The organism is Vibrio sp. 704, assembly GCF_033339295.1.
Genome location: NZ_JAWOUH010000003.1, coordinates 430,204 through 475,103, shown reverse-complemented (window position 1 = coordinate 475,103; position 44,900 = coordinate 430,204). Strand labels below are relative to the sequence as shown.

40 protein-coding genes and 1 riboswitch (1 of these 41 running past the window's edge) are annotated in these 44,900 nt (G+C 43.4%); of the genes, 16 read left to right on the top strand and 24 right to left on the bottom strand.

The window, feature by feature from the left end:
- Nucleotides 1–128: 128 nt before the first annotated feature.
- The 7 genes from R7R24_RS08185 to R7R24_RS08155 all read right to left on the bottom strand — a co-directional run bounded on the left by R7R24_RS08185 (nucleotide 129) and on the right by R7R24_RS08155 (nucleotide 8,663).
- On the bottom strand, nucleotides 129–1,550 hold the full coding sequence (locus R7R24_RS08185) for an aspartate kinase (RefSeq protein WP_005377768.1): 1,422 nt from the start codon (nucleotides 1,548–1,550) through the stop codon (nucleotides 129–131).
- An 86-nt stretch (nucleotides 1,551–1,636) separates the two neighbouring features.
- Entirely contained in the window at nucleotides 1,637–2,023 is a 387-nt protein-coding gene (locus R7R24_RS08180) for an ectoine synthase (protein WP_005377769.1), read from the bottom strand.
- A 14-nt stretch (nucleotides 2,024–2,037) separates the two neighbouring features.
- On the bottom strand, nucleotides 2,038–3,303 hold the full coding sequence (gene ectB, locus R7R24_RS08175) for a diaminobutyrate--2-oxoglutarate transaminase (RefSeq protein WP_017820939.1): 1,266 nt from the start codon (nucleotides 3,301–3,303) through the stop codon (nucleotides 2,038–2,040).
- A 34-nt stretch (nucleotides 3,304–3,337) separates the two neighbouring features.
- Nucleotides 3,338–3,871: a diaminobutyrate acetyltransferase gene (gene ectA / locus R7R24_RS08170; protein ID WP_005393379.1), complete on the bottom strand. Its 534-nt coding sequence runs from the start codon at nucleotides 3,869–3,871 to the stop codon at nucleotides 3,338–3,340.
- Between the two features lie 314 nt (nucleotides 3,872–4,185).
- Entirely contained in the window at nucleotides 4,186–5,844 is a 1,659-nt protein-coding gene (locus R7R24_RS08165) for a BCCT family transporter (RefSeq protein ID WP_005377772.1), read from the bottom strand.
- Nucleotides 5,845–6,036: 192 nt separating this feature from the next.
- Complete coding sequence (locus R7R24_RS08160; protein ID WP_318119481.1) at nucleotides 6,037–6,783, bottom strand: 3'-5' exonuclease; 747 nt, start codon at nucleotides 6,781–6,783, stop codon at nucleotides 6,037–6,039.
- Nucleotides 6,783–8,663: a DUF294 nucleotidyltransferase-like domain-containing protein gene (locus tag R7R24_RS08155; RefSeq protein ID WP_005377775.1), complete on the bottom strand. Its 1,881-nt coding sequence runs from the start codon at nucleotides 8,661–8,663 to the stop codon at nucleotides 6,783–6,785. Before R7R24_RS08155 ends, R7R24_RS08160 begins: the two co-directional genes overlap by 1 nt.
- A gap of 438 nt (nucleotides 8,664–9,101) precedes the next feature.
- On the opposite strand from R7R24_RS08155, the gene proV reads away from it, so the two are divergent.
- From proV to R7R24_RS08125, 6 genes are all read left to right on the top strand, one after another.
- On the top strand, nucleotides 9,102–10,289 hold the full coding sequence (proV, locus tag R7R24_RS08150; RefSeq protein ID WP_054577881.1) for a glycine betaine/L-proline ABC transporter ATP-binding protein ProV: 1,188 nt from the start codon (nucleotides 9,102–9,104) through the stop codon (nucleotides 10,287–10,289).
- A 4-nt stretch (nucleotides 10,290–10,293) separates the two neighbouring features.
- Nucleotides 10,294–11,379, top strand: a complete 1,086-nt coding sequence (gene proW, locus R7R24_RS08145) for a glycine betaine/L-proline ABC transporter permease ProW (protein ID WP_005377778.1) — start codon at nucleotides 10,294–10,296, stop codon at nucleotides 11,377–11,379.
- Nucleotides 11,372–12,379 (top strand): glycine betaine/L-proline ABC transporter substrate-binding protein ProX, encoded by a 1,008-nt coding sequence (gene proX / locus R7R24_RS08140; protein ID WP_005385703.1) that lies wholly within the window; start codon nucleotides 11,372–11,374, stop codon nucleotides 12,377–12,379. Before proW ends, proX begins: the two co-directional genes overlap by 8 nt.
- A gap of 199 nt (nucleotides 12,380–12,578) precedes the next feature.
- Nucleotides 12,579–14,528, top strand: a complete 1,950-nt coding sequence (locus tag R7R24_RS08135) for an LTA synthase family protein (protein ID WP_054577882.1) — start codon at nucleotides 12,579–12,581, stop codon at nucleotides 14,526–14,528.
- A 146-nt stretch (nucleotides 14,529–14,674) separates the two neighbouring features.
- Nucleotides 14,675–15,040: a VOC family protein gene (locus R7R24_RS08130; protein ID WP_005377781.1), complete on the top strand. Its 366-nt coding sequence runs from the start codon at nucleotides 14,675–14,677 to the stop codon at nucleotides 15,038–15,040.
- A 99-nt stretch (nucleotides 15,041–15,139) separates the two neighbouring features.
- Nucleotides 15,140–15,523: a hypothetical protein gene (locus R7R24_RS08125; RefSeq protein WP_054576467.1), complete on the top strand. Its 384-nt coding sequence runs from the start codon at nucleotides 15,140–15,142 to the stop codon at nucleotides 15,521–15,523.
- A gap of 89 nt (nucleotides 15,524–15,612) precedes the next feature.
- Here R7R24_RS08125 and R7R24_RS08120 read toward each other — a convergent pair whose 3' ends face one another.
- The gene (locus R7R24_RS08120) at nucleotides 15,613–16,347 is read right to left on the bottom strand and encodes a chromosome segregation ATPase (RefSeq protein ID WP_017820934.1); all 735 of its coding nucleotides are present in this window, start codon (nucleotides 16,345–16,347) and stop codon (nucleotides 15,613–15,615) included.
- A 31-nt stretch (nucleotides 16,348–16,378) separates the two neighbouring features.
- Nucleotides 16,379–16,537 carry a hypothetical protein gene (locus R7R24_RS08115; RefSeq protein WP_005377784.1) on the bottom strand — a complete coding sequence of 53 codons (159 nt, stop codon included), beginning with the start codon at nucleotides 16,535–16,537 and terminating at the stop codon, nucleotides 16,379–16,381.
- Nucleotides 16,538–17,064: 527 nt separating this feature from the next.
- Nucleotides 17,065–17,164: riboswitch (glycine riboswitch) on the top strand.
- 122 nt (nucleotides 17,165–17,286) lie between these two features.
- Between R7R24_RS08115 and R7R24_RS08110 the strand changes: the two genes are divergently transcribed.
- Nucleotides 17,287–18,663, top strand: a complete 1,377-nt coding sequence (locus R7R24_RS08110; RefSeq protein WP_005377785.1) for an alanine/glycine:cation symporter family protein — start codon at nucleotides 17,287–17,289, stop codon at nucleotides 18,661–18,663.
- A gap of 118 nt (nucleotides 18,664–18,781) precedes the next feature.
- Here the strand turns inward: R7R24_RS08110 and R7R24_RS08105 are convergent, their stop codons facing one another.
- Together R7R24_RS08105 and R7R24_RS08100 are read right to left on the bottom strand one after the other, a co-directional pair.
- Nucleotides 18,782–19,348, bottom strand: coding sequence for a hypothetical protein (locus tag R7R24_RS08105; RefSeq protein ID WP_005385713.1), 567 nt, complete (start codon nucleotides 19,346–19,348; stop codon nucleotides 18,782–18,784).
- Nucleotides 19,348–19,983: a LysE family translocator gene (locus tag R7R24_RS08100; RefSeq protein ID WP_017820932.1), complete on the bottom strand. Its 636-nt coding sequence runs from the start codon at nucleotides 19,981–19,983 to the stop codon at nucleotides 19,348–19,350. Before R7R24_RS08100 ends, R7R24_RS08105 begins: the two co-directional genes overlap by 1 nt.
- Before the next feature lie 223 nt (nucleotides 19,984–20,206).
- Here R7R24_RS08100 and R7R24_RS08095 point away from each other — a divergent pair, with 223 nt between their 5' ends.
- On the top strand, nucleotides 20,207–21,679 hold the full coding sequence (locus tag R7R24_RS08095) for a carboxypeptidase M32 (RefSeq protein ID WP_005377788.1): 1,473 nt from the start codon (nucleotides 20,207–20,209) through the stop codon (nucleotides 21,677–21,679).
- A 70-nt stretch (nucleotides 21,680–21,749) separates the two neighbouring features.
- On the opposite strand, the gene R7R24_RS08090 is transcribed toward R7R24_RS08095, so the two are convergent.
- The 3 genes from R7R24_RS08090 to R7R24_RS08080 form a co-directional block, all read right to left on the bottom strand.
- Nucleotides 21,750–22,700, bottom strand: coding sequence for an LpxL/LpxP family Kdo(2)-lipid IV(A) lauroyl/palmitoleoyl acyltransferase (locus tag R7R24_RS08090; protein WP_054576479.1), 951 nt, complete (start codon nucleotides 22,698–22,700; stop codon nucleotides 21,750–21,752).
- Between the two features lie 420 nt (nucleotides 22,701–23,120).
- Nucleotides 23,121–23,456 (bottom strand): DMT family transporter, encoded by a 336-nt coding sequence (locus tag R7R24_RS08085; protein WP_069593657.1) that lies wholly within the window; start codon nucleotides 23,454–23,456, stop codon nucleotides 23,121–23,123.
- Between the two features lie 123 nt (nucleotides 23,457–23,579).
- On the bottom strand, nucleotides 23,580–23,966 hold the full coding sequence (locus tag R7R24_RS08080; RefSeq protein ID WP_005377791.1) for a DUF6559 family protein: 387 nt from the start codon (nucleotides 23,964–23,966) through the stop codon (nucleotides 23,580–23,582).
- A 340-nt stretch (nucleotides 23,967–24,306) separates the two neighbouring features.
- Between R7R24_RS08080 and metA the strand changes: the two genes are divergently transcribed.
- The 7 genes from metA (at nucleotide 24,307) to R7R24_RS08045 (ending at nucleotide 34,417) form a co-directional block, all read left to right on the top strand.
- Complete coding sequence (metA, locus tag R7R24_RS08075) at nucleotides 24,307–25,248, top strand: homoserine O-acetyltransferase MetA (protein WP_005377792.1); 942 nt, start codon at nucleotides 24,307–24,309, stop codon at nucleotides 25,246–25,248.
- 179 nt (nucleotides 25,249–25,427) lie between these two features.
- Entirely contained in the window at nucleotides 25,428–26,153 is a 726-nt protein-coding gene (gene pilW / locus R7R24_RS08070; protein WP_017820928.1) for a type IV pilus biogenesis/stability protein PilW, read from the top strand.
- 267 nt (nucleotides 26,154–26,420) lie between these two features.
- Entirely contained in the window at nucleotides 26,421–27,350 is a 930-nt protein-coding gene (locus tag R7R24_RS08065) for a phosphate/phosphite/phosphonate ABC transporter substrate-binding protein (RefSeq protein WP_054577884.1), read from the top strand.
- On the top strand, nucleotides 27,350–29,506 hold the full coding sequence (locus R7R24_RS08060) for a GGDEF domain-containing phosphodiesterase (RefSeq protein ID WP_054577885.1): 2,157 nt from the start codon (nucleotides 27,350–27,352) through the stop codon (nucleotides 29,504–29,506). Before R7R24_RS08065 ends, R7R24_RS08060 begins: the two co-directional genes overlap by 1 nt.
- Before the next feature lie 155 nt (nucleotides 29,507–29,661).
- The gene (locus R7R24_RS08055) at nucleotides 29,662–32,838 is read left to right on the top strand and encodes a response regulator (RefSeq protein WP_081008261.1); all 3,177 of its coding nucleotides are present in this window, start codon (nucleotides 29,662–29,664) and stop codon (nucleotides 32,836–32,838) included.
- A gap of 9 nt (nucleotides 32,839–32,847) precedes the next feature.
- Nucleotides 32,848–33,324 carry a hypothetical protein gene (locus R7R24_RS08050; RefSeq protein ID WP_017633987.1) on the top strand — a complete coding sequence of 159 codons (477 nt, stop codon included), beginning with the start codon at nucleotides 32,848–32,850 and terminating at the stop codon, nucleotides 33,322–33,324.
- A gap of 1 nt (nucleotide 33,325) precedes the next feature.
- Nucleotides 33,326–34,417, top strand: a complete 1,092-nt coding sequence (locus R7R24_RS08045; RefSeq protein WP_054577886.1) for a hypothetical protein — start codon at nucleotides 33,326–33,328, stop codon at nucleotides 34,415–34,417.
- Between the two features lie 151 nt (nucleotides 34,418–34,568).
- On the opposite strand, the gene R7R24_RS08040 is transcribed toward R7R24_RS08045, so the two are convergent.
- The 4 genes from R7R24_RS08040 to R7R24_RS08025 all read right to left on the bottom strand — a co-directional run bounded on the left by R7R24_RS08040 (nucleotide 34,569) and on the right by R7R24_RS08025 (nucleotide 36,496).
- The gene (locus R7R24_RS08040) at nucleotides 34,569–34,880 is read right to left on the bottom strand and encodes a hypothetical protein (protein WP_054577887.1); all 312 of its coding nucleotides are present in this window, start codon (nucleotides 34,878–34,880) and stop codon (nucleotides 34,569–34,571) included.
- Between the two features lie 202 nt (nucleotides 34,881–35,082).
- Nucleotides 35,083–35,517 (bottom strand): DUF962 domain-containing protein, encoded by a 435-nt coding sequence (locus R7R24_RS08035; protein WP_005377800.1) that lies wholly within the window; start codon nucleotides 35,515–35,517, stop codon nucleotides 35,083–35,085.
- Nucleotides 35,518–35,636: 119 nt separating this feature from the next.
- Nucleotides 35,637–35,990 carry an MmcQ/YjbR family DNA-binding protein gene (locus R7R24_RS08030; protein WP_054577888.1) on the bottom strand — a complete coding sequence of 118 codons (354 nt, stop codon included), beginning with the start codon at nucleotides 35,988–35,990 and terminating at the stop codon, nucleotides 35,637–35,639.
- Nucleotides 35,991–36,013: 23 nt separating this feature from the next.
- Nucleotides 36,014–36,496 (bottom strand): MarR family winged helix-turn-helix transcriptional regulator, encoded by a 483-nt coding sequence (locus R7R24_RS08025; RefSeq protein ID WP_017633984.1) that lies wholly within the window; start codon nucleotides 36,494–36,496, stop codon nucleotides 36,014–36,016.
- Nucleotides 36,497–36,606: 110 nt separating this feature from the next.
- Between R7R24_RS08025 and R7R24_RS08020 the strand changes: the two genes are divergently transcribed.
- A complete protein-coding gene (locus R7R24_RS08020) occupies nucleotides 36,607–37,494 on the top strand; it encodes a DMT family transporter (protein WP_005385740.1) in 888 nt (295 codons plus the stop codon).
- Between the two features lie 132 nt (nucleotides 37,495–37,626).
- Here R7R24_RS08020 and R7R24_RS08015 read toward each other — a convergent pair whose 3' ends face one another.
- From R7R24_RS08015 to R7R24_RS07990, 6 genes are all read right to left on the bottom strand, one after another.
- Nucleotides 37,627–38,949 (bottom strand): EAL domain-containing protein, encoded by a 1,323-nt coding sequence (locus R7R24_RS08015; protein ID WP_081007901.1) that lies wholly within the window; start codon nucleotides 38,947–38,949, stop codon nucleotides 37,627–37,629.
- A gap of 520 nt (nucleotides 38,950–39,469) precedes the next feature.
- Nucleotides 39,470–40,741 carry a 4-aminobutyrate--2-oxoglutarate transaminase gene (gene gabT / locus R7R24_RS08010; protein ID WP_054574099.1) on the bottom strand — a complete coding sequence of 424 codons (1,272 nt, stop codon included), beginning with the start codon at nucleotides 40,739–40,741 and terminating at the stop codon, nucleotides 39,470–39,472.
- A 14-nt stretch (nucleotides 40,742–40,755) separates the two neighbouring features.
- Nucleotides 40,756–42,183, bottom strand: coding sequence for an NAD-dependent succinate-semialdehyde dehydrogenase (locus tag R7R24_RS08005; protein WP_054574098.1), 1,428 nt, complete (start codon nucleotides 42,181–42,183; stop codon nucleotides 40,756–40,758).
- A 54-nt stretch (nucleotides 42,184–42,237) separates the two neighbouring features.
- The gene (gene aguA, locus R7R24_RS08000) at nucleotides 42,238–43,320 is read right to left on the bottom strand and encodes an agmatine deiminase (protein WP_054574097.1); all 1,083 of its coding nucleotides are present in this window, start codon (nucleotides 43,318–43,320) and stop codon (nucleotides 42,238–42,240) included.
- A gap of 12 nt (nucleotides 43,321–43,332) precedes the next feature.
- The gene (gene aguB, locus R7R24_RS07995) at nucleotides 43,333–44,199 is read right to left on the bottom strand and encodes an N-carbamoylputrescine amidase (RefSeq protein WP_005377808.1); all 867 of its coding nucleotides are present in this window, start codon (nucleotides 44,197–44,199) and stop codon (nucleotides 43,333–43,335) included.
- 17 nt (nucleotides 44,200–44,216) lie between these two features.
- Nucleotides 44,217–44,900 carry the 3' portion of an NAD(P)/FAD-dependent oxidoreductase gene (locus R7R24_RS07990; protein ID WP_005377810.1) on the bottom strand. It continues 594 nt past the right edge of the window, so only the last 684 of its 1,278 coding nucleotides appear in the window; the start codon falls outside the window, past its right edge — the gene reads right to left on this strand; its stop codon occupies nucleotides 44,217–44,219.

Here is a 44,900-nt window from a genome sequence, read left to right as displayed (position 1 = left end):
TTAGCATGAGTAGTTTTACAGGCAAAGCCGAAACGGATGATAACCACCTACTGAAGTAGGTGGTTTAGGGCTGAAAACAAAAAAAGGAGAGCTAACCTGCTCTCCTTTGTATTTTAACCGTGGATAAACTAAGCCACATTAACCGATTTAGCTAAACTGCTACTTTGGAAAAACTCATCATGCAATGCGCAAATCGCGTGCTGGTATTCCTTATCACCGACAACAAATTGAACATTTACATTTCTCAATGATGAGTGCAGTGCAACTGGCGTAACGCCATTATTCATCAATGCAAGCACACCTTTCGCCAACGTCTTATTGGTATCAATTTGAGAACCGATGGCTGAGATAAGCGCGACCATACGGCCTTTAATCGAGGCATTCGGATAACGTTTCTCGGCTTTATACAATACTTTGTTTAAGCTATCAGTACTGCCACCTAGATAGTAAGTAATAGAGTTAGCGTTCATCTCTTTACCAACCAAACTTACACGAGCATCGGAGATGATTTCCATCAATTCGTAACTAACGTTATCGGCTTTTCCTACCATTGCTTGGTCAAACAAATGCAGTGCAAATACTTTCTCTTTACCTGCGATGATCTCGACTTTGTCTTCTTCTGGGCGGTAGCTTGAAGAGATCAAAGTACCTTCGTGTTCAGGTTCGAATGTATTTTTAATCTGTAGCTCAATACCACTTTCACGTAAACCCGCAGCGGCATTTGGGTGAATCGCTTCCATGCCAAGGTTAGCAAGTTGGTCTGCTACGTCATAGTTTGTACTACCAATTGGTAATACTTTTTCAGGGCCAACAACGCGTGGGTCTGCTGAGCTCAAGTGGTACTCTTTGTGAATTACTGCTAAATCCGCTTTTGTTATTGCTGCAATTCGGCTAAATGTCATCTCACTATAACCTCGGTCATAAGTATGCATTAGGCCCTCTTTACAGTAAGCATAACCTGTCACGATTGGCAGTTCTTTTGATACATCGATATCAGCAAACGCGTCACTGATCGACTCATCAAGGCTTCTTGGCGCTTGATTATCCCAACCAGACAGGTCAACGAACTTAGCGTTAATACCCATATTTTTTAGTTTTAGTGCTGTGTTGTAAGCACTATGTGCCTCACCGATAGACGAGAGAAACTCTCGAATTTGAGGCAAGTACTGGCGCAACGAAAATTGACCGTACTGACAGGTTTCTAAAATATTCGCGATACAGTTTTTCGCTTCAGCAATGCGGGAGCGAATGAATTTATCCGCACGGATACGATTCATTGGGTCCGCAAAAATATTTTCATTGGTCAGCAACATACGGCTTTCAACGTACGCTAACGCTTCTTCCCATTTGTCGTCACGTTTCGCGATAAGCTGATAAACGCCTGGTTTACTGGTTTTTTTACACTCGAGCAGCGCATCGGTCATACCACCGTATGCAGATACGACAAAAATACGATTGTATGGCGTTTTGGGACGAAGAATAATATTGTCGAGAACAGCATCAAATGCTGTCATTGATGTACCGCCGATTTTTTCTACGGTAAATGTCATGATAAGCCTTTTTTGATTGGTAACTTTAAAAAGAAAAAAGAAGAGATAGTAAAGTGTGGGGTGGCAAAGCACCCCACCATCATCTTTTAGTCAACGAGAGGATAAACACCGTTTTCATCGTGCACTTCAGCGCCAGTAATCGGTGGGTTAAACACACACGCCATTACCATTTCTTTATTCTTATAAGCTCTCAAGTAGTGCTCATCGTGTTTATCAAGGATGTATAATGTACCTGGTTTGATTGGGTACGTTTCTCCACCTACAACTTCAATCTCACCTTCACCACTCATACAAAACACCGATTCAAGGTGGTTTTGATAGTGAATATGAGTTTCTGTATCTTCATAAATCGTTGTGATGTGGAAAGAGAAACCCATGTTGTCGTCTTTCAACAACATGCGGACACTTTCCCAGTTATCCGAAACAACACGTCGTTCGCTGTTGCGGCATTCATCTAGAGTTCTGACGATCATAATTAAAATCCTTATTAAGATGCTTGTTTGAAATGTTTCGCAGCGATAGTCTCTACTGCATTTTCAAAGATGCTTAGTCCTTGATCTAGCTCTGATTCGCTGATGGTTAGTGGACAGAAGAACTTCACAACTTCATCGTCTGGACCCGCTGTCTCTATCACCATTCCATTCTCGAAACAGTTTTTCGCAATTTCAGATGCCATATCACCATTGATACATTCAATACCAACCATCATGCCGCGGCCTTTTTTCTGCACAAACATTTGTGGAAAGCGACGAACACAACGGTCAATAACAGCACTTACCTTGTCTGAACACTGCTTGATGTGTGTTTCAAAATCATCGTTTGCCCAGTAAATTTCTAGTGCTTTTGCAGCAGTAATAAAGGCGTGATTATTGCCACGGAACGTACCGTTATGCTCGCCTGGCTTCCACTGGTCAAGCTCAGGCTTAAGTAATACGACAGCCATCGGCAAACCGTAACCACCGATCGACTTCGATAGCGTCACGATATCCGGTTGGATACCAGACGGCTCGAAACTAAAGAAAGTACCGGTACGTCCGCAACCTGCTTGAATGTCATCGACAATCACAAGAATGTCATTGGCTTTACAGATTTTGCTCAAACGTTGTAACCACTCGTTTGAAGCAGCATTTAAACCACCTTCACCCTGCACAGTTTCAAGAAGTACAGCGGCTGGTTTATCCATACCTGCAGAGTTATCATTTAGCATGGTTTCGAACAGCGCGAGACCATCTACGCCAGCGTAACCTTCAAATGGAATACGAGTGACGTTACTTAGACTAGAACCGTTACCTTGTCTGTGATGCTGGTTACCCGTTGCAGCCAGTGCGCCAGCAGTACAACCATGGAAACCGTTAGTAAACGCAACGACGCTGTCGCGGCCTTTTACTTTTTTAGCCAGCTTCAATGCCGCCTCAACAGCGTTAGTACCTGTTGGGCCCGTAAACTGAACCTTGTAATCCAAGTTTCTTGGTTTAAGGATGTAAGTATCCAACGCTTCCAGAAACGATGCTTTCGCTTCTGAGTGCATATCCAAACCGTGAGTAATACCGTCCATTTCAATGTACTCAAGCAACGCTTGTTTTAGTACTGGATTGTTATGGCCGTAATTTAGAGATCCCGCTCCAGCAAGGAAGTCTAAGTATCGTTCACCTTGTTCTGTTTCTAGCCAGCAGCCTTTCGCTTTACGAAAAACGACCGGGAAATTGTTTGAATATGAGCGTACGTTGGATTCCTGCTTTTTGAAAATATCCATGATGAGACCGTTTTTAATTCCTATTGTTTGAGGATTATTTGAGAGGAATGCGATACAAATATTCTGTATCGTGTTTGCCTTTAAAGTGGGCTTCTTCATCCAAAAATGTGCTTACTTGGCCAGAATTGCCGTTCATCGCATCTAACTTTTTGAACAGTGCCCAAGAGGCTTTATTATCTTCCGTGATGGTAGTTTCTACCGATTTAACACCGCCTAATTCCTCTCGGGTGAGAAGTTCTTTCAACATGCGGAATGCTAAACCATGACCTCTAAAGCGAGGTGAGACTGCAACTTGCCAGACAAATAAAACGTCTTGCTCGTCTGGTTTCTGATAACCGGAAATGAAACCTGCGATTTCGCCTTTTTGCTCAACCAAAATACTGGTTTTGCTGAAATGCGTAGACTGTAGGAAATTGCAATAAGATGAGTTCATGTCCAATGGAGGACAGTCTGCAATCAAGCTGTAAATGTCGTCACCATCAGAGATTTTAGGCTCACGAAAAATCCATTTTTTACTTGAGTCTTCTCCAATCTCTGGATAAAGGACCCAAGGTGCTGATGTGATCATGTGAAAATACATATCCTTTGAGGTCTAATTAAATTTCCTTTTTATTATGGGCATCCCTCGCGACTAAAAATCAAATAATCCGCCTTTTTATCGGTATTTTTGTGATCTAGATCACAAAAATAAACCTATTAACCAAAAGTTAAAATAGTTTGAGGTCTAATTTATTAAATAGTCACCCAAATGCACAGTACAAAAAATAACCAGAATAAGACCGTTTTCCATGCTGTTCATTTCTCAGAGAAAAATAGAAATCCAAAAAAAAGCGGCATGCTTTCGCATACCGCTTTTATCAATAATTTAACTGCTGATACTAGTTATTTTGATTTCTTAGAAACCGCCTTTGGACGAGGTTCATCCATCAAACCTTTTATCAAAGATACCGTTGCAACAAGCAAAACAATAGTAAATGGTAAACCAGTCGTCACCGCCATTGCTTGAGCAGCAGCTAGACCACCACCCAACATCAATGCAATCGCAACCAAACCTTCAAACGTACACCAGAACACGCGTTGTGGCGTTGGTGCATCGACCTTACCGCCCGCAGCAATAGTATCAATAACCAGTGATCCTGAGTCAGAAGAGGTAATGAAGAACACCACGACTAAGATAATGCCGACAAAAGATGTTATCTCAGCCAATGGCATAACATCTAACATGGCAAAAAGTTTTAAAGGTAGTTCTGCGTTAAACACCGCCTCGTAGCCATCATTAACGTATTGGCTAATTGCGTTACCGCCAAAAGCCGTCATCCATAACACACAAACTGAAGATGGGATAAGAATAACGCAAATAATAAACTCACGAACCGAACGACCGCGAGACACACGTGCGATGAACATACCCACAAATGGTGACCAAGAAATCCACCACGCCCAGTAAAACGCCGTCCAGCCTTGAGAGTAATTCACATCCTCTCGTCCAAATGGCATAGATAAGGCAGGGATATTAGCTACATAGGAAACGATGTTCTCGAAGAAACCAGTTAAAATCGCAATCGTCGGGCCAACAACAATAACAAATAGCAATAGCAGCGCTGCAAGACCCATGTTGATTTCAGATAAGATTTTCACGCCCTTATCGAGTCCAGCCACAACAGAGATTAAAGCGAGCGCAGTAATACCAATAATCAATATAACCTGCGTGGTATTGGTCATTGGGACATCAAACAGGAAGTTCAAACCCGTTGCGGCTTGAGACGCACCGTAGCCTAACGATGTTGCTAAACCAAAAACCGTCGCTACAACTGCAAGAATATCGATAATATGACCAGTCCAACCCCATACACGCTCACCAAACAAAGGGTAAAAAATTGAGCGCATGGTGAGTGGCAAACCTTTGTTAAATGAAAAGATAGCCAGCCCAAGAGCCAAGAGCGCGTATATTGACCACGGATGAAGTGCCCAGTGGTAAATCGTCGCAGCCATCCCTAATGCCGAAGCTGCAGTTGCATCGCCCTCTGCACCACCTAGCGGTGCCCAGTCAGTACGTACACCATTCTCAACGCTCACGCCACCAATCGCAGAACTAAAATGGGACATCGGTTCTGATACACCGAAGAATACGAGACCAATGCCCATACCCGCAGCAAATAGCATTGCCAACCATCCAGCATAGGAGTAATCCGGTGTTGCTTCAGTACCACCGATTCGTACACGGCCTAATGGTGTGAAGATCAATCCGACACAGACAATGACAAAAATATTACCTGAAGCGAGAAAAAACCAGTCTAAATTGTGCAACAAACCCGCTCGTAGGTCTGCAAAAAACGGCTCTACCTGTTCTCGGAATAATAGTGTTATCACAACAAACATGACGATTGCTAAGCCAGAAATTGCAAAAACACGGTTATGAATATCAAGGCCAAATGGGCCTACCTTTAGCGCAACGTTATCCTGACCAATTTGATAGTCAGTATCTATTGCGTTTACTTTTCCATCGGGGCGTTGAATGCCACCGTTATTATCGGTGCTCACGGATAATCTCCTTAAAAATACGTGACCAAGTTTAAATTACTTTCGTCGGAGTTCGAGTAATGAAACGTCTTCATCACTACCAAGCACATGTTCATAAAACATTGTTCTTATAAGCGGTTACTCAATCCGCCATCATAATCTTAAAGCCCCCTATCTCTCATTGCATTTTATTGTTTTCACCATAAATAACGCCTATTGCCAAACCGAAGATATTGGCATGTTTCGATTAAAGTGATACTGCAGTTGTGCTTGAAACAGCTCCGCAGTTGCTAACGCATCCGTCAGGGCATGGTGAGGTTGATAAGCAGGGAGGCCATATCTTTCACGAGCGTGCCCTAATCGTACAGAACCGGGTTTCTTACCTTTCAACTTATTGATAAAACCTCTGCATTCACGGCGCTGTATCGCATACTCAATATCTAACGTATCAACAACAGGAAACTGTATCCCCTCTCCGATGCTATTTAGCAAGGCGTTATTAAAGAACTGCCTTTCAATGTTCATATAGTGAACGAGAACCACTTTGCCTGACAACGCATCCAATATTTCACCCAAGATCTGAGACAGCTGCGGCGCGTTTTTAACCTCAGAGTCAGTGATACCGTGAATAATGACAGACTCGTGGTTTAACTCTCTGTTTGGGTTAACGACCCAATGAGCAGAGCCATTACATTGAACACGATCAATAGTAAACGGCACAAGTCCGATCGTGAGAATGACATCCTCTTCCGAGTTCAATCCTGTTGTCTCAAAGTCTACCGAGACAAATGGCACTTGTTCAATTGGTGTTTCCCCATTAACCATTGGTGTCGAATAATAGCGTTTGAGCCTCTGGTCTTTCGCTTCTTTAGCGAGTTGTTTGAACAACATTGACCACTCTGGCGTCTGGGATGTATCCAACAACGGCTGTTCTTTTTCTACTTTTTTTGAGAACCACATTATTTGCTACTTCTCTGGTATCGAAACTTAATGAAGTTCTGAGCGTTACTTAGAATTTGAAATGCTGCTTTTAAGTTTCGACGTTCAAATTCAGACATGTTCTCCGGCTCAATATTGTTGTCTGGCTCTTCTCCATTTTCTATATCAAGGGCTTGGTGACGAATTCGAACCATGTAGATTAGCTCCATCGCATCCCTTAAATCCAAACCTCGACCTTTCGGTAAAATGCCAGCATCATTAATGTCATCTAAACGGTCGAAAGAGTTTTGCGATCGCGAACCGATTGCCAGAGAATGCACCCGTATTAAATCGGCCAACGGAGCCGTCCCCCTTCGCTTCAAGTTAATCGAGTTGCGATGACGACCATCTTTCTCCATCACAAAGTCTTTGAAAAAGCCCAGTGGAGGCGTCCTACGTATTGCGTTATACGCCATACAAGCAAGAAAGCGGTTATTTCTTTTCGCTCGTCTCACAATAAAGCTGCTTAATTGCTCCGCCCATTTCACTCGCCCATGCACACCGAGGAGATCAAAAAAGATATTACTATTTAACAATCTCTCAGGGGTTGGATTGTCTATCCAGTTTCCAAAGCATTCTTCCCATTCTGCACGAGTTTTTCGCCATTCTGGGTTGGTAGCCATAATGTCTCCAGTACAATAAGCATAGCCGCATGCCGCTAAACCATCACAAACAAATTTAGCAAACTTTTCAAAGTACTCTCCGTGAATCTCAACGTCATAACTGTTATCGAGAATAAGCGCGTTATCTTGATCCGTTACAATTAGCTGCTCATCCCTCGCCATTGAACCCATTGCGACTAAACAATAAGGAATGGGCGCTGGGCCGAACTCTTGCTCAGCTAATTCAGCGAGGCGTTGTTTGAAACTACTGCCTATAACCGACATGGCTCGACCAATCATGTGCGCGTTGGCATCTTCATTGACCATTCTTACGAAACAGTCTTTTACTTGTTCAGAAACCTGCTTGAGATCCTCGACACTGGTTTGCTGAAAAATAGAGCTCACTAGCAATAGGCTGTTCTGAGATTCGTAACGAACGATGTCCGTCATGCCAATAATTCCTATCGGCTTTTTATCTTTTAAAATTGGTAAATGATGCACGTTGTAACGCAACATGGTTAACATGGCCTCAAACACATAGGCGTTATAATCCAATGAAACCACGTCATAACTCATGACCTCACTCACTGGAATATTGGTATCAATACCTTGAGCTAGTACGCGAATGCAAAGATCGCGATCAGTCAATATTCCAAGCAGCTGTTCATCATCTTCTTCTGTGAGCTCCTCTGTCGGGCGAATAATGAGCAGAGAGGTGACATTTTCCTCTGCCATTAGTATCGCAGCTTCCTGAATTGAAGCCGTTGCCTCCAGAGTTACTGGATCTCTTGCTAAGATTTTACGTGCCTTAGCGGTGGTAAAGTCATTGCTTTCGGAGCGGCTAGATATTGCGCTTCGCAAACGCGCGCTATCTTCCAGTTCCATGTAGTCCGCAAAGTTTTCAAACTCATCACAAAGTTCATTGAAGATGTTTTCCGGAATACAGTAAACGAGAGTGTCTTCTATCGCTTTGGCTGGCATACGTACGCGGTTGTTCATCAACAACCCCATCTGACCAAACAGTCCACCAGCATCAATCCTGTTGTAAAGTTCACCTTTACGTCGATAAATCTCTACCGCCCCACTTCTCACCATATACAAGTCGCGGATCGTATCTCCGAAGTTAAGAATTTTTGTTCCTTGCCGAAAGTATGCAACCTCGGCATTGAGAGCAATTTTTCTAAGCTGCTCTTCAGGTAGGTCATCAAAAGGTGGGTACTGGCTAATGAAATTGAGCACTTCTAACTGTTCGGCTTCCATTTTTTATTCCATACGTTGCCTAAACTACAGCGATAAATATCACCCTGAGTGAAATCAAGCAATAAATAAATCTAAGGATAACAGTACCTAACCGATTTCACAGGACCAAGCCTTAACCAAAAATTAGAGCTCTAACCTTTTTATATGTAGAGTTCTAAGCTATCACAGCTTATATCTATGCAAGCGAGTTGAGTTGAAATGTACAAAAAAATTCAAAATAAATTCAACCCTACGTCAGGGTAACGTTATGGCGGATAAAAACACATCACAAGCAATTGTTTTAAATATAAAAAATAAGAATTAAACATACCTTGCTCAACGAATTCTCTATGCACGGCAGAACTAGTTAACCAACCCCCTTTCGTTGAAAGTTGAACTAAAATTAATTAGAGTACAAATCGTTAAACAGTTATAAACACACGAAAAAGGACAGATAACATGGATCCCATACTGGAAGTTAAGGGACTGTATAAAGTGTTTGGAGAAGACCCAGATAGAGCCTTCTCGCTTATCGACAAAGGCGTCGATAAAGACGGTATTTTTGAACAGACAGGTTTAACAGTCGGCGTAAACGATGTATCTCTCACCATAAATGAAGGGGAAATTTTCGTAATCATGGGCCTTTCTGGCTCCGGGAAATCCACCCTTGTTCGACTTCTTAACCGGCTCATTGAGCCGACTAAAGGTAGTGTTTATCTCAAAGGAAGAGATATCGCCCACATCTCCGAGAATGAACTTCGAGAAGTTCGTCGTAATAATATCTCAATGGTGTTTCAAAGTTTCGCACTCATGCCACACATGACGGTGATTGAAAATGCCGCCTTTGGTTTAGAACTTGCCGGCATCGATGTTAATGAGCGTCAGAAAAGTGCCCTTTCCGCCTTAGAAAGAGTGGGTTTAGACCCTTATGCAGAATCTTTCCCTGACGAATTATCCGGTGGTATGAAACAGCGCGTTGGTTTAGCGAGAGCGTTAGCCTGTGATCCTGACATCCTATTAATGGACGAGGCGTTTTCCGCTTTAGACCCATTGATCCGTTCTGAGATGCAAGATGAGCTTATTCGTCTACAGAACGATGACAAACGCACAATTGTCTTCATTTCTCATGATTTGGATGAAGCAATGCGCATTGGCGACCGTATCGCCATCATGCAAAACGGTGAGGTTGTTCAGGTTGGTACACCTGATGAAATATTACACAGTCCAGCAAATGATTATGTCGAAGCGTTTTTCCGCGGCGTAAACATCGCAAGTGTCTTGACAGCAAAAGATATCGCGCGCAAGAAGCCAGCGGCTGTTTTTAAGAAATCGGAAAATGACGGTCCAGGCTCTGCGATGCAGATTCTGATGGATCACGACCGTGATTACGGTATTGTCGTCGATAAATCTAGCCGATATTCCGGCATCGTATCTCTTGATTCACTACGTTTGGCTCATAAAGAAAACCGTTCGTTAGCCAGTGCTCAATTACCGGATGAAGTTACTCTTCAGCCTGATCAGTCAATTAATGACATTTTGGGTCTGGTTGCTGGTGTTCCTTATGCCGTGCCTGTCGTAGATGAGAAAGGAACTTACTTTGGTGTCGTGACTAAATCACGTCTTCTACAAACACTAGATAAGGATTAACACGATGTCTTCAGAGCAAACTAACAATGATCCCTGGTCAAATACTGCTCCTGCGCAAGATGATCCTTGGTCGCAAGGTACAGAGGCCGCGCCAAGTAATGATTGGCTCAACTCAGAAACTGTAGAGCAAGCACCATTCGATATTATGAACCCATTCCAAGATGCGGTTTTACCCCTCGATAGCTGGGTAGAGTCCGGTTTGAACTGGCTGGTGGAACATGGTCGACCTGTTTTCCAAGCAATACGAGTTCCAATCGACTTTATTCTAACGTCGTTTGAAACTGCTTTGGTGTCTACACCTGCGCCTATAATGGTACTCATTTTATTTTTGCTAGCGTGGCAGTTTTCCAATGTAAAACTTGGTTTTTCTACTCTTGTATCCCTTGTTTTCATCGGCCTAATTGGTGCGTGGTCACAAGCGATGACAACGCTAGCACTGGTGTTAACCGCCGTTTTCTTCTGTTTGCTTATAGGGCTACCAATGGGGATATGGTTGGCAAGGAGCCAAACCGCTGCCAAATTTGTTAGGCCAATATTAGATGCAATGCAAACGACTCCCGCGTTCGTTTACCTTGTGCCAATTGTTATGTTGTTTGGTATTGGTAACGTTCCTGGCGTAGTAGTAACGATCATTTTCGCCCTGCCTCCCGTTGTGCGCCTGACTATTTTGGGTATTCAGCAAGTACCTGAAGAGCTTATCGAAGCTGGCCACTCTTTCGGGGCAAACAAAAAACAGATGCTTTATCGCATCCAGTTACCGTTGGCGTTACCAACCATCATGGCAGGTGTAAACCAAACCTTAATGCTGTCACTTTCTATGGTAGTGATTGCTTCAATGATTGCTGTTGGCGGCTTAGGCCAAATGGTACTTCGTGGTATTGGCCGACTTGATATGGGTCTTGCTGCCGTTGGTGGCTTAGGCATCGTTATTCTTGCGATTTTGTTAGACCGTATCACCCAGGTGTTAGGGGTTAATGCGGGCAACACTAAACTTCGCTGGTATCACACAGGTCCTGTTTCATACCTATTAAAACTGAAAACAAAGACGAACCAAGACGATCTAAAACTTAGGAGAAACATCAATGAATAATTCATGGAAGAAAGCGCTCTCTGTTGGAGCTCTAAGTACTATCGCATTTTCAACTTATGGTGTGGCAAGTGAACTACCGGGTGAAGGTGTCACTGTTCAGCCTGTTCAATCAACCGTTGCAGAAGAAACATTTCAAACGTTGATCGTAAACCGCGCACTTGAAGAGCTTGGTTACGATGTTAAACCGACCAAAGAAGTGGACTACAACGTAGGCTACACCTCTATTGCTAAAGGTGATGCTACTTTCTTAGCGGTTGGTTGGTTCCCTCTTCACGCCGATAAGTACACGATGTCTGGCGGTGATGATAAGTTCTTCCGTAAAGGCCAATACGTAAGTGGTGCTGCGCAAGGTTATTTGATCGATAAGAAAACCGCGGAAAAATATAACATCACGAACATTGGTCAGTTAAAAGATCCAAAATTGGCGAAGCTATTCGATGCAAACGGCGATGGCAAAGCGGACTTAACTGGCTGCAACCCAGGTTGGGGTTGTGAAATGGTTGTTGAACATCAGTTGGATGCTTTCAAACTTCGTGACACAGTAACACACAACCAAGGTAACTACGCGGCGATTATCGCTGATACAATCTCACGTTACAAAAAAGGCGATCCGATTCTTTACTACACTTGGACACCGTACTGGGTAAGTGGCGTTTTAGTTCCAGGGAAAGATGTTGTGTGGTTAGAAGTGCCATTCTCTTCACTTCCTGGTGAGCGTAAGGACATTGATACGACACTAGAGAACGGTAAGAACTACGGCTTCGAGATGAACTCTATGCGCATCGTTGCTAATAAAGAGTTTACAGAAAACAACCCTGCTGCTGCAAAGCTGTTTGAAATCATCAAACTAAATATCAATGATGTTAGTGCTCAGAATATGATGATGAGCCAAGGTAAGAACAGCTCAGCGGACATCGAGTCTCATGTAAATGGCTGGATCAAAGCGAACCAGAAAAAGTTCGACGCATGGGTCGAAGAAGCGAAGAAAGCCGCAATGTAATCATGCCTTTATCAACCTCTAGAGCCAGTTGGTGTTATCAACTGGCTCTTTTTTTACACAAACGCCCCTCCCCCTTACATAGACATACCAACACTTACACTACTCGACCATAAACCCACATTATAATTCACGTTTATTTCACGCTTGCTTTGCTAAAAACAACACAACATAACATAACAATTAAACTATTCGAATAAATATGAAAAACTTATCAAGGAGCTCTGTGTGGGGGCCTTTGCAGCCAATTGCTGCCTTTTCTTTGTTTTCGCTTCTATTTCTGTCTATCTCAAGAGTTTTGCTAGCTTTTTGGCAGATTGACCGTATTGACTCTCTAAACGACTTAATTTACATCCTAGGTCAAGGTTTGCGCGTAGATATTGCAACGCTTTGCTGGTTATTTATTCTTCCAGCACTGTTTTCAACCTTCATGCCATTAACCGGTAAGATGGGAGAGTGTTGGAAGCGAATATTACGCATATGGATGGTTTTAGGGCTTTGGGTGCTTGTATACATGGAGCTCGCAACAGCGCCATTCATTCAGGAATACGACCTACGTCCAAACCGCCTGTTTGTGGAATACTTAATCTACCCAAAAGAAGTCTTGAGTATGCTCTGGACTGGCTACAAATTAGAACTGTTTATTGGTGCGTTAGGTACAGTTTTAACCATCACTTTAGGTTGGAAGTGGAGTAAGAAACTGACCGATAAGGCGCAGCAGGTCAACTGGAAATGGCGACCACTATTGGCACTTTTCGTTGTTCTTTTTGGGGTTGCAGGTGCTCGCTCATCTTTAGGTCACCGCCCGCTAAATCCTGCTATGGTCGCCTTTTCTAACGATCCACTGCTTAACGACTTAGCACTGAACTCATCTTACTCATTGTTGTTTGCGGTTAATAGCATGAAGTCAGAAAAGAGTGCTGAGCAGTTCTACGGAAAAATGGACACTCAAAAGATGTTGGAATTAGTTCGCACTTCATCAACAAAGTCCGACTTCACCCCTTCATTACTCCCAACCATGAACAGTAACCCCGCGACTTACCAGGGTAAACATAAAAACTTAGTGATTTTGCTACAAGAAAGCTTAGGCGCCCAATTTGTCGGTGATTTGGGCGGTTTGCCTCTAACACCAAACCTTGATGAACTCATGAAGGAAGGTTGGCAGTTCACACAAATGTACGCCACTGGTACTCGTTCTGTTCGTGGAATTGAAGCCGTAACCACGGGCTTTCCTCCATCTCCCTCTCGCGCTGTAGTGAAGCTGAGTAAAAGCCAAACGGGTTTCTTTACTATCGCGGACTTACTGAAAGCTCAAGGCTATCACACGCAATTTATTTACGGCGGTGAAGCCAACTTTGACAACATGAAAACTTTCTTCTTTGGTAACGGTTTTGATCAAATAGTAGAAGAAGACGATTATAACAACCCAAGCTTTGTTGGCTCTTGGGGTGTTAGTGATGAAGATCTATATAACAAAGCAAACGAAGAGTTTGAACGCCTTTCAAAAAGCGACAAACCTTTTTTTAGCTTAGTTTTTACGTCAAGTAATCATAGCCCTTATGAGTATCCAAAAGGCAAAATTGAGCCATACGATTCAGAATATATGACGCGTAACAACGCCGTTAAATATTCCGATTACGCTTTGGGCACTTTCTTTGAAAAGGCGAAAAAGTCATCTTATTGGGATGATACCATTTTCATTGTAATTGCAGATCATGATGCACGTGTTTCTGGCGCTAACCTTGTTCCAGTTAAGCACTTTCACATTCCAGCATTGATCCTTGGTAAAGGCATTCAACCACGTAAAGATGACCGCATAGCAAACAACATAGACATGCCGCCTACACTGTTATCTCTGATTGGGGTAGATGCTAAAACACCGATGATTGGTCGTGATTTAACGAAGCCACTGGCTCGCGAAGATGAACGCGCAATGATGCAATACGACAAAAACTTTGGTTATTTAACGCGCGACAATCTCGTTGTGCTTTCCCCTGGTGAAAAGATATCGACCCTGGCGTACGACTTTAAAGACCAAACCATGAAGCCGCTAGAGGTGGACGAATCTATTATCGAGCGTGCAAAAGCAAACGCATTATTTGCATCTAAAGCGTATCAAAACAACTGGTATTCTTCCAAACACACTCATTAATACCAATGATTCCGCTGATAAAAAGGAGCTAAACGGCTCCTTTTTCTTATTCTGTCACTTACCTTCGAGAATGTTCTACTGACAACTCCTGTCGTTCCTTTCCGTTAGATTGCCCCTACTATTTCTAATTGATTAAGGAACAAACCATGCTGACTATCAATTCATTCGTTCTCTACGTTGAGGACATCCACATAAGCCAAGTTTTTTATTCGAAACTGTTCGAACGCAAAGTCACGCAGTTGTCTCCAACCTTCGCCGCTATTCCACTGACCGAAGGCTTAACGTTGACACTCAAGCAAAGAGATAATCTTTCACCCTACAGCGGAATTAGAGGTGGTGGCACCGAGTTGTCTTTATCGGTGCCCAATAGTCATATGCTAGAGCGCATTTACAAGCGCTGGAAAGACCTAGGTGTTGAGTTTGTTCAACCACCAGCGACATCAGTGTATGGGTTAAATTTTATGGCTATCGATCCAGATAAGCATCGCATTCGTGTTTTCATAAATGAATAAAAATGCGTTAAAAATGCTTTTTACCCATTCCCAATGTGACTTCAATAAATTAGACTCAAGGAAACATCAAAAGCGGCGTAGTAATAAGAAGGAATGCCCATGAGCTCAAGTATGATCCTTAGCGAATCCCTAATCGAGAGCGGAAGAGATATCCCCCTCAAAGAACTGCTTTATGCAAAGCGCGTGCTGGATAACTACATGGCAGTAGCCAAAGAAAGTAGCCCGCTTGAGCTATTAACTGAGATGAAATCGGCAGCAAAGCAAGTAGAATACTTTACAACGACGAGTAACCCGTGTGAGGCTCGTAATGTCATCAGTCAGATGATTGATAAAATCGACACCGCGGAATCTTTTGATTCGTTCAAAGCATTAGCAGGTAAGCCATCTCAAGCACTCAATGAACTAATTGAAGATCGAGCTCAGCTGATTAAACACGAACGAGAGCTCCTGCTCGCCTCAGGCTATGACGCCTCACGAATCTAATATACGAGCAGCCTTAAAGTCATAGCTAACAACGAAAAAGGAGCTCTTAAAGAGCTCCTTTTGCTTTTCAAAAATCGGATACAAAAGACTTAAAGGCCGATATCTTCCGTTATTGCTTTGATTTGTTTGAGGTCCATTTTATAGACTTCAATCATTTGATCGACCTGACTTAGTCGTGAATTAGCTTCGTCATGTTTATCACACGCGTCCGACTTCACGTCCCAAGATTTGCCTTCTAAAAATACGTCACACTCTTTCTTGAGTTTCTCAATCTTAGGTAATAATTTCGACCGTTCTTTCTCGAGAGACTCTAATTCTTGCGAAATTTTTAGCTCTTTCTGGAATACTTCGCGGGACCGCTCAAACATAGTCGCTTGCATATCCGCTTGACGACTCAACTTCTCATTTTCTGACTTCGTCGTGTTGATCTTATCTGCCTGCTGCTTCAATTGAGACTCTAGTGACAAGTTAACCTTCTCGACCTCAGTCAATTGCTTTTGCAACTTCTTAAGTGCTTTCTGATGAGCTTCATCTTTCGCGGCGAGTAACTCACTAACTTGGTTTTGTATCTCTTGGTCAAGCGCCTCTTCACGCACTTTTACTTGAGATGCCAACTGGGTTTTATCTTGCGTTAGTGCTTGATACTTTTCTTCTAATACGTGGTAAGTCGATTCCCACTTGTTCGCAGTGACAACCGATCCAACAAGGCCACCAAATGCCAAGCCTAACACCGCAGCGATTGCGATATAGATATGCGTACGTTTGTCACGCTCTTCAATGACAACTACGTCGTCTTGCTCTTCCATTTTGTTCTGAGAACTCACCGTATACTACTCCAAGGACTCTTTTACTTTGCTAGCGGATCAATTCCGCAAACATAATTGATGCTGTATAAATCAGAAATGCGCCAATTAATGTTATAACGGTCGCTTTTTGGACTTTTTCATTGGTTCGATAACGAAACAGCACAAATGCTACTGCAATCAACACCGCAATGGCTAATAATCTGGTCATACCGCCTCCTTGTCCACTCATGAAAAACTGCCTAGGTCCGTAGACTGTTTCACAAAGATTCATTGTAACCCATTTATACGTACCATAAGGTCAACTTAGCGTAGATTTTAAAATAAGTGCTCCGATTTTAATCAATTTTGTGTCCTTAATTGAATAACTTATGTCGTAACGGTCGAAACACATTTATCGTTCTGAAGTGTTTTTGGGTTCCATTCCCTAACCCAATAAATTTTATTTATGCCGTGACTCGCACAAAAAGATTGGCAAACATACCTTCATGAAAATTGATGAGGTTATTTCATTGAAAATAAATTGACATAGGGTGTTGAAATGGACCAAAAACATGATAGAGTTCACACGTTAATGATGACCAGCATCATTAACTAACCTTTACTCATTTAATTGAGTAATTGTTCCGATGAAGACTGCAGGAGAGTGGTTATTAATCAAATTTTAACATTTGATTAGCATAACTCGCCGAAGAATTAACTATTTCAGGTGCTACCTAGGTAGCGGGGACTGTAGTTGGAGGAACCTCTGGAGAGAACCGTTAAATCGGTCGCCGAAGGAGCAAGTCTTGCACTCACGCAAGGTGAAACTCTCAGGCAAAAGGACAGAGGAGTGGAAAGTTACAACCTAACTATTTTGCTTGGCCTTCCCGCCTACAACCAATAGCTTAGTTCTTTTAGAGATCGTTGATCTCGTCCTTTCCCTCTTCTCCTTATTAGTTGTTTTATTAAGGGGAAATCATGAACAACCTACAATCTTTACTACAAACCATCGATAATTTTGTCTGGGGTCCACCGCTGCTTATTTTGCTAGTAGGTACAGGGGTTTACTTCACTTTTAGCCTTGGCTTGATCCAGTTTAAACACCTCCCAACAGCGCTAGCGATGGTATTCAGTAAAGATAAGTCATCTAATACTCAAGGTGACGTTTCTAGCTTTGCAGCTCTTTGTACTGCGCTCTCAGCAACAATTGGTACTGGTAACATTGTTGGTGTTGCCACAGCAATCAAACTCGGTGGACCAGGCGCTCTATTCTGGATGTGGCTCGCAGCCCTTTTCGGAATGGCGACTAAATACGCCGAATGTTTGTTGGCGGTTAAGTACCGAAGAGTCGATGATAAAGGCCAAATGATTGGTGGCCCAATGTATTACTTGCAATACGGTGTTGGCTCAAAAGCTCTCGCGATCATGTTTGCAGTGTTTGCTTTGGGTGTTGCTTGTTTTGGTATCGGTACGTTTCCACAAGTAAACGCGATTCTGGATGCAAGTGAGATATCTCTTGGTGTTAACCGTGAGCTATCTGCCTTTGTACTAACTCTTTTGGTTGCTTTCGTAACTTTGGGTGGCATCAAATCCATTGCTAACGTTGCAGGAAAAGTGGTTCCTACCATGGCTGTATTTTATGTGTTGGCGTGTTTAAGCGTGATCATCATGAATGCAGACCAATTGTTCAATGCCGTTGAATTAGTGCTGGTTTCAGCCTTTACATCAACAGCAGCGACTGGTGGTTTTCTAGGTGCAAGCATCATGTTGGCAATCCAATCAGGTATCGCTCGCGGTGTGTTCTCAAATGAATCTGGTTTGGGTAGCGCGCCTATGGCAGCAGCAGCAGCGAAGACAGACTCTTGTGTTAAACAAGGCCTAATTTCAATGACGGGTACCTTTTTCGATACCATCATTATTTGTACCATGACAGGCCTTGCTCTAATCCTGACCGGTGCATGGCAAAGTGACCTTGCAGGTGCCGCGATGACGACTCATGCTTTTGCGGTGGGTTTAAATGCAGATACATTTGGCCCTATGCTCGTCTCAATCGGTTTGATGTTCTTCGCTTTTACCACCATTCTTGGTTGGAACTACTACGGTGAGCGTTGCGTTGTGTTCCTGTTCGGAACTAAAGCTGTGCTTCCATACAAACTGATTTTCGTCGGCTTGGTGGCATCTGGTGCATTCCTTCACCTCGATATGATTTGGCTACTGGCTGATATCGTAAACGGTCTGATGGCAATTCCTAACCTAATTGGTTTGATCGCACTGCGTCACGTCGTACTGGCAGAAACCAAACTGTTCTTTAGCTCAACATCGCAATCAGGTGAAGTTGAAGCAGTGAAAGCTTAGTGAAACGGCAGGTTTGCGGTCACAAACTACCAGTCACAGAGAGCAAAACACATTAGAAATGGTAAAAACACATAGCCCGCTATTATTTAGCGGGCTTTATTTATCTTCGGTTAAATGGTTAATCTCTCAACCATTGATGCTCAACGTTTTCTCCACGTTCTTCAAAAAACTTCGCATTTTTTTGCTTGAATTGATCCGCTTTCAACTCTGATAGCGGCCAGTCTAAAAATGCTTCTGTTACAAACGAGTCGCCGACACCAACCTCAATCGATTCCAGATGTTTCCCGATGTAGCGATAAAAGTAGCCTTGCCCAAACGCATCGCACACCATAGGTACATGCCTAACACGTTGATGATTGACAGAGACCGAAGCCCAAGTTGTCGTTTTAGGTTCACAGGTTTGCTCTTTTACAACGTCAACCTCAAATTTATTGTCCATAGTTGTCGAAACAAAAACGACAATAGCGTCATGCAAATACACACGCCTGAGCAATAACTGTTTAGTGTCTTGAGTTCGCGTTTGTTGTATTCCATTAGCAAAAGGCTCGAAGTAGCCCCAGTGCCAAGACCAGATCATGCCGCGTTGCGCAAACTGTACTTGTGGCCACGTATGCCAAGCAACAGCGGCACCTATCCCCACAATAAATACAGCGAGTAGTATCAACAATCGATAAATATTACGCATTAAACGGGTTTTTCAATTAATAACTTCACACCAAGTGCGACTAATACTGCGCCCGTCGCGCCTTCCATCCACTTCATAAAGCTTGCATTCTTTAGTAGATTTTTAGCCGAGTTAAGCGCGCCAGCTAAACCACACTGCCAAACCATCGCAATAGCAAAGTGTACAGATGCCATCATCATTGATTGAAGCAAGGGTGAACCTTCTGGATTCACAAACTGTGGCAAGAAAGCCAAATAGAAGACCGCCGTTTTCGGGTTCAAGACGTTAGAAAGAAAGCCCTCTCTAAAAGAGCGCTTACCATTAAACACTTCGTGAATCTGCTCGGTCACGGTCAATCCATCTTTCGACGACATTAGCGCTTTTAAACTGCTCAAACCAAGCCAGATAAGATAAGCTGCGCCAATCATTTTTACGATTTGGAACAACTCTGCTGATTGCGCAAGAATCGCCGAGATACCAACCGCAGAAAAAAAAGCATGTACGAATAAGCCAAAGCAAATCCCTAGACTGGTTGTACATCCATCTTTTAGGCCCGATCGGCTAGTGTTACGGATAACAAGTGCAGTATCTAAACCTGGCGTTAACGTTAAAATCGTAATGGCAATAATAAATGCCTCGAAATTCAAAATATCCATATTATCGTGATAATTAATTGTCAATCCTTCATCAATACCGCCAATCCACAAGATTCGCAAGCTTCTTTTTTAAGAGAGCTATACAACTGGGTGAGTTTATGGACAATGGGTTGGAGTTAATTGTTAATTATTAGTAAATTAACGCAGGTTGCTTAGTGCAACACCATATGAAGGACCCGTTATCGGGTGTTTAGGGAAAGAACAAAAGAATAAGAGTAGTCACATGAACGCATTTACAAAACTCGTTGAACATTCCAAAAAAGTGGCAAATTTTGAGCATCTATCAGCCATCATAGATTGGGATCAAGCGGCGGTCATGCCACCTGGTGGCGCTGAAGCACGCTCGAATGCCACGGCAGAGCTCGATGTACATATCCATTCTTTAATGACTCAACCGCACTTGGGAGAGCTTTTCGCTCAGGCAGAAGAAGAGACGCTGTCTACAAAAGAAAAATCTATCCTAAGAGAAATGAAGCGTGGGTGGCAGCAAGCTAACTTACTACCAGAATCATTAGTTCAAGCTCAATCTCTTGCTGGCTCCAAATGTGAACATGCATGGCGTACGCAACGTGGAGAAAATGACTGGGCTGGTTTTGAAAAGAACTGGGCTGAAGTCGTAAAGCTATCGCAGGAAGAAGCGCAAATTAGAGCCGAAGCAAATGGCACGACTCCTTATGATGCCATGCTCGATGTTTATGAACCTGGCACAACGTCTGCGTCGTTAGACATTCTTTTTGCTGACGTGAAAACCTGGCTTCCTACTTTGATCGATGAAGCGCTTGAAAAACAACAATCAGACAACATCTTATTGCCAACTGCACACTACCCTGCGGAAAAGCAAAAAGCGCTCGGTTTGGAAGTCATGAAGCTACTTCAATTCGATTTTGAACACGGTCGACTTGATGAGAGTACCCACCCATTTTGTGGCGGTGTACCGACAGATGTGCGTATTACGACACGTTATAATGAAAACGAGTTTGTCCAATCATTGATGGGGATTGTCCACGAAACTGGCCATGCTCGATACGAGCAAGGGCTACCAAAAGATTTATCAGGAACACCCGCGGGAGAAGCTCGCTCTATGGGTATTCATGAATCACAATCACTCTTCTTTGAAATGCAAATAGGACGAAGCAGCGCGTTTATCGATCACCTCGCTCGACTGGCTTCTAACCATTTTTCTGGTAGTGAATTCGAAAAAGACAATTTAGCCAAAATTTACACTCGCGTAGAAAAAGGCTTTATTCGCGTAGATGCTGACGAACTAACATATCCTGCTCACGTTATCCTTCGATATGAAATTGAGCGAGATCTCATGAACGGCGTCATCAAACATACAGATGTACCAGAACTCTGGAACGAAAAGATGAAAGCGTACTTGGGGCTATCAACCGAAGGAAACTTCAAAAATGGCTGTATGCAAGATATCCATTGGACAGACGGAAGTTTTGGCTATTTCCCGTCCTACACGCTCGGTGCGATGTACGCTGCACAATTTATGGCAGCAATGAAACAAACCGTCGATGTAGATGCGGTTATTCGTTCTGGCGACTTAGCTCCGATATTCAATTGGCTCTCGGAAAACATCTGGAGTAAAGGTAGCTTATTCACCACTGATGAGTTGGTAAAACAAGCCACGGGTGAAACACTGAATGCTAAACACTTTCAAGCTCACCTAAAAGATCGCTACTTATAAAGCGAAAAGAATAGAAAGTAAAAGCCCAAGGTTCGTATGTTCCTTGGGCTTTTTGTAGGCTCTCTATGTGTTATGCCAAGCTAGGGATGAGCCTAGGCTTGTACAAACAGTCCTCACCCTCTGGTCTAGTTTTAAACCGACGATGAAGCCACATATACTGGCTCGGACTTGCCATGATTGATGTTTCAACTATTTGATTCACGAATGCGGCGGCACGTTGATGATCCTCTTTCGGGAAACCTTCGACGGGCGCACTAATGGTTAGGGTATAGTGTCCGTCTTTTCCTCTTACCATCGTAAAAGGCACAATGGCGCAATCTGTAGAATCAACCAACAAACTTGTACCTGTCGTAGTACAAGCATTTTTAACGGCAAATAACGGTGCAAATGTCGAGCGTCGGTTACCATAATCATGGTCCGGTGCATACCAAACCCGCTCACCCGTTTTAAGTGCTTCAAGCATGGCTTTGACGTTTTTACGATCAATCAGTGTACGATTAGAGCGAGAGCGTCCCTTATACTGAAAATAATCAAAGCACGGATTATTGTTTGGGCGATAAACACCGGTTCCAGACTTTTTAATGCCAAAAGCTCGAGCACCTAACTCTAGATTCATTGAGTGTACGGCCAACATTAATGCACCTTTGCCTGACTTCTCTAAAGCCTCTAGATGCTCCATGCCTTTTATCGTGACGTGTTTGTTTACCCGTTTATCTGACCAAAACCATGCCATCGCGGTCTCAAAAAGTGCGATGCCAGTATTGTCGATGTTGTCTTTTAGAATTGCTTCGCGTTGGCATTCTTCCATATGAGGGAAGCAAAGCTCAAGATTGCGTCTGATAGTAACTTGACGTTTTCTCATGATTCGCATAGCTAAACGACCAATGTTGCGTCCCAAAGCTAGTTGAACTTTAAAAGGAAGGAGGCTAAGTAAGTACATCACGCTAATGATAATTAACGTTCCCCAGTAACGAGGCAAAAGAAATTCGGCCTTGAATGCAGGCTTTTTGTATTTGTTCATGTAAGTATTGTCAGATGTGCCCATCTATAAGTGATAAAAACAATGATAATGGACTGCACTTTTATCATTGATAACGCTAATAACATAAATTAAAGCGCGCGGATTCTATGGTTCTTCGACACACTACACAATAAGAACTTTGCAGAAATATGTAGGGAATGAAAAAGCAGTAAAGATGAGTCGCCACGTTAACATCTATCGGAGTGATTTATCTACTGCCCTTTCCTAAAGTTTGAAGAAACATAACTTTGTATTTTCAATGCGCTAAATAATGCCTGTTTTTCAATCACATAATGCGACCGTGATGAATACAACAATAAGACGTCATATCAATACTCGCCATTAGCGATTGAATTTGTACTAAAAAGCCGCAGCAATTTCTCGCTGCGGCTTCTTATTCACTTAACAAGTAGAGTGGCGTTATTCGTGCCCTACTGTTTTGGATAATAAATTTACGATCAACACACCAGCGATGATAAACCCAATACCAACTAGGGCTGGTAAGTCTAGACGCTGTCCGTAAACAAAGTAACCAACCGTCGCAACCAAAACGATCCCAGCACCACTCCATATGGCATAAACAACCCCGACAGGCATTGTTTGCACTGTGACGGAAAGCAAGAAGAAAGCGATGCCGTAACCAATCAAAACGACTGTGCTCGGCATTACTTTCGTAAATTGCTCTGTTTTGGGAATATAAGAAGTGGCAATCACTTCACATACAATCGCTATCGACAGCGCCAACATTGGTGGCATAGAGACAAGCATTTTGAACATAAGGCATTAACGCTCAACAGAAATGTAACCGACAACATGTCCGGATAATTAGGCCGCGCATTATACCCAACTCATCTCACGATGGAATACCACTAACGATGTTTACACACCATCACTTTCGCTTACTTTTTGATGACCAGGTGAAAGGCTGACGTTTTGGTGCTGACGAGAAATTTCAAAGTAGATATGCATATCAATCGGCTCAGGTGTATTGAGTAGCATCTTACCTACTTCACGTTGGAAATGACCATAATTACCTAGCTCATCCGTTAGTTCTAGGAGCTCGTAAGAGGCTTCATCGGCAAACATTCCATACGCATACTGATAATGACTGATATCCTTGCTCTTATCATAACCCAGCTTTTGAAGAGCTTGATCAATCTCTTCCGGCGTATAAATGTCTTTATCACCAAACGAATGCAGTAGCACGCAAGGAACTTCTTGAGCTATGCTCTGAATCTTTGTCTTTCTCTTGAAAATACCGAACATAATGTCCTCCACTGACGATGTTTCCAAATATGCACATTAATGCAAAATGGTGAGCTGATTGTTTTTAGTATGGCTCATTAATTTGAGACTTCCTTAATACGAAGTCACCTTCACATATTAACGTGATCGCATAATTACCAGCAAATAGTACACACTGCGTTTCAAACCTATCTCATCAGAAACTCTGCTTTAGTCACAATTGTGTGACAACCCCGAGTACGGTTTACCATAATGTAAAGAGTAGATTGAAAAGTCGGATTTCGTATCGACATCTAAACTTAATTAAGTTAGCTTTAGAAGTATAGACGTCTAGATTGACTATACTTAGGGAGAGAAAGTCGTGCCAATTAGAATTCCAGATCAATTACCAGCTACCGATGTATTAAGGACAGAAAACATCTTCGTGATGAGTGAAACGCGTGCAGCGAGTCAGGAAATACGTCCTTTAAGAGTACTGATCCTTAATCTGATGCCAAAAAAAATAGAGACTGAAACTCAGTTTCTGCGTCTACTCTCAAACAGCCCACTACAGGTTAACGTCGAATTACTGCGCATTGATAACCGCCCGAGTAAAAATACGCCAACTGAACATTTAGACACGTTTTATCGCCAATTTGAAATGGTGCGAGATAAAAACTTCGATGGCATGATCATTACTGGGGCTCCATTAGGTTTGGTGCAATTTGAAGATGTCATTTATTGGGATCATCTCAAAACCATCATGGAGTGGGCAAAAGATCATGTGACATCCACTCTTTATGTTTGCTGGGCTGCGCAAGCAGGGTTAAAGCTACTCTACGATCTACCTAAAAAAACGCGTAAAGAAAAACTTTCAGGCGTGTATCATCATCAAATCCATCATCAATTTCACCCTATCTTACGCGGATTTGATGACACGTTTTTGGCTCCTCACTCGCGTTACGCAGATTTTTCGCCTCACTTTCTAGAAGAGCATACTGACTTAGACATTTTAGCGACATCGGATGTCGCAGGTGTGTACTTGGCCACCACAAAAGACAAACGCAATGTCTTTGTCACAGGACACCCTGAGTATGATTCTCACACCTTACATAATGAATATATCCGAGATTTAAGCGAAGGTATGGAGCCCGCTATTCCTGTCAACTATTACCCAAACAACAACCCAGATAACCCACCAATTGCAAGCTGGAGAAGCCATGGACACCTCCTCTTTTTAAACTGGCTGAACTACTGTGTTTATCAGCAAACACCGTACGACCTCGATCACTTCAGTGAAGATGCTTTCACTAAAGACGATTAGCTTCAAAATAAGCAAACAAAGCACTCATCATTACCGAAATGTAATATGTGAACCAAGCCGCCATATGGCGGCTTTTTCATAACAGTTTGCAAACCTGATCGCATAGTGTTTTTTCCTCAATAGGCTTTTGCTAAGTAATTCATATCATGCAGAAAGATTCAGGGATGTAGGGATAAAGAATGAAAACAGCAAAGCTCGGTGCACTAATATTATTGTCTCAGTTTGCACTCGTGGGTTGCGTGACGGTGAAAGAAGATGGAAGCCCTGTCGTTAAAGCCGATCCTGTGGCAATGGCAGAATCACGTATCGCACTTGGCTTAGGTTATTTAGACGGCGGTAACATGATTCGCGCGCACGATAACTTACAACAAGCCTTAAACCACGCACCTCAATACTATCGCGCGCAATTATCTATGGCTCACTACTACGAAACGGTTGGTGAAGATATTAAAGCCGAACAGATGTATAAACGCTCTCTACGCCAACACACTAAAAACGGAAATGTGCTCAATAACTACGGTACTTTTCTTTGCAAGCGAGGTGACTTCGAAAAAGCCGATCAGATGTTTAATCGAGCCATTGAGCAGCCTTATTACTACCTTATTCCAGCGAGCTATGAGAATGCAGCTTTTTGTGCGCTAAAATCACAAGATAAAGACAAAGCGAGATACTACTTTACTAGAGCTATCGATCATGATCCCCATAGACCAAAATCGATTTTGCAACTCGCTAAAATAGAAATTGATAGCGGTGATTATACTGAAGCTAGAATTCGATTAATGAGATTCAATCAAATGTATGGCGTGAAGAAGCCCTCTTTGCAACTCATGATTCAACTTGAACGTGCAGCAGGCAATGAAGCTCTCGAGAAAAAGTATCAAAAACAATTGGAAAAATTTTCTTAGTACAAAATAGCGATACATAAGGCGCATTAGCTCACAGCCAATACAGCGCTTGACCAAGAATCCAGTGAATTCAGACTCACGGTGATACATTCATTCTGTACATAAACGTCAAATTCGGTACTATTTGAACGGAATAAGTGACCAAGTCACATTATAAAAAGTGCGCACACAACGAAATTTGTACATCATACTGTTTTTAAGATTGATTTCGGCACATTGATAAATACTAAATATTACTGACATGCACCAGAAGGAAGTTGAAGCCGGATGAAACCTGCCTGCACTCTGTTATTACTCACTTTGCTGAGTTCACCTTTTGTCGTCAGTGCACAAGAAAATATTGAGAAAACATTCACATTTGGCATTGTGTCCAATAAAGCCCAAAGCAAAATCAAAAAAGCGACGCCCCTTACTCAGTATGTAACTGAAAATATGGCTGAATATGGTTACGCAAAAGGGGCGGTAAAGGTATTTAAAAATTATCGTCAGCTCGCGGTTGCGCTTGAAAATGGCACCGTTCAAATTGCAACGGCGACCCCCTTTAATGCGATGACCTTAGAAAAGCAGTCTAATAGCCAAGTCCTTGCTATACGATGGAAAAAAGGCCTGCAAAAATATCATACGGTGTTCTTTACTAATAAAGAGAGTGGCATTGAGTCACTTTCTGACCTGCGCGGAAAAACGCTTGTTTTCGAAAAGCGCACGTCTACCAGCAGCTATTACCTACCTGCGATTACATTGCTGAATCACGGAGAAAAACTGCAATACCTTCCCTCTCCTGATGACAAACCGGCCAAAGACAGCATTGGTTATTTATTCCTTGATGAGCAACTCGCTCAGTCAAATGAAATCAACCTATCTGTATGGGTATATAAACAGAGAGTTGCAGCAGGAGCATTCAGTAACTTCAACTGGAACAATCCCAAAGATTTGCCAGAGAACATGAAAGACAAACTAGCGATTTTTTCTCGTTCTGTTGAAATACCCAGGGATTTGATTCTCGCTTCTCCAAGCATGAGCCTAGAGCAACAGCGTAAAATCACGTCCATACTGCTTGATATGGATACAACTCACGAAGGCTCTCTCGCACTTAAAAAGTTTCAGAACACCAAAAAATTCAGCGCACTTACTCCAGAAATGCGAGCCTCCTTAAGTACAGTGCGCAAGTCAGTTCACTTGTTACCGAAGGTGGATTGATGTTTCAAAAGCTCTCACTCGAAACCAAATACATTTGCTCGACAATGTTCGTTGTCTTGTTTGTTGTGGTGATAAATCTTGCGTTATACATGCACGGTTACGATGCGTATTCAAATAGCTTAACTCAACAAATCACGAACAACTCTCAAGAAAAAACCGAATCTTACGTTAAGCAAAAAGGGTTGGTTTATGCAGAGCTATTATCAAAACAGCTTTTTGATCCACTCTATACAGACAATATCAGTCAAGCGTATGAGCAAATTAAGGCAACATTGAGCCAGCCAGATGTCTCGAAAATACATGTTGTTGACAATGAAGGGCTAATCTTTCACGACGGTACTACTCAGCTAAGGATGTTTGCCCAACCTCATTACCGCTCTCCTTTTATTTTGAAAGCAATAGAAGAATCCAGAACTCTCGTTTCCTTTTCCAAGCATCAGTTGGAGATCGCAGCGCCGATTCAGCAATCAAACATTACTCTTGGGGCGGTATATCTTGAGCTTAACTTGATACATCTACTGGAAGAGAAAGAACAGAACATTGAACAAGTCCAAGCGATTACCTCAAACGATAAACAGAAGATGTTTAACTTGCTGCTAACGATCAGTGGGATATCCGTTCTATTCGGTAGCATCATCGCTTATGCTTTGGGGCGGTCGTTAACTAAGCCACTCAAGCAACTAAAAGATCAATTTTCAGAGTCAAATACCCAAGCGCTGCCAGTCACCGACATACAAAGCAAAGATGAAGTGGGAGAACTTATTTCGGCGTACAACAAAATGTCAAACAAAGTGAACCGATACACCAGCCGAGTTGAGTTCATGGCATACCACGATATTCTGACTTCCCTGCCAAACCGAGAAAAGTTACTCATTGATATTCAAACGCAAATAACTGACCACAAATCTCCCTCACTTGCGGTTGTGTTTATTGACTTGGATGACTTTAAGCACATTAACGATAACTACGGACATAACATTGGGGATAAATTGCTAGGCCATCTTGCTTCAGAGCTTCAAGGCCGTTTGCCGAGTTATTTTAAGCCGCTTTACCGCCTTTCTACCATCGTAAGTCGAGTAGGTGCGGACGAATTTGTACTGGCCTTTCCGTGCTCGGACAATCATGAAGCTAGAGAAAAAGCGCACGCTATTCATCGCCAACTACTCTCTCCCTTTAGTTTGGAAGAGAACGATATTCAAATTACGGCAAGCCTCGGAGTTGCTGTGTATCCAGAATTTGGTTCAAACGCTGAGTCTCTTTTACAGCTTTCTTCTCTTGCGGCGCAGGAATCCAAAAGACGCGGTAAAGACATTATGACGATATACGATTCCACGTTTGATGAAACGATTAAACAACGTTTATACATAGAACGAGAACTGCGTCGTTCAGTACGTGATTTGTCTCAATTCGAGCTGTGGTATCAACCACAATTTGATCTAAAAACCTATCGCCTAATTGGGGTCGAAGCATTGGTTAGGTGGAATCATCCCGAGAAAGGTTATATCAGTCCAGAATCGTTTATCCCGATCGCAGAACAAAGTGATTTAATATTGGAGCTTGGAGAACATATCATTGAGACGGCAGTTGCTCAGCGGGCAATGTGGGCAGAACATTTCGGTACTGATTTTCACATCGCATTAAACTTGTCCCCAAGACAAATCTATCGCCAAGATTTAAGTCAATTATTTTCTAAGTATTTACAACGACATGATGTCGCCCCTCAAACCATTCATGTTGAAGTGACAGAGTCACTTTTTATTGATGATACAGAGAAAGCTCAATATGTGCTTAAAAAACTACAAAGTATCGGAGTGGAAGTTTGGCTAGATGACTTTGGCACAGGATATTCTGCCCTTGCCTACCTGCAACATATGGCTTTTGACGGGCTCAAGATTGATCGTTCATTTATCGCTCAAATCCGAAAAAGCGATCAAGACGATTCATTAGTTCGCGCGATTGTATCCATGGCTCACAACCTAAGAATGAAAGTAGTAGCCGAAGGCGTAGAAACTCAAACTCAACTCACACGAATGGAGTCTCTCCACTGTGACGTCGTACAAGGTTTTTTCTTAGGTAGACCTGTACCTGCCGAGGAATTGATTGCATTTGAATACCAACGAGGGAGTGGCGCTCAAAGCGTCAATCACTTTGCTTAGAACGCCGTTTTGTTAACTATTGCCGCTTAGCGCGTTAGTACTCGTAATGCAATATCGGTCACACTTCCCCCACCCATTAATATGAATTTTCTCTTAAAATCTAACATCTAAGATAAATAAACTACACTTTTCATATCAACTTCTTGGATATGGAAATGCGCGTGGTAGGAATCTTTTCTTGGAACAACCTGTCGGTAAAACAAAAGCTATTTGGGTTGGTTTTGCTGCCAATTTTATTGTTGCTTGTCCTCGCGGGTAAACATGTACAAAGCCTTTCTATCCAGGCTCAGGAACTACAAAAAGCACAGTTATTCTCTGTCTACATCGACCGCGTATCTTCGCTTTATCACCTACCGAATAACCCTGATGTAATAGATAAGCAACTAAAAACTCAGCAGATATCTCAATTGTTACGCGACACCGCTGCACCAGTATTCGGTGAAAACGCTGAGATACTAAACCAGTTGATAAGCTTTGAGGAAGCAACCCTCTCGATGCTCTCTTCGCAAAATCAAGAAGAAAAGTTAGATGCAGCAGAGTGGCGCGCTGATACGTTCAAAGAAATCCTCATGAGCTTAGACAAAGTCTATTTTAGAAATGTGAGTTATGAAACAAACACTCACCTTTCTTCTTTGATGCAACTTGAATGGTTGATGTTTTGGTCCACTGAAGAGCATAGATTAAGCGAATATTTGATTCGATCTTCAGAGGAAAATAACGAGTATGACCTCACAACACAGGCTTCTATCCAATCTTTAATCCAGAACCAACAACTATTTCTAGAGCGTTTTGTGACGCTAAATGCCAATCAACAACAAGTAGATCTGCTCATTGAGACGTTTACGGGTGAAGTCTTTATCAAAAGCCAAGAGTTTCGTGCTTATTTATTGCAACCAGCTCAACTCAAATCATTAACCCCGGATGAGATTGATGCGGGGTTATCTGCACTCAACAAACGCTTATCGTTATTACAAAGTGTTGACGACAAAATGGAACAACAGCTGAGTGATGATATATCAAAGACAATCAACACGACGACACAGCGCCGCTTTACCTTTATCGCAATGATGAGCCTTTTAACGCTGTTGGTCGTAAGTTTAACGCTAAGATTGGTGCGAAAAGTTACTGGAAACTTGAATCTAGTCCTCAAATTTCTCAGTAACGAAAGCAATGAACAAAGTAACACTGAAAATTCACCTCTTGCTCAACTAATAAAGGGTAAAGACGAGCTGAGTAAGTTTGCTCGAGAGGTAAAAAAGCTTAGTGATGAGCGGATGTTGTCCAGACTAAAGCTCACACAAGCTAAAGAAGATGCAGAACAAGCAAAAGATGATGCAATTAAGGCGAGTAAAGCCAAAAGTAGCTTTTTGGCCAACATGTCCCACGAGATCCGCACGCCGCTAAATGGCGTTATTGGCATCTCTGAAGTGTTATCCGATACTTCCCTGACTGCCACACAACGCGATTACGTCGACACGATTGAAACCTCCTCCCAACTGCTTTTGAGTTTAATTAATGACGTTCTAGACTTCTCAAAAATTGAATCTGGGATGTTGCTCATTAGCCCACATTCAACTTGTGTTCGAGAGTCTATCTATGACATTGCTTCTATCATTTCACCGAAAGCAAAGGAAAAAGGCATCGATGTGCAAGTCAACATTAGCCGTAACACGCCTTACCACGTAATGTTGGATGACCATCGTATACGCCAAGTTGTCATGAACTTCATGTCTAACGCGGTAAAATTTACCGAACAAGGCAGTGTAGAGCTATCGGTCATCACCCGCGAAATTAAAAATGGTGAAGCGGTCATCGAGTTTTCCGTTAAAGATTCTGGGATTGGTATTGATGCCCAGCAGCAAAAGAAAATATTTGCTCCATTTGCCCAAGAGGATAACTCTACTACCCGACAATTTGGGGGAACTGGACTTGGGCTTGCCATTAGCACGCAATTAGTTGAGCTAATGGGTGGAGAAATTCAACTTGAATCCGAGAAAGGTAAAGGCAGTCGCTTCTTCTTTGAACTAACTGCTCCTGTTGTGACGCAAGAGTTTAACGCTTATCACGCTCTGAATCACAACGATATATGGATTGTATGCAGCAGTACTCAACTAGAACAAAAACTGCGTAACGAGTTAAGTTTTTTCAACATCAATATAACGCAGTCAGTAGATACCTTAAGTGCGTTGCCAACGTGGATTGATAACGAGCGCGTTATCGTTATTCATGTAGAAGCATCACCAAATGCAGCGGCGATGCATATCGATGAGATAGAAAGCCTTTGTAAACGAAACATTCGTGTCTGCCTCATCAAGCACCTTCATAGCCCACAATTCGACTTTAGAAACAGTATCAGCGCCTTGGTCACTCAGCCACTACTAGGGCAGCGCTTAATTAAAGCACTTGAAAGTTGTGCGGCAAATTTCTCGCACGCACAACAAGAGAGCACTTCAGCGCAACATGTTAAATCTCTGCCGAAAATTTTGGTCGTTGATGACAATACGGTCAATCAAAAAATCGCGGGGCTACACGTCACAAAAGCTGGCTTCGACTTTGATGTCGCAGTAAACGGACAAGAAGCGGTTGAGAAATTTCAACAGAATCAGTACAGCCTAATTTTAATGGACTGCATGATGCCCGTAATGGATGGATTTGAAGCCACCCAAATAATTCGTCAAATAGAAGTAAAAGAAAAACGCGCTTTCAGAATTCCGATTATTGCTCTAACGGCAAGTGTGGTCGATGACGATATACAAAAATGCTTTGACGTTGGAATGGATGACTATGTGCCCAAACCGTTTAAAGCAGGGTTGCTTAAAGAGAAGTTAGATAAGGCAATTGGGTTACGTGTTTCCAACACGACGCATGCTGAACCACACCAAGAGAACACTACTCCCGATACAACTCATGAACTACCTGCAAGTTCTAAGCAACCAGAAGCAACGGTAACGCCTATTCGCTCCGAACGTATCTTGCTTGTCGAAGATAATAGAGTAAACCAGAAAGTGGCTTCTCTATTGCTATCTAAAGCAGGTTATCAATTCGAAGTCGCTGAAAACGGGCAAATTGCAGTCGAAATGTTCCAAAAAGATGGAAAGTTTGATGTTATTTTGATGGATTGCATGATGCCCATAATGGATGGGTTCGAAGCTTCTAGGCAAATTAGAGCTTATGAAGCGAGTAAAGGATTAGCTAAGACGCCCATTATCGCATTAACAGCAAGCGTCGTTGATGATGATATTCAACGCTGCTTTGATTCAGGAATGGATGCCTACGTACCAAAGCCTGTGCGCAAAGAAAAACTGTTGTATCAAATTGAACAAGCAATGTAGGTGGATTCTATGAGTAGAAATCATTCTCGCGTTGCTTTTCCTTTGCGTTACATAAAACGCTATCTGTTTATTCTGATTGCCCTTCTTTCATTAAATTGCCAAGCTCTCGCTGCAGAGAGCTACGCCGTTTTCTCATTTAATGACGAATTCTCTCCGCTCACTGTCAATAAAGCGCGAAAGTTGTACAGAGGGAAGACGCAACTTTTACAAGGCCAGCGAATTGAACTCTCTGACTGGCCTGCGACATCAACAGAAAGAGCTGAGTTCTATCGTTATCTTCTCAACAAAAATTTAGCGCAAATGAACGCGCATTGGGCAAGCTTGTCTTTTTCAGGTAAAGCTAGACCGCCAAAAGTGATTGCACGCTCCAGCATTGATGACCTCATAGCATGGATGCAAGAGAAGCCGAATAGAATTGGTTATGCCCCAACATCGAGCGTCCCAAGTAATGCTCATGTTTTATGTGTGGTTAGCTCGGAGAATTGATATGAAAAAATATTTAACCATGTTATCGCTGAGTATCGCGACCTTTCCGAGCTCAGCCACGATTGAGCTAACAGAACAACTTTCTTTAAGTGGTTTTGGCTCTACGTCGTGGGCAAAATCCGATAACCCAACTACGGTACTAGTTAACCGCTTTATTGGCGATGAATCTTGTTTCGATTGCGATACCACTTTCGGCATGCAGCTCGATTATTTTCACAAGGCATTTCGGGCATCCGCACAAGTCGTAAAGCGCCCGCAAGACCATTGGAGCTCGCCTCAGCTCGAGTGGGCGTATTTGGCTTATACCTATAAAAACATAGAAATACGAGGAGGACGCTTAAGACTGCCACTGTTTTTGATGTCTGAGTACAACTATGTCGGCCACGCTTTTACCCAAGCCCGCCCACCGAATGAGGTATATGACAGCATTCTAGGTATCACGGCTTATAACGGCCTATCTGCACGCTGGATTCATGACCTCAATGAGCAAGTCGTACTTACCGCCATGCCGTTTGTCGGGTTTAAAGACAATAGTGACGTAACCATCAATGAACGTACTGAATTGGAAATTGAGTCAAACAACACTGCAGGGATGAACTTAACGCTAAGCGGAGAGAGTTATCGTTGGAATTTTTCCTACCTCCACGGCGATTATGATCAAACAACGACGCTCTCTAACATTGAGCAATCCACTCCCGGTGGCGGAACCACAATCATTGACCGTCTAGTTGAAACAGAAAAAAACAACACGATCGATCTGTTTTCTCTAGGGTTAAGATACGAGCTCGATAACATTGTGATTATGGCAGAAGGACAGACCAGCAATCTTTCCTCATCTTGGTACGCGACAACAAGTTATAATGTAAACAAGCTAACTCCTTATATTGTTTACGGTCAGCAGTTTAATAGTCGGGATAAAAAAAGTGGAGACAGTTTCTTACTCGGATTGAGATACGACCTAGATTACAACGTTTCCCTAAACGCAGAATGGCAAAGGTTCAACGCCTACAATAATAGCTCTGGCGCGTTTTCATCAGCCCCAAAGGATGACAGTGCGAGCCTTTATACGCTAATGCTCAACTTCGTTTTTTAATGTTTCTTACAGTACCAATTTCCACAACGCTAGGGGCTGTTGCATTAAGAAGGCTTTTTGCAACACGTAACTAAACGCTAAACGACTGGAAGGGGTAAAATCGAACAGTTCAGATAGGTAAGTGGCAATCCAAACACAGACAAAGGTTACTCTATTTCGGTTTGTTTTGATTGTCTTTTAACCGCTTTTCTTTGCGTCGCAGTGCCCGGAAAAACTTTGACTCTTCGTGGTACCAACCAAGGACACTAATTGGAAAGCCCACGAGCATCATAATAAAAACATCCGCAGGGAGTTGTTCCCAAATGTCGCTTAAAGAATGCAGCTCTCCAAAAATGAACAAACCGATGACTTTACCAAGCAGTAATGCACAACAAATCATAAAGAAGGACTTTAATATATAGTGCCATTTGCCTTTTTTACGCTCTTCTCTCCAATAGGCATATTTATATTGTCGGTCGTACATTCATCCCCCTAAAGTAAACTTGCCGTAAGTTTAAGTATCTCGATAGCGTAAAGTGCGTTGGCACCTCTTTAATCATAGTGCGTATCTAAAGTGAATGCTTGTCGTGGCAATAAGAAGGAGAGGTATTCTGTAGTAAGAGCTACATAATCTCTGAACGTTATATGTCTTGTGTCATTCGGATGATGCCTGATTTTGCTTATCGCTAGTGTTTTCTGAACACCCAAATCGGGCCGATGAGTAGAAACTGTAAATCCTCAAAAAACGACGGTTTTTTACCTTCAATCTTGTGACCGATAAATTGCAATATCCACAATACACCAAACAAGAGCATAGAAATATGCAGAACGGGCAACATCAATACCTCTAGAGACCAAATAAGGCCAATGCACGCTAATGTGTAGCCGATCATCATCATGAATACGCTCAGAGACAAACGAAAATAGAAAACCCAAGTGGGGATCACCGCTACCCAAACCCAATTAAGTTCGAAGCCTAATAATGAAATCTGGGGAATCGACCAAATAAGTCCAACCACAGAAAGGTAAATACCTGGAACTGCGATTGTGTGAATCTTTTGGTTGATAGGGTTTTGGTGACTCTCCCCGTATTCTTTTAGCCATTCAGATAATGCTCGCATATCATTCCCCTTTTCCACCTTCTTATTCTTATATAGCCCGAGGATGAAAAAGGTGCGAATTTTTCCGTAAAGGCTACGAGCAACGAGCGACAAAACAACAGAGGCCAGTGCGTTGCCGATTACTCACCAAGCAACGCTCGTTGTGCTTTCGGCAGCTTGGCAACGACAAGAGCATAAGAGCGTTCACACAAATCTTGAATCAACCCATCCTCGACATCACCGTTAAAATAAACCGTTATCCAATGACGCTTATTTAAGTGATAACCCGGGATAATGTCCGTAAACTGCGACGTTAAGACTTCTCCATCTTCTGGTTTTACTTTTACGCTGACATACTCCCGACCTTTTCTCTCTGCAATGATGGCAAACATCTTGCCTTTGATTTTGTAAACAAGCGCTTCAGGCCCAAATGGGAAATCGCTTTCTGCACACATGAAGGTACTTAAGTATTGTTCTAGTTCTTTGCTTTTCATATCCCCTGCCTCCTTCTGCGTTCTCATTCAAATTGTGGCAATAGCAATTTTAACGCCTGGTTAACCTGCTCTTTTTCATTGCCTTCTAAACCATGCAATAACGATTGCTGAACGTCTACATGCTCCAAAATTAGCTTGTCAATTAAGGTTAAGCCTTGCTCTGTTAGTTCAACGGTGACGCTACGTCGGTCTTCTTTGCTATGGGTTCTGGTAATAAACCCTTTCTTCTCTAGTTTATCTAAGCGATTAGTCATCGCACCCGAAGTGAGCATCATCGACTCTATTAACGCTGAGGGAGTAAGACAATATGGTGAACCAGCTCGACGCAGTGTCGCTAACACATCAAATTCACCCATTTTCAGATCGTACTTCTTATGTAGCTCGGCGACCCTAGATTCCATGTGTTTTGCAATTCGCATTAGTCGACCCATTATTGCCATCGGTTCAGTGTCGAGGTCTGGCTTCTCCCTCGCCCACTGCTCTACCACTCTATCAATTGCATCCATTATTTCTCTCCAAACATCATATATTTTTTATTTTAACATAAAGATACTTTACAAAAAGCCACCTTGCCGATATCGTTACATTTAATTATCTCTACATAAAGATATTTAACATGAACATTTTACTTGCGATGATTCCTGCCTTTTTTTGGGGGACGACTTACGCTGTTACTCAGTTTACTCTACCGGACTGGCCTCCCGTTTTACTTGGTGCTCTAAGGGCACTGCCTGCGGGTCTTTTGTTGCTGGCAATAAAGCCCTCGTTTCCAAAAAGAAGTGAGTGGAAAGTGCTGCTTGTTTTAGGAACCATCAACATCGCTTGCTTCTTTGGTCTCATTTTTGTCATGGCGTTGACGCTTCCTTCTGCCATCTCTGGTGTTGGTATGGTTTCGGTCCCCGTTTTTGCGATGCTGTTTGGTTGGGCGGTCTACAAACGTCAGCCTAGTGGCATTCAAGCGATAAGCGGCGCAACTTTGATTACTTTAGCTTGGTTCTTATTTGATCCTAGCTCTATTTCTCTCGAACCCGTGGGCTTACTTGCGATGATCTCCGCCATTATGTGCATCGTGATAGGAAGTAGCGTAACAAAGTCACTAGGTACAAAAATGCACTGGTGGACAGTGCTAACATGGCAGCTCATTTTGGGTGGCGTGATTATGTCTATCGCAACAAGTGTGCTGGCGATAAACAATCCAGAGCCATATGTTACGGTCGTTCAGGACGTATCCATGACGAATATTCTAGGGTTACTGTGGGTAATTATTCTGAACACTGCATTAGGGTATGGCATGTATGTATGGTTATTACAGCGGATGTCGGTCGTAGATTTTACCTTTGGTGGTATTGCAAACCCTGTCGCAGGCATTGTTTCGGGCCTACTGCTATTGGGGGAAACGTTCACTCCTCTGCAATACAGCTTAATGCTAGGAATGATCGTAATGTCATTACTACCTCAGCTCATTACGTCAATCAAAACGAAAAGAGCCGCACTCTCCTCCTAAGTAACGTTAATTCCTAACACTCTAGAAGTAATGAGAGTGTTAGGAATCCTCAAGTGTAACCCCATCAGCAGAAATCAGCGCTAACCTAGGCAACTGACACCTTTAAAACGGTACGTTTTGACATTATGGCTGTTAAGCGCTTGCAAGGTTAGTCAGGGGCTCTGGTTTAGCGTAAACATAACCTTGAATAAGGTAAATCGCATGCTGAGCCAGATATTCGACTTGAGCCTGGCTCTCTACACCTTCTGCAATCATCTCACATTCCGCTTTGTTCGCTGCAGACACAATTGAGTCCAGCACTTTCAATTTTTGGTCGTCAGATCCTATTGGATCAATAAACATCTTATCCACTTTTAAACATCGGATGCCCAAATCTTGTAGGTAAGAAAAGCCACCATATCCGGTACCAAAATCGTCAATTTTGAACTTGTAGCCTTTATTCGTTAAATACAAAATCTCTTTTTTCGCGGCCTCAGTGTCTTTTACTGGTATTCTCTCGGTCAATTCAAAATGAATTCTATTAGAGATTGGCCAATTTAACTCCGACAGCAACTTCGTTAATACACCTGACTCTAAATGGGAGGAAACAATATTGATGCTGACCCACGTATGCTCGGGTAAGTCACTTAAGTCTTGTATGATTTTACGAATAAGCTGATTGGTCATCGGGATAATCAGGCCACTTTCTTCTGCAGCACCAATAAACATATTTGGTGGCACCATTCCATCACGTCGCGACCATCGAATCAGAGCTTCATATCCTACTGTCTTACCATCGCGACTATCGACAATCGCCTGGTAGTAAGGAATAAATTCTGCATTACTAATCCCATTTTCAATTAGACCTGTAATGGATTTTCTCAAGCTTTTACCAGATATGTATGCAAAGGCAGTCACAAGACCAGCAAGCACACTTACAAGACCGCCCCACAAAAGTACTCTTTCCTGAGCATAATTTTTAAGTTTTTCACCGCTGAATATCTTGATGAGCATGTTGGCTTGAGACTCTCCTGAAAAGAAAAACTCTTTTGAGAGTGCGTTTTCTTCTCCTGCAATATTCGCTTTGCCACGGCTTATCGTTAAATCACCAAATATTGGTTCATCATACTTAAACTCTACAAATAGGCAGTCTTTGCAAGGCGTTTTTATTACCTCGTTAACCCAACTGTTATCAAGCACCCAGAAGACTTCAACGTGTTCATTATCATAAATGACCATCCACTCTATTTGGTCATTCTGTTGCGGCAAAATAAGTGATGCGAAAAAGTTTTCATCCATCTGAAATCGTTCACTACTAGATGGGCGAGACACTTCACTACCAACCGTGGAACACGTTTTTCCGCCTTTTGTGGTCATCGCAATAAAACGAATGTAACGGTTATAAAAACGTGGGTCGCGTAAAGTTCTTACATCACTATCACTACAAGTAAAATCTAACTGAGCAATCTGCTTCACTATTGCTCCGTCCAAATAGGCAGACCTTTGATTTAAATAATCTACGTAAGCATCTATTTTCGACGCTTTTACCGAGTTGACGTAAAAGTTGGTTATCGAATGAAAGGCCACTACAAATATGGCGATGGGAACTAAGCCGAGTAAAATGGCATACCTTGTATTCTTTGTTATCAAAGTTCGTCCTGCTAATCTGTCAAGCAACCTAAGTGGGATATGAATACTATCTCATTTCTATAGTCCAAAAAGTGAGGAATGACGCTCAATAAAATTATAGACTCAAGTGGCTTTCAGATGTCGGGATTTAGAATGTGAGCACCAAACCACATTCGAGGAGAACAAAGTAGCGACTAAGTGGAAAGTAAGAACGAGCCCAACTGTTAAGTCATCCGTAATAAGAGTGACAACTTGGAGCTTGAGCAATACTTTTTAGATAGGCAGCAGATACGTTAAAAAAATAAAAAGGAAACGATTGATGCCAACCGCTTCCTTGATTTGTTATTGCTATTTAAAAGTGCGTGAATTACGCCACTTCAAGAATCACTTTTTCCAACTTATCTAGGCCTTCATTTAGCACGTCAGATTCGATGGTCAATGGAGGTAACAGACGAATCACGTTCGCTTTTACTCCACAAGAAAGCAGGATAAGACCATTTTCTTGCGCTTTAGAAATCACCGCTTTGGTCATCTCTTGCAGTGGTTTGCCTGATTCTGGGTCAGTAAACTCAATCGCCATCATTGCACCCGTGGTACGGATTTCACCGATAGCAGGCACTGATTGTTGCAGTTTCGTCATACGAACATTGACCACTTCACCGATGCCCATTGCTTTAGCACACAAGTCTTCTTCTTCGATGATTTTCAGCACTTCAAGACCTGCAACACAACCAAGTGGCGAGCCCGCATAAGTGCCACCTAAACCACCGGGTAGTGCAGAGTCCATCACATCCGCTTTCCCAACTACCGCTGAGATTGGGAAACCACCAGCAATGCCTTTCGCCATTGTCATTAGGTCAGGTTCAATGCCTAGATACTCTGTTGCAAACATTTTACCGGTACGAGCAAACCCTGTTTGGATTTCATCGGCAATCAGCATGATACCGTGCTTATCACACAGCTGACGCAAGCCTTGTGCAAACGCTTCAGGTGCTTTGTAGAAGCCGCCCTCGCCTTGCACTGGCTCGAAGATAATCGCCGCAACGCGTGAAGGTTCAATATCGCAAGCAAATAGATCGTCGATCGCTTGTAAGCTTTGCTCAACGCTGATGCCGTGGAACGCATTTGGGTACGGCGCGTGGTAGATTTCGTTCGGGAAAGGACCAAAGCCCGCTTTGTACGGCGCAACTTTACCAGTTAACCCCATCGTCATATTTGTGCGACCGTGAAAGCCGCCTTTAAACGCTATCACGCCGCTACGGCCTGTATGAGCGCGTGCCACTTTTACGGCATTTTCGACCGCCTCGGCGCCAGTGGTTAGAAAGATCGCTTTCTTCTTAGTCTCACCTGGTGCAAGTTCTGTCAGCTTTTCAGCCAGCTCTACGAATGACGCGTATGGCGTAACCATCGCACACGTGTGCGAGAAGTTGTCCAACTGAGCTTTTACCGCTTCACTGATACGTTTGTGAGAATGCCCGGTGTTAGTCACCGCGATACCCGCTGCAAAGTCGATGTATTTGTTGCCTTCGATATCCCATACGTAAGCGTTTTCTGCTTTCTCGACGTAAAGTGGGTACAGTGCGCCCATGCCTTGAGCGATAACTTGGCTTCTTCTTTCGTGTAGTTGTTGGTTTGTCATTGTTTTGTCCTTAATTAGTTGCCGCCAAAGCAGAGATATTTCACGTCCATGTATTCATCGATACCTTGTTTTGCTCCTTCACGTCCGATACCGGACTGCTTAACACCACCGAAAGGAGCCACTTCAGTAGAGATCATACCTTCGTTAATGCCGACCATGCCGTATTCGAGCGCTTCTGCGATTTTCCAAACACGGTGAATGTTTTGGCTGTAGAAGTACGACGCGAGACCGTAGATGGTGTCGTTCGCCATTTCGACTAGCTGTTCGTCGCTGTCAAAACGAATCACTGGCGCGACAGGGCCAAAGATTTCCTCGGAAACAATCTTCATGTCGTGAGTAACGTCTTTGAGAACCACTGGCTGCATAAATAGACCATCGAGCTTTTTAAGCTCTGAAACCGGCTTCGCGCCTTGCTCGATAGCACCATCAATAAGCGTCTGAATGCCTTGCTTCGCTGACTCGCTGATCACTGGACCAATGTTGACCCCCTCTTCCAATCCGTTACCAACTTTGAGCTGCTGAACCGCAGCGTCAAACTTAGCAACGAATTCGTCATACACTTTGCTGTGTACATAGAAACGGTTCGCACAAACACACGTTTGACCTGCGTTACGGAATTTCGACGCCATCGCGCCTGCCACAGCTGCATCAATATCCGCATCATCGAATACGATAAATGGCGCGTTGCCACCGAGCTCCATTGAGGTACGTTTGATGTCAGCCGCGCTTTGCTGCATCAGCACGCTACCGACTTGAGTAGAGCCAGTGAAAGACAACTTACGAATCAACGGGTGTGAAGTGAAGATAGCACCGACCTGACGGGAGTTTTCCCCCAATACCACTTGCAGCACATCGCGTGGGATACCCGCTTGATAGGCAAGCTCTGCAACCGCAAACGCAGACAGCGGCGTAGATTCAGATGGTTTTACCACAAAGCTACAGCCTGCTGCTAAAGCTGGCCCTGCTTTGCGCGTGATCATCGCAATTGGGAAGTTCCAAGGTGTAATCGCACAGGCGACACCAATTGGCTGTTTGATGGTCACCAAACGCTTGTCCGCACTTGGCGCAGGAATCGTCTCACCGTAGGTACGCTTCGCTTCTTCAGCAAACCATTCGATAAAGCTCGCGCCGTAAAGCACTTCACCTTGAGCTTCCGCTAGCGGCTTACCTTGCTCTAACGTCATCAAACGGCCAAGGTCGACTTTGTTTTCTAACAGGAGTTGGAACCAACGATTGAGCATGCCAGCACGCATTTTTGCTGGCAGTGCCGCCCACTCTTTCTGCGCCACACTGGCACGTTCAATGCCATTTAAAATGTCGTTTTCGGTTGAAACTGGTGCGTACCCGAGGAGTTCTCCGGTCGCCGGATTAGTCACTGCAATGCCCTGTTGTGGATTCGCTACCATAAACGAAACAAGGCTTTGGTTTTGTATCTGTTGCATGGTCATTCCTTTTGACAACTCATCATCGCCGCTAAGCCAGCGGCGAGTTTATGTTTAAGCAGGGATCTGCTGCGTAATACAGTGAATGTTCCCTCCGCCGAGTAGAACCTCTCTCGACGGTATCGCGATGATTTGGTATTCCGGCATCGCGTTTTGCAAAATATCGATCGCCATAGCGTCGGTCTCTTCGTCCAGCATCGGCAAGAACACATGCTCGTTGACGATAAGAAAGTTCGCATAAGAGGCACTTAGGCGTTCGCCAGCTTGTCGACTCATTCCCGAACTGGCGTCAATGCCATTGGCTTCGCGCTCGCTGTAATGCAACGGACCCGGTAATGGCAAACGGACAATTTCAATATTGCGCCCTTTCGCATCGTGCTGAGATTTCAGTACTTGTTCCGCTTGACGAGATAACGCGTATTGCGGATCACTTGGGTCATCGGTCCAACTCAGTACCACCTTACCCGGAGCGATAACGTGCATCAGGTTGTCAACATGGCCGTCTGTTTCGTCATTGAATAAACCATTTGGCAACCAAATGACTTTTTCGATACCGAGATACGCCTTTAACTGCTCTTCAATTTGCGCTTTGCTCAACTGTGGATTTCGCCCCGGACTAAGTAAGCACTCTTCTGTGGTGTAAAGGGTGCCTTCACCATCGGTGTGAATCGCCCCACCTTCAAGTACAAACGGTGCGCGGTAATAATCAATACCGATGATGTCGCACACCGAGCCAGCCACAAGATCGTCTTGTTGCCAGTTATCGTAAAGCCCGTTGTATTCGCCGCCCCACGCGTTGAATTGCCAACTAATCCCACGGCGCTCGCCCGCTCGGTTAACAAGCACGGTCGGCCCGATATCGCGCATCCACGCATCGTTAAATGGGATTTCCACCAAACGTACGTCTGAGTGGAGCATTTGACGCGCTCGGTCAAAGTTGTGCGAGCATACCGCCACGCACACATTGGTCACATCCGCGATTAAGTTCGCGATTCTGGCAAAGGTTTCTTGCGCGGGTAATGCGTCATCACGCCAGTTGTCTTTCCTTTCTGGCCACGCTAGCCAAACTTCACTAACCGGCTGAAACTCAGCCGGAAAATAGAAGCCATCTTGCGCTGGTGTTGTCGATAACTTCATTTTAACGCCTCTTTAAACGGCTAGTTTGCCAACGCTGGTGTAAAGGTCTGGACGACGGTCGCGGAACAAGCCCCACGCGTGACGCGCTTTCGCTGTCGTAGCGAGGTCGATTTCTGCGTAAATGATGGTTTCACCTTCACGCGGTGCTTCGGCAATTTTTGCACCAGTGTGGTCAGTGATAAAAGAAGAGCCATAGAACGTCGTCTCGATACCATCATCGACTTCAGTGCCCACTCGGTTTGACGCAATCACTGGAACGAGGTTTGCTGCCGAGTGACCTTGCATTGTACGTTGCCAGTGGTCACGTGAATCCAGTGTCGGATCTTGAGGCTCAGAACCGATTGCAGTTGGGTAAAAAATCGCTTCCGCGCCGTGCAGAGCCAAGCTGCGTGCAAGCTCTGGAAACCATTGGTCCCAGCAAATGCCAGCACCGAACTTACCGAACTTGGTTTGCCACACTTTGAAACCGGTATCGCCAGGGCTAAAGTAGTACTTCTCGCTGTAGCCCGGGCCGTCAGGAATGTGTGACTTGCGGTAGTTATCTAGTACCGTACCATCGGCATCAATCATCACTAGCGAGTTAAAAAACGTATTGCCCGCTTTTTCAAAGTAGCTGACAGGAATCACCACGCCGAGCTCTTTAGCCAACGCACTCATCTCTTTAATAAGACGACAATTCTCCGTTTCTTCTGCAAGCTCGAAATACTTTGCTTCTTGTTTTTTGCAGAAGTAAGGCGCAGCGAACAGCTCTTGCGGAAGAATCACGTTTGCACCGTTTTGTGCTGCTTCACGAATCGCCTTTTTTGCTTTGGCTAAGTTATCTTCCAGATCCCAGCTTTTCGTCAGTTGAAGGGCTGCAAATTTCACTACTTTACTCATTGGATATTCCTTATCTCTTAAATCGCCAGTTTGTCACGTAGGTTATAGTAAGCCGCGCCCATTGCCGTAAACGGAATTTGGAAGTGGCGGCCCCCCGGGAAGGAGTAATGTTTCAGTGCAGCAAACGCGTCAAAGCGTTCTGCGTGTCCGGTCAGAGCTTCGGCCAGCAACTTACCTGCTAGGTGAGTACACGTTACACCGTGACCGCTGTAGCCTTGTAGGTAGTAAATGTTGTCTGCAAACGAGCCAAATTGCGGCATGCGTGAGTAAGTCAGCAAGAAGTTACCTGTCCAGGTGTAATCAATCTTGATGCCTTTCAATTGTGGGAAGACTTTTTCCATCTTCGGACGGATCAGTGCTTCGATGTTTTCTGGGTCACGTGCTCCGTAAACCACACCACCTCCGAACAACAAACGCTTGTCGGCGGTTAAGCGGAAGTAGTCCAGCAAGTAGTTACAGTCCTCAACGCAGTAGTCACTGGTCAGCACTTGTTTTAGCTGCTCATCACTCAAAGGCTGAGTCGCCACCACTTGTGTGCCACACGGAATCGCTTTGTTGCTGATGTTTGGTGCCAAACCACCAAGGTAGGCGTTACCTGCCAGTACCACGTACTTGCTCTTCACGCTGCCTTTCGCCGTTTTCACTACTGGGTTAATACCTTTATCAATCGACACGACCGCCGACTGCTCAAAGATTTGACC

What these genes read in the sequence shown, in the direction of transcription:
- R7R24_RS08185 (WP_005377768.1), bottom strand. Translation starts at nt 1,550, where the DNA reads ATGACATTTACCGTAGAAAAAATCGGCGGTACATCAATGACAGCATTT.
- R7R24_RS08180 (WP_005377769.1), bottom strand. Translation starts at nt 2,023, where the DNA reads ATGATCGTCAGAACTCTAGATGAATGCCGCAACAGCGAACGACGTGTT.
- ectB (WP_017820939.1), bottom strand. Translation starts at nt 3,303, where the DNA reads ATGGATATTTTCAAAAAGCAGGAATCCAACGTACGCTCATATTCAAAC.
- ectA (WP_005393379.1), bottom strand. Translation starts at nt 3,871, where the DNA reads ATGATCACATCAGCACCTTGGGTCCTTTATCCAGAGATTGGAGAAGAC.
- R7R24_RS08160 (WP_318119481.1), bottom strand. Translation starts at nt 6,783, where the DNA reads ATGTGGTTCTCAAAAAAAGTAGAAAAAGAACAGCCGTTGTTGGATACA.
- R7R24_RS08155 (WP_005377775.1), bottom strand. Translation starts at nt 8,663, where the DNA reads ATGGAAGCCGAACAGTTAGAAGTGCTCAATTTCATTAGCCAGTACCCA.
- proV (WP_054577881.1), top strand. Translation starts at nt 9,102, where the DNA reads ATGGATCCCATACTGGAAGTTAAGGGACTGTATAAAGTGTTTGGAGAA.
- proW (WP_005377778.1), top strand. Translation starts at nt 10,294, where the DNA reads ATGTCTTCAGAGCAAACTAACAATGATCCCTGGTCAAATACTGCTCCT.
- proX (WP_005385703.1), top strand. Translation starts at nt 11,372, where the DNA reads ATGAATAATTCATGGAAGAAAGCGCTCTCTGTTGGAGCTCTAAGTACT.
- R7R24_RS08135 (WP_054577882.1), top strand. Translation starts at nt 12,579, where the DNA reads ATGAAAAACTTATCAAGGAGCTCTGTGTGGGGGCCTTTGCAGCCAATT.
- R7R24_RS08130 (WP_005377781.1), top strand. Translation starts at nt 14,675, where the DNA reads ATGCTGACTATCAATTCATTCGTTCTCTACGTTGAGGACATCCACATA.
- R7R24_RS08125 (WP_054576467.1), top strand. Translation starts at nt 15,140, where the DNA reads ATGAGCTCAAGTATGATCCTTAGCGAATCCCTAATCGAGAGCGGAAGA.
- R7R24_RS08115 (WP_005377784.1), bottom strand. Translation starts at nt 16,537, where the DNA reads ATGACCAGATTATTAGCCATTGCGGTGTTGATTGCAGTAGCATTTGTG.
- R7R24_RS08110 (WP_005377785.1), top strand. Translation starts at nt 17,287, where the DNA reads ATGAACAACCTACAATCTTTACTACAAACCATCGATAATTTTGTCTGG.
- R7R24_RS08105 (WP_005385713.1), bottom strand. Translation starts at nt 19,348, where the DNA reads ATGCGTAATATTTATCGATTGTTGATACTACTCGCTGTATTTATTGTG.
- R7R24_RS08100 (WP_017820932.1), bottom strand. Translation starts at nt 19,983, where the DNA reads ATGGATATTTTGAATTTCGAGGCATTTATTATTGCCATTACGATTTTA.
- R7R24_RS08095 (WP_005377788.1), top strand. Translation starts at nt 20,207, where the DNA reads ATGAACGCATTTACAAAACTCGTTGAACATTCCAAAAAAGTGGCAAAT.
- R7R24_RS08090 (WP_054576479.1), bottom strand. Translation starts at nt 22,700, where the DNA reads ATGAACAAATACAAAAAGCCTGCATTCAAGGCCGAATTTCTTTTGCCT.
- R7R24_RS08085 (WP_069593657.1), bottom strand. Translation starts at nt 23,456, where the DNA reads ATGCCACCAATGTTGGCGCTGTCGATAGCGATTGTATGTGAAGTGATT.
- R7R24_RS08080 (WP_005377791.1), bottom strand. Translation starts at nt 23,966, where the DNA reads ATGTTCGGTATTTTCAAGAGAAAGACAAAGATTCAGAGCATAGCTCAA.
- pilW (WP_017820928.1), top strand. Translation starts at nt 25,428, where the DNA reads ATGAAAACAGCAAAGCTCGGTGCACTAATATTATTGTCTCAGTTTGCA.
- R7R24_RS08065 (WP_054577884.1), top strand. Translation starts at nt 26,421, where the DNA reads ATGAAACCTGCCTGCACTCTGTTATTACTCACTTTGCTGAGTTCACCT.
- R7R24_RS08060 (WP_054577885.1), top strand. Translation starts at nt 27,350, where the DNA reads ATGTTTCAAAAGCTCTCACTCGAAACCAAATACATTTGCTCGACAATG.
- R7R24_RS08055 (WP_081008261.1), top strand. Translation starts at nt 29,662, where the DNA reads ATGCGCGTGGTAGGAATCTTTTCTTGGAACAACCTGTCGGTAAAACAA.
- R7R24_RS08050 (WP_017633987.1), top strand. Translation starts at nt 32,848, where the DNA reads ATGAGTAGAAATCATTCTCGCGTTGCTTTTCCTTTGCGTTACATAAAA.
- R7R24_RS08045 (WP_054577886.1), top strand. Translation starts at nt 33,326, where the DNA reads ATGAAAAAATATTTAACCATGTTATCGCTGAGTATCGCGACCTTTCCG.
- R7R24_RS08040 (WP_054577887.1), bottom strand. Translation starts at nt 34,880, where the DNA reads ATGTACGACCGACAATATAAATATGCCTATTGGAGAGAAGAGCGTAAA.
- R7R24_RS08035 (WP_005377800.1), bottom strand. Translation starts at nt 35,517, where the DNA reads ATGCGAGCATTATCTGAATGGCTAAAAGAATACGGGGAGAGTCACCAA.
- R7R24_RS08030 (WP_054577888.1), bottom strand. Translation starts at nt 35,990, where the DNA reads ATGAAAAGCAAAGAACTAGAACAATACTTAAGTACCTTCATGTGTGCA.
- R7R24_RS08025 (WP_017633984.1), bottom strand. Translation starts at nt 36,496, where the DNA reads ATGGATGCAATTGATAGAGTGGTAGAGCAGTGGGCGAGGGAGAAGCCA.
- R7R24_RS08020 (WP_005385740.1), top strand. Translation starts at nt 36,607, where the DNA reads ATGAACATTTTACTTGCGATGATTCCTGCCTTTTTTTGGGGGACGACT.
- gabT (WP_054574099.1), bottom strand. Translation starts at nt 40,741, where the DNA reads ATGACAAACCAACAACTACACGAAAGAAGAAGCCAAGTTATCGCTCAA.
- R7R24_RS08005 (WP_054574098.1), bottom strand. Translation starts at nt 42,183, where the DNA reads ATGCAACAGATACAAAACCAAAGCCTTGTTTCGTTTATGGTAGCGAAT.
- aguA (WP_054574097.1), bottom strand. Translation starts at nt 43,320, where the DNA reads ATGAAGTTATCGACAACACCAGCGCAAGATGGCTTCTATTTTCCGGCT.
- aguB (WP_005377808.1), bottom strand. Translation starts at nt 44,199, where the DNA reads ATGAGTAAAGTAGTGAAATTTGCAGCCCTTCAACTGACGAAAAGCTGG.